The sequence below is a fragment of the Rhodococcus sp. WAY2 genome, from assembly GCF_009859915.1.
GTDB classification, from domain to species: domain Bacteria; phylum Actinomycetota; class Actinomycetes; order Mycobacteriales; family Mycobacteriaceae; genus Rhodococcus_F; species Rhodococcus_F oxybenzonivorans.
The window spans coordinates 1-57,021 of the sequence record NZ_CP046573.1; the positions used below are offsets into that span (position 1 = coordinate 1).

General features: G+C 64.4%; 53 protein-coding genes and 5 pseudogenes. 16 read left to right on the forward strand and 42 right to left on the reverse strand.

Annotated elements, in window-relative coordinates; all coding sequences use genetic code 11:
• Positions 1-744: 744 nt before the first annotated feature.
• Positions 745-1,146, forward strand: coding sequence for an ester cyclase (locus GFS60_RS29935; protein WP_236603657.1), 402 nt, complete (start codon positions 745-747; stop codon positions 1,144-1,146).
• Between the two features lie 31 nt (positions 1,147-1,177).
• Here GFS60_RS29935 and GFS60_RS39350 read toward each other — a convergent pair whose 3' ends face one another.
• Entirely contained in the window at positions 1,178-1,555 is a 378-nt protein-coding gene (locus GFS60_RS39350) for a DUF6308 family protein (RefSeq protein WP_236603546.1), read from the reverse strand.
• On the opposite strand from GFS60_RS39350, the gene GFS60_RS29945 reads away from it, so the two are divergent.
• The 3 genes and pseudogenes from GFS60_RS29945 to GFS60_RS29955 form a co-directional block, all read left to right on the forward strand.
• Positions 1,535-2,263 (forward strand): ATP-binding protein, encoded by a 729-nt coding sequence (locus GFS60_RS29945; protein ID WP_236603547.1) that lies wholly within the window; start codon positions 1,535-1,537, stop codon positions 2,261-2,263. The two genes, GFS60_RS39350 and GFS60_RS29945, sit on opposite strands and share 21 nt — an antisense overlap.
• A gap of 1,929 nt (positions 2,264-4,192) precedes the next feature.
• Positions 4,193-5,197 (forward strand): AraC family transcriptional regulator, encoded by a 1,005-nt coding sequence (locus tag GFS60_RS29950; RefSeq protein WP_159927687.1) that lies wholly within the window; start codon positions 4,193-4,195, stop codon positions 5,195-5,197.
• 661 nt (positions 5,198-5,858) lie between these two features.
• Positions 5,859-6,061, forward strand: a pseudogene (locus GFS60_RS29955) (ISAzo13-like element transposase-related protein); the annotation flags it as partial.
• A gap of 34 nt (positions 6,062-6,095) precedes the next feature.
• On the opposite strand, the gene GFS60_RS29960 reads toward GFS60_RS29955, so the two are convergent.
• The 5 genes and pseudogenes from GFS60_RS29960 to GFS60_RS29985 all read right to left on the reverse strand — a co-directional run.
• Complete coding sequence (locus GFS60_RS29960) at positions 6,096-9,590, reverse strand: serine/threonine-protein kinase (protein WP_159929017.1); 3,495 nt, start codon at positions 9,588-9,590, stop codon at positions 6,096-6,098.
• A gap of 222 nt (positions 9,591-9,812) precedes the next feature.
• The gene (locus GFS60_RS29965) at positions 9,813-10,049 is read right to left on the reverse strand and encodes a hypothetical protein (protein WP_159927688.1); all 237 of its coding nucleotides are present in this window, start codon (positions 10,047-10,049) and stop codon (positions 9,813-9,815) included.
• 1,114 nt (positions 10,050-11,163) lie between these two features.
• Positions 11,164-11,427 carry a hypothetical protein gene (locus tag GFS60_RS38735; RefSeq protein ID WP_201453673.1) on the reverse strand — a complete coding sequence of 88 codons (264 nt, stop codon included), beginning with the start codon at positions 11,425-11,427 and terminating at the stop codon, positions 11,164-11,166.
• Between the two features lie 327 nt (positions 11,428-11,754).
• Complete coding sequence (locus GFS60_RS29980; protein ID WP_328799837.1) at positions 11,755-12,870, reverse strand: AraC family transcriptional regulator; 1,116 nt, start codon at positions 12,868-12,870, stop codon at positions 11,755-11,757.
• A 37-nt stretch (positions 12,871-12,907) separates the two neighbouring features.
• Positions 12,908-13,242 (reverse strand): annotated as a pseudogene (locus GFS60_RS29985) (4-hydroxyphenylacetate 3-hydroxylase N-terminal domain-containing protein); the annotation flags it as partial.
• 202 nt (positions 13,243-13,444) lie between these two features.
• Here GFS60_RS29985 and GFS60_RS39355 point away from each other — a divergent pair.
• Entirely contained in the window at positions 13,445-13,597 is a 153-nt protein-coding gene (locus GFS60_RS39355; protein ID WP_236603549.1) for a hypothetical protein, read from the forward strand.
• A 471-nt stretch (positions 13,598-14,068) separates the two neighbouring features.
• On the opposite strand, the gene GFS60_RS29995 is transcribed toward GFS60_RS39355, so the two are convergent.
• From GFS60_RS29995 to GFS60_RS30030, 8 genes are all read right to left on the reverse strand, one after another.
• A complete protein-coding gene (locus GFS60_RS29995; protein ID WP_159927690.1) occupies positions 14,069-15,139 on the reverse strand; it encodes an alcohol dehydrogenase catalytic domain-containing protein in 1,071 nt (356 codons plus the stop codon).
• Positions 15,140-15,170: 31 nt separating this feature from the next.
• Positions 15,171-16,163 carry a 2Fe-2S iron-sulfur cluster binding domain-containing protein gene (locus GFS60_RS30000; protein WP_159927691.1) on the reverse strand — a complete coding sequence of 331 codons (993 nt, stop codon included), beginning with the start codon at positions 16,161-16,163 and terminating at the stop codon, positions 15,171-15,173.
• Entirely contained in the window at positions 16,160-17,197 is a 1,038-nt protein-coding gene (locus tag GFS60_RS30005) for an aromatic/alkene monooxygenase hydroxylase subunit beta (RefSeq protein WP_159927692.1), read from the reverse strand. The genes GFS60_RS30000 and GFS60_RS30005 overlap by 4 nt, the downstream gene beginning before the upstream one ends.
• A 1-nt stretch (position 17,198) precedes the next feature.
• Positions 17,199-17,504 (reverse strand): MmoB/DmpM family protein, encoded by a 306-nt coding sequence (locus GFS60_RS30010; RefSeq protein WP_159927694.1) that lies wholly within the window; start codon positions 17,502-17,504, stop codon positions 17,199-17,201.
• Positions 17,505-17,513: 9 nt separating this feature from the next.
• Entirely contained in the window at positions 17,514-17,882 is a 369-nt protein-coding gene (locus GFS60_RS30015) for a Rieske 2Fe-2S domain-containing protein (RefSeq protein ID WP_159927696.1), read from the reverse strand.
• Complete coding sequence (locus GFS60_RS30020; RefSeq protein ID WP_201453674.1) at positions 17,879-18,124, reverse strand: toluene-4-monooxygenase system B family protein; 246 nt, start codon at positions 18,122-18,124, stop codon at positions 17,879-17,881. The genes GFS60_RS30015 and GFS60_RS30020 overlap by 4 nt, the downstream gene beginning before the upstream one ends.
• 16 nt (positions 18,125-18,140) lie before the next feature.
• Entirely contained in the window at positions 18,141-19,655 is a 1,515-nt protein-coding gene (locus tag GFS60_RS30025) for a toluene monooxygenase (protein ID WP_159927698.1), read from the reverse strand.
• 405 nt (positions 19,656-20,060) lie between these two features.
• Positions 20,061-20,471, reverse strand: coding sequence for a hypothetical protein (locus GFS60_RS30030; RefSeq protein ID WP_159927700.1), 411 nt, complete (start codon positions 20,469-20,471; stop codon positions 20,061-20,063).
• A 1,001-nt stretch (positions 20,472-21,472) separates the two neighbouring features.
• On the opposite strand from GFS60_RS30030, the gene GFS60_RS30035 reads away from it, so the two are divergent.
• Positions 21,473-21,667 carry a hypothetical protein gene (locus GFS60_RS30035; RefSeq protein WP_159927702.1) on the forward strand — a complete coding sequence of 65 codons (195 nt, stop codon included), beginning with the start codon at positions 21,473-21,475 and terminating at the stop codon, positions 21,665-21,667.
• 60 nt (positions 21,668-21,727) lie between these two features.
• On the opposite strand, the gene GFS60_RS39970 is transcribed toward GFS60_RS30035, so the two are convergent.
• From GFS60_RS39970 to GFS60_RS30070, 8 genes are all read right to left on the reverse strand, one after another.
• Positions 21,728-21,850: a hypothetical protein gene (locus tag GFS60_RS39970; protein WP_268962626.1), complete on the reverse strand. Its 123-nt coding sequence runs from the start codon at positions 21,848-21,850 to the stop codon at positions 21,728-21,730.
• Between the two features lie 111 nt (positions 21,851-21,961).
• Positions 21,962-22,486, reverse strand: coding sequence for a hypothetical protein (locus GFS60_RS30040; protein WP_159927704.1), 525 nt, complete (start codon positions 22,484-22,486; stop codon positions 21,962-21,964).
• A 54-nt stretch (positions 22,487-22,540) separates the two neighbouring features.
• Positions 22,541-23,188, reverse strand: a complete 648-nt coding sequence (locus GFS60_RS30045; RefSeq protein ID WP_159927706.1) for a hypothetical protein — start codon at positions 23,186-23,188, stop codon at positions 22,541-22,543.
• The gene (locus GFS60_RS30050; protein ID WP_159927708.1) at positions 23,188-23,892 is read right to left on the reverse strand and encodes a hypothetical protein; all 705 of its coding nucleotides are present in this window, start codon (positions 23,890-23,892) and stop codon (positions 23,188-23,190) included. Before GFS60_RS30050 ends, GFS60_RS30045 begins: the two co-directional genes overlap by 1 nt.
• A gap of 52 nt (positions 23,893-23,944) precedes the next feature.
• Positions 23,945-24,478, reverse strand: coding sequence for a hypothetical protein (locus tag GFS60_RS30055; RefSeq protein WP_159927710.1), 534 nt, complete (start codon positions 24,476-24,478; stop codon positions 23,945-23,947).
• 10 nt (positions 24,479-24,488) lie between these two features.
• Positions 24,489-25,085 (reverse strand): hypothetical protein, encoded by a 597-nt coding sequence (locus GFS60_RS30060; RefSeq protein WP_442972208.1) that lies wholly within the window; start codon positions 25,083-25,085, stop codon positions 24,489-24,491.
• A gap of 47 nt (positions 25,086-25,132) precedes the next feature.
• The gene (locus GFS60_RS30065; protein WP_159927714.1) at positions 25,133-25,588 is read right to left on the reverse strand and encodes a hypothetical protein; all 456 of its coding nucleotides are present in this window, start codon (positions 25,586-25,588) and stop codon (positions 25,133-25,135) included.
• A gap of 102 nt (positions 25,589-25,690) precedes the next feature.
• A complete protein-coding gene (locus tag GFS60_RS30070) occupies positions 25,691-26,104 on the reverse strand; it encodes a hypothetical protein (protein ID WP_159927716.1) in 414 nt (137 codons plus the stop codon).
• A gap of 1,232 nt (positions 26,105-27,336) precedes the next feature.
• On the opposite strand from GFS60_RS30070, the gene GFS60_RS30075 reads away from it, so the two are divergent.
• Positions 27,337-28,536 (forward strand): NAD(P)-dependent malic enzyme, encoded by a 1,200-nt coding sequence (locus GFS60_RS30075; RefSeq protein WP_159927718.1) that lies wholly within the window; start codon positions 27,337-27,339, stop codon positions 28,534-28,536.
• On the opposite strand, the gene GFS60_RS39975 is transcribed toward GFS60_RS30075, so the two are convergent.
• Positions 28,520-28,789 (reverse strand): DUF2510 domain-containing protein, encoded by a 270-nt coding sequence (locus GFS60_RS39975; protein ID WP_268962669.1) that lies wholly within the window; start codon positions 28,787-28,789, stop codon positions 28,520-28,522. The genes GFS60_RS30075 and GFS60_RS39975 overlap by 17 nt on opposite strands.
• Before the next feature lie 505 nt (positions 28,790-29,294).
• Here GFS60_RS39975 and GFS60_RS30085 point away from each other — a divergent pair.
• On the forward strand, positions 29,295-29,474 hold the full coding sequence (locus GFS60_RS30085; protein WP_159927720.1) for a hypothetical protein: 180 nt from the start codon (positions 29,295-29,297) through the stop codon (positions 29,472-29,474).
• Positions 29,475-32,000: 2,526 nt separating this feature from the next.
• On the opposite strand, the gene GFS60_RS30090 is transcribed toward GFS60_RS30085, so the two are convergent.
• The 6 genes and pseudogenes from GFS60_RS30090 to GFS60_RS30120 all read right to left on the reverse strand — a co-directional run bounded on the left by GFS60_RS30090 (position 32,001) and on the right by GFS60_RS30120 (position 37,401).
• The gene (locus tag GFS60_RS30090) at positions 32,001-32,711 is read right to left on the reverse strand and encodes a type I-E CRISPR-associated protein Cas6/Cse3/CasE (RefSeq protein WP_159927722.1); all 711 of its coding nucleotides are present in this window, start codon (positions 32,709-32,711) and stop codon (positions 32,001-32,003) included.
• Positions 32,708-33,532: a type I-E CRISPR-associated protein Cas5/CasD gene (gene cas5e, locus GFS60_RS30095; RefSeq protein ID WP_159927724.1), complete on the reverse strand. Its 825-nt coding sequence runs from the start codon at positions 33,530-33,532 to the stop codon at positions 32,708-32,710. Before cas5e ends, GFS60_RS30090 begins: the two co-directional genes overlap by 4 nt.
• A 37-nt stretch (positions 33,533-33,569) precedes the next feature.
• A pseudogene (gene cas7e / locus GFS60_RS30100) lies at positions 33,570-34,654 on the reverse strand (type I-E CRISPR-associated protein Cas7/Cse4/CasC).
• 48 nt (positions 34,655-34,702) lie between these two features.
• A complete protein-coding gene (casB, locus tag GFS60_RS30110; RefSeq protein ID WP_159927728.1) occupies positions 34,703-35,218 on the reverse strand; it encodes a type I-E CRISPR-associated protein Cse2/CasB in 516 nt (171 codons plus the stop codon).
• Complete coding sequence (locus GFS60_RS30115) at positions 35,202-36,923, reverse strand: IS1182 family transposase (RefSeq protein WP_328799838.1); 1,722 nt, start codon at positions 36,921-36,923, stop codon at positions 35,202-35,204. The genes casB and GFS60_RS30115 overlap by 17 nt, the downstream gene beginning before the upstream one ends.
• Positions 36,924-37,026: 103 nt before the next feature.
• Entirely contained in the window at positions 37,027-37,401 is a 375-nt protein-coding gene (locus tag GFS60_RS30120) for a histidine phosphatase family protein (RefSeq protein WP_236603552.1), read from the reverse strand.
• A 475-nt stretch (positions 37,402-37,876) separates the two neighbouring features.
• Here GFS60_RS30120 and GFS60_RS30125 point away from each other — a divergent pair, with 475 nt between their 5' ends.
• From GFS60_RS30125 to GFS60_RS30135, 3 genes are all read left to right on the forward strand, one after another.
• On the forward strand, positions 37,877-38,152 hold the full coding sequence (locus GFS60_RS30125; RefSeq protein ID WP_159927730.1) for a hypothetical protein: 276 nt from the start codon (positions 37,877-37,879) through the stop codon (positions 38,150-38,152).
• A gap of 61 nt (positions 38,153-38,213) precedes the next feature.
• Positions 38,214-38,528, forward strand: coding sequence for a ribbon-helix-helix domain-containing protein (locus GFS60_RS30130; protein ID WP_159927732.1), 315 nt, complete (start codon positions 38,214-38,216; stop codon positions 38,526-38,528).
• A gap of 296 nt (positions 38,529-38,824) precedes the next feature.
• The gene (locus tag GFS60_RS30135) at positions 38,825-40,357 is read left to right on the forward strand and encodes an NF041680 family putative transposase (protein WP_442972209.1); all 1,533 of its coding nucleotides are present in this window, start codon (positions 38,825-38,827) and stop codon (positions 40,355-40,357) included.
• Here the strand turns inward: GFS60_RS30135 and ltrA are convergent.
• Complete coding sequence (gene ltrA, locus GFS60_RS30140; protein ID WP_159927734.1) at positions 40,350-41,423, reverse strand: group II intron reverse transcriptase/maturase; 1,074 nt, start codon at positions 41,421-41,423, stop codon at positions 40,350-40,352. The genes GFS60_RS30135 and ltrA overlap by 8 nt on opposite strands.
• Positions 41,424-42,078: 655 nt before the next feature.
• Positions 42,079-42,852, reverse strand: coding sequence for an IclR family transcriptional regulator (locus GFS60_RS30145; protein WP_159927736.1), 774 nt, complete (start codon positions 42,850-42,852; stop codon positions 42,079-42,081).
• Between the two features lie 145 nt (positions 42,853-42,997).
• On the opposite strand from GFS60_RS30145, the gene GFS60_RS30150 reads away from it, so the two are divergent.
• From GFS60_RS30150 to GFS60_RS30165, 4 genes are all read left to right on the forward strand, one after another.
• Positions 42,998-43,816 carry a 2-keto-4-pentenoate hydratase gene (locus GFS60_RS30150; protein WP_159927738.1) on the forward strand — a complete coding sequence of 273 codons (819 nt, stop codon included), beginning with the start codon at positions 42,998-43,000 and terminating at the stop codon, positions 43,814-43,816.
• A gap of 5 nt (positions 43,817-43,821) precedes the next feature.
• Complete coding sequence (locus GFS60_RS30155; protein WP_159927740.1) at positions 43,822-44,805, forward strand: acetaldehyde dehydrogenase (acetylating); 984 nt, start codon at positions 43,822-43,824, stop codon at positions 44,803-44,805.
• On the forward strand, positions 44,802-45,821 hold the full coding sequence (gene dmpG / locus GFS60_RS30160) for a 4-hydroxy-2-oxovalerate aldolase (RefSeq protein ID WP_159927742.1): 1,020 nt from the start codon (positions 44,802-44,804) through the stop codon (positions 45,819-45,821). The genes GFS60_RS30155 and dmpG overlap by 4 nt, the downstream gene beginning before the upstream one ends.
• Positions 45,822-46,060: 239 nt before the next feature.
• On the forward strand, positions 46,061-46,450 hold the full coding sequence (locus GFS60_RS30165) for a hypothetical protein (RefSeq protein ID WP_231869155.1): 390 nt from the start codon (positions 46,061-46,063) through the stop codon (positions 46,448-46,450).
• Between the two features lie 86 nt (positions 46,451-46,536).
• Here the strand turns inward: GFS60_RS30165 and GFS60_RS40420 are convergent, their stop codons facing one another.
• Positions 46,537-47,967 (reverse strand): (Fe-S)-binding protein, encoded by a 1,431-nt coding sequence (locus tag GFS60_RS40420; RefSeq protein WP_442972220.1) that lies wholly within the window; start codon positions 47,965-47,967, stop codon positions 46,537-46,539.
• Positions 47,947-49,403: pseudogene (locus GFS60_RS40425) on the reverse strand (FAD-binding oxidoreductase); the annotation flags it as partial. The gene GFS60_RS40420 and the pseudogene GFS60_RS40425, both read right to left, overlap by 21 nt.
• 34 nt (positions 49,404-49,437) lie before the next feature.
• Here GFS60_RS40425 and GFS60_RS30175 point away from each other — a divergent pair.
• Complete coding sequence (locus GFS60_RS30175; RefSeq protein WP_201453675.1) at positions 49,438-50,169, forward strand: GntR family transcriptional regulator; 732 nt, start codon at positions 49,438-49,440, stop codon at positions 50,167-50,169.
• A 91-nt stretch (positions 50,170-50,260) separates the two neighbouring features.
• On the opposite strand, the pseudogene GFS60_RS30180 reads toward GFS60_RS30175, so the two are convergent.
• The 9 genes and pseudogenes from GFS60_RS30180 to GFS60_RS30225 all read right to left on the reverse strand — a co-directional run.
• A pseudogene (locus GFS60_RS30180) lies at positions 50,261-50,917 on the reverse strand (integrase); the annotation flags it as partial.
• A 376-nt stretch (positions 50,918-51,293) separates the two neighbouring features.
• Positions 51,294-51,818 (reverse strand): hypothetical protein, encoded by a 525-nt coding sequence (locus GFS60_RS30185; protein WP_159927746.1) that lies wholly within the window; start codon positions 51,816-51,818, stop codon positions 51,294-51,296.
• 52 nt (positions 51,819-51,870) lie between these two features.
• A complete protein-coding gene (locus GFS60_RS30190) occupies positions 51,871-52,518 on the reverse strand; it encodes a hypothetical protein (RefSeq protein ID WP_159927748.1) in 648 nt (215 codons plus the stop codon).
• A complete protein-coding gene (locus GFS60_RS30195; protein ID WP_159927750.1) occupies positions 52,518-53,222 on the reverse strand; it encodes a hypothetical protein in 705 nt (234 codons plus the stop codon). Before GFS60_RS30195 ends, GFS60_RS30190 begins: the two co-directional genes overlap by 1 nt.
• A 48-nt stretch (positions 53,223-53,270) precedes the next feature.
• Positions 53,271-53,804 carry a hypothetical protein gene (locus tag GFS60_RS30200; RefSeq protein ID WP_159927752.1) on the reverse strand — a complete coding sequence of 178 codons (534 nt, stop codon included), beginning with the start codon at positions 53,802-53,804 and terminating at the stop codon, positions 53,271-53,273.
• A gap of 10 nt (positions 53,805-53,814) precedes the next feature.
• Positions 53,815-54,468, reverse strand: a complete 654-nt coding sequence (locus GFS60_RS30205) for a hypothetical protein (protein ID WP_159927754.1) — start codon at positions 54,466-54,468, stop codon at positions 53,815-53,817.
• On the reverse strand, positions 54,465-54,920 hold the full coding sequence (locus GFS60_RS30210) for a hypothetical protein (RefSeq protein ID WP_159927756.1): 456 nt from the start codon (positions 54,918-54,920) through the stop codon (positions 54,465-54,467). Before GFS60_RS30210 ends, GFS60_RS30205 begins: the two co-directional genes overlap by 4 nt.
• Before the next feature lie 105 nt (positions 54,921-55,025).
• A complete protein-coding gene (locus tag GFS60_RS30215; protein ID WP_159927758.1) occupies positions 55,026-55,439 on the reverse strand; it encodes an SCP2 sterol-binding domain-containing protein in 414 nt (137 codons plus the stop codon).
• Between the two features lie 562 nt (positions 55,440-56,001).
• Positions 56,002-56,988, reverse strand: coding sequence for a dihydrodipicolinate synthase family protein (locus tag GFS60_RS30225; RefSeq protein ID WP_159927762.1), 987 nt, complete (start codon positions 56,986-56,988; stop codon positions 56,002-56,004).
• Positions 56,989-57,021 lie beyond the last annotated feature (33 nt).

A 57,021-nucleotide genomic window follows, 5' to 3' on the forward strand; every position in this document is an offset into this window, starting at 1 on the left:
CCGCGGCGCTGCTCCCGGTGCTCCGCACCGGGAGACGGGGGCGAGTCGCTCCGCTCCCCGCCAGGGAGCCGCTTGCGCGGCTCGCAGTGGGTCGATTCCCGTTGCCGTCGATCGAGTCGCTTCGCTCCTCTGAGTTTCCGAGATTGCGTTCTCACCTGTGCTTTTACTCGTCACGTTCGATCCGGTCCCCCACACCCCAACGAGGCCGGGGAGGCGTGCGGGAGCGCCCGACACGCCGCCCACTCGCCTTCCCGCACCGCTCCATGTCATACCCACAGCATACCACCCACCCCCACACAACCCAAAACAGTTGAAAATCCCAAAACACCCAAATCTGTTGATCAACAAGGGATTCCGAACCTTACAACCTGACGTTCGTGCACAACACACGTAAACACTTACTCATCAACTGATTAACGAATCATGTTGTAAATCAACATCTTTCAAAACCGGCTCAAACCCGGACGAAACAGACACCCACGCGCCCGCCGGCACCCCGACGCCGGCACTCCCCCGACACGTCGCCGGCGCCCCACATCACAAACCGGGGACATGTCATCACACCAGGTCACAGCACCATCACACCCGGTGAACCGACCCGTCACCCCTAGCCTGGAAAGCATGGGAGAACAGACATCGGCACAGAAACTCGACCCCGCATGGGTGGACGAGTTCGCCGAGCGCTGAGGCAACGCCTGGAACGCCCACGACCCCGCACAGGTCCTCAAGCTACTCACCGACGACATCGTCTACGACGACTCCGCCTGGCCCAAGACCATGCGCGGCAAAGCCGACGTACGCGAATTCCTCGACCACGGCTGGCGCGCGTTCCCCGACCTGACCTTCGAGCTGATCGCCGGCCCGCACGTGGCGAGCGACGGCCCACGAGCCGCCTACTGGTGGAAGGCGACCGCCACCCACCAGGGCCCCATCGACCCACCTGGCATCCCCGCCACCGGCAAACACATCGAATTCGACGGCGTCGACATCCACGAACACCGCGACGGCAAAATCGCCACACTGCGGATCATCGTCAACATGAACGACATCGCCATACAGCTGGGCATGCTCCCCGCGCCCGGGAGCACCGCAGAAAAAGTCATAGTCGGCATACACAAACTCAGATCCCGCCTCACCCGCTCCTGAGCCGCCGCACATCCCCTCAGTCCGGGACGTGTCATCTTTCCAGGTCAGAGGGCTCGCCCAGGCGGCGGTTCTTGCCGTCCATCCACGCGATCACATCGAACACCCGCAGTGCCGAGATCTCTTCGGGGAGGCCGGCCTCCTCCCGGATCGACAGCAACCGGCGGTGCAGCGCTGCGTCGTCGGCGCGCAGCGCCTCCCGAACCGGGTTCAGATGTGCTCGCTCGGTGCCCAGGACCTGACTGACCACCGAATCCCAACCGGGGGCGTTCGGTGGCGGAGGGATCGGCATGTCGATGATCCACGACGCGGCCACCCTCGAGACTGCCTTCGAAACGGCGACCACCCGGGCGCAACGGATGTTCGGCTCCCCGACATCCTGCTCGAGAAGATGATCCGACCGGCCCGCCACATCGTCCAGATCCTCGGCCTCGACGACGGTCGTGTCATAGCTCTCGGTGAACGAGATTGTTCGGCGCAGCGACGCTTCCAGAAGGTCGTCGAGGAGACCCCGGCCGGCCGCCTGACCGCGTCACTTCGCGCACGCCTGCTGGCCGCCGGGGTCGCAGCGGGCCGGGCCGTAGGCTACCGCGGCGCCGGAACGGTGGAGTTCCTGCTGGACCCCCACACCGACGAGTTCGTGTTCCTCGAGATGAACACCCGCCTACAGGTCGAACATCCGATCACCGAGCTGGTGACCCGACTCGACCTCGTCGAACTGCAGTTGCGGATCGCCGCTGGAGAAGCAGTCAACCTGACCTGGCCGACCGTACGAGGGCACGCGATCGAGTTCCGAATCTACGCCGAGGATCCAGTGCGCTTCCTTCCCACTCCAGGGCAGATCGAGACCTGGGTACAGCCTGAGGATCCCTGGGTACGCGTTGACAGCGGGTATGGCGCCGGAACCGACGTCACGCCCTACTACGCTCCGCTCGTCGCGAAGCTGTGTGTCCACGGCGAGGACCGCGCCCAGGCGGTCCGACGCTCGATCCAGGCCTTGGACGAGTTCCAGATCGCTCCGATCACGACCAACCTCGAAGCCCTGCGACGCATCGCTTCCTCTGATCGGTTCACTGCCGGCGACTACGACACATCAAGTCTCGACAATTCGGCGCTCTGAATGGAGGGCCGCCTTCACTCACACGGCTCAGCGTCGCTGACGGTCCCTCCAATCAAGGATGGCATCCGTATGTCATCGGCTACGCACCAGAAGGAGGTCGTACTCGCGGCTGCCGCGGCCGGGATCCCGGCGAAGATCAGCGTCGACCTGGACGGGCTCAAGAAGACCGTGGCCGCCTGCCGTCCCGCACGAACACGATCAGCGAGCCTGGAGGTCGTGGTGACGATAGCCGCGGCAGCTCATCATCCGGGCTGGCGCGCTCCTTCGCTGGTCGGAGAGTCTCATCTCCCCTGTTCAGAGGACGCTTCCTGCGAGGTCAGGACCCGACCGAAACCAGACGCTCGAGGCGGCCCTGGGGACGTCGTCACGCACCGACTCAATCAGCGCGTCCTCGTCTGCCAGAGCCGTGTCATCGCGCAAACCGGCACGGCAACACCGGGTCTCACCGCATTTCTAGCTTCTAGCGGAGACCGGGGATGCATAGGCGCAATGCCTCAACACCGGAACGACCGGGGATGCCGAAGTGCGAGCATGGAACTCCCCACAATCACGACCGCCGCCCGCGATCGGGACCGAGCCCGGTTCCCTGGTCGCCACCATCACCCTGAACATCCCCTTCATCACCACATTCCGACCGGAGATGGGTATGGGGAATGTTCCCTGACCTGGGAAGGTGGGCTGACTTCGGCCGCCCTGATGGCGTGGCGAAAATTCACGCCAGGCCCCCGGTGACTCCATCGCGGCGACAGCCACCCGACTGCTCGCGATCTGATGCCCCACTCATCTCGATCTGCCTCCGCAGGCAAGCACACCGAGCCCAATTCGTAAGCCCACGAGACGTGCAAAGACCGTGGTCATTGACCGGAGATACACAAGATCGAACGACTTCACGTTCGGGTTCGATCAGCGTGTCCTCGCCGTCGATGCTCACGAGGACGAACACCGAGGCACCGTCCGCGAGCACTTTGACGCGGACACCCAAATTTGACGGCCCAGCCTTCCTCCAAGGGACCTGCCGCCGCAGGTCTACACCCCATTCTGGCCGAGCAGTCGACTGTCGGACGAATCACCGTCGCACTGCCTTCGAATCGGCGGATCCAGACTGCCCTCACACGTTCGACGTCGAGGCCGAGACGCCGTTCCCCACGGCTGCCGGGCTCACTGCCCCGGTCATCGTGCACACCGTCGACGCGGCCTCGGGCCGTCCACGCTATCCGCGGCCAGCGGCGCCCGCCGAGTGCGCCGTGCGATCTTCTCGACCGTCGACTCCACCCGGCCGGAACTCGGTACCGGCGACAAGTCCGGGTATTGGGGCGCAATGAGAAACAGTGGTCACATTCGAACGAGCCCGCACGAACGGCGCCAAGTTGATTAGGCAGCTACTGAGTGACAGTTTTGGGTGCCATTGAAGTCCGAAGCAACCGGGTCCTTCGATTGCTTCGACTACACCGGCTGGACTCCATACCGACGCGTGCAAAGAGCCGGTATCTGAGATGGCTTGGTGATGCTCCTCCCGGTCAGTGAGGTAGCGCGGCTGAGCAGCCAACCCGAGCGCCAGCGCCGACTCGACCGCGATGGGATCTGTCCACCGCTGTGCGGGGAATTGAAAGGTCTCAGTGCTCGCGAACTGCGAAAAAACGCCATCAGAGAACCCTGACGGCTGGATACCCAACGCTTGGTTGAGCCGACCCCACATTCAGCGGGTGGGGCGCCGACGAGGAGGGTGAGGACCGCTGCGGGGGTCATCGCCGTAGGAGCCGGCACGCCACGGAATCGGTCCGCGGGCCGTTCAGCGGAACAGATCCGCTCGAACCGCATCTGGAGTATAAGACCGCACCTGGCGTACACTGCCGTGACGCGAGTCACAATATGTTTGCGTAGGTCGGTGCTCCCGCGCGGGGAGACCACAGAGGTAGAGGTGATTTCTACATGTCGGCGGAACCCCTTGCACATTGCTCTCAGTTCCGTACCGGTGACCTCGATGTGATCCGCGATGTCGGCGGGCGTCTACTCGTTCCGCACAAGGTCAAGGCCTCAGGTGCAGTTTCTTCGGATGCCCGTATGAACGCGGCCAAACTCGGCAATACGACTCTGGCGTATCTGAGGTACGAATCTCTTATCACGCTGGAGGCGCCGACGACAGAAGCGCTGTACTTTTTCACGCTGCCGCTCACCGGAAAGGCGGAAGCTCAGCGGGGCAAGCACGAGACCGCTCCGTCGACACCGTCCCTCGGCGTGTCGTTTCGGGGCGAAGACCCCTCGATGATCACCCTCAGCCCCGACTACAGCATGATTTTCGTACGCATCGAGCGCCACGCTCTGGAACGGCAGCTCGAAGGTTTGCTGTGCCACGAGATCAAGGCGCCGCTGTGCTTCGACTTCAGCATGGATCTGACCTCCCCGTCACTGCGCACCTGGGTTGACAGTGTCAGGCTGTTGCAAGCTGAGATGGAACGCGACGCAGAGACGGGTCACGAGCCGCTGCTGGTCGCACGAATCGAAGAACTGGTGATGACCGGCTTACTGGTCGGCCAGCCGCACAACTATTCCGAGCTGCTACTCAGCACACACGGACCTGCTCGGCCGCGTGCAGTGAAGCAGGCGATCGACCTGCTCGAACAGCAGCCGGACGAACCATGGTCGATGTCGGATCTCTCTTGTGCGATAGGGGTCAGTGCCCGGACACTGCAGGACGGTTTCCAACGCTACGTCGGTGTATCCCCGACCTGCTATTTGCGTGAGGTCCGCCTTCAGCGTGTGCGCGAGGATCTCAGCAACCCGGCGTTGCGGACGTCGGTCTCAGATACTGCGTACCGATGGGGATTCGCGCACCTCGGTCGGTTTGCTGTGGCCTATCGCAACAAGTTCGGCGAGGCGCCCTCGGAGACACTACGCAAGTCGGCATCGAAAGAATCTCCATCACTGACGAGGTAAAACAAACCAGGGTCCACCGACGTAGGCTCCAGCGATGAGCGGACCGCGGCAACGCCGTCACCACCCGCAATGCCCGACTGGCGGAGTTGCATTCGCTGTTCGCCTACGCCGCTTATCGTCATCCGGAACATGCCAACACGATCTGCCCGCTTCCTTGCCATTCCGCCGAAACGACACCAACGCACCGACGTGACCTACCTGACGACCGCGGAAAGCTTCGCACTCCTGGCCGCACCCAACCGAACCACACAGGCCGGGCGACGCGACCACGCACTATTGCAGACCGCGGTGACAACCACCGGGATGTTTTCGGAGTTTGACCGATCTGAAGATCGCCGATGTTCATCTCGGGTCCGCCGCGGACGCCGTTTGTCGCGGAAAGGGCCGGAAGAATTGAAGCACACTGCTCGATCGGCAAACCGTGGACATCCTACGCAGGCAGATCGATAGCCGCGCAACCGGATTCCCGCTTCCTACCCGGAGAGACCGAAACACGGATGAGCCGTGACGCAGTGGCGGCACGCTTGACACGACACACCGCAACCGCCGCCGACGCATGTCCGGGCCTGGCCAGCAAACATGCCACCCCAGCAAATCCTGCGCCACACCGCTGCCATAAAGTTGCTCGAGAGGCCGGCCGACTGCTGTTCTGCGCCGAGGCGGCGGATCGAATGGATCCCGCACCCGGCAATGGAAGACCAAACTGGCCGCCCTCGCCGCGCGCACCTGGCCGACGAGCACCGTCTGCCACCTAGCCCCCGGGGCACCAGCGAATGGAACCAGATCGAACACCGCTGGTGCTCTCGCATCTCCATGAACTGGCGCGGGCGCCCCCTGACCAGTCACGAAGTCATCGCCACCACCACACCGGATTGGCTCTAAGTCTAAGTATGGGCGGTCATCCGATTGATGGCCGGTTGGACACTTCCGATAGAAATGCGGTGTCGAGTTGGGGCCATGCCGATGGGTTGTGCTCATTGTCCGTCAGTAGGTTCCTTGCGAGTGCGGGTATCTGTGGTCCGCCCTCAACGAGGAACTGCTTGAGCCCTAGTTCGGCGGATTTGCTCACTACAGGTGCAACGACTTCCTTGGCCGAATCGACTCGGCCCGCCGCAAAAAGGCAGGAAGCGAGCAGCATTTGGGCCTGGAGTTGCGCTCTCCTCCGCTCGTGCGGGATTCGCTGCGCGTGTGCCGCCGCGCGAGTACACGCGAGAGCGACCTGTTGAGGGGATCCGTCGTGAAGCAGCAGACGTATCGAGGAGTCTTCTCGAAGTTCCTCGGTAATCACGACGATGCCATCGTGTTGCGGGGTGTGCTCGAGAGATCCGGCATCGGCGGATTCGCTTCGGGTTCGCACGGCGAAACTGCCGGAGGCATCGACAAGGCCACACCGTATCCGTTCGTTCTCGATCCGCGCTGCCAGGCGCGGGAGCGAAAGCGACGCAGAAATCCCGGCTCCCTCGTCGAGGCGTCGTGCGGCGGCGTCGATGTCGCCGCGTAACGCCTTTATCCGTGCTCCGGTTCCGTAGGTGATCAGCATGATGTCCACTACCCCGCCTTCGGAGCCGAGTTGATGGCTTTCGTCAAGGAGGTGTTCGGCGTCGTCCAAGTTGCCGCGCTCGTATAGCAGCTCGCCAAGCGCCGCGCCGGCAAGTCGAATGGAGTAGTTGGATCCGGCCTCTCGCGCCAAGCGGAGCGCCTCACGAAAGAAGCCCTCAGCAGCTGGGATGTCGAGCTGTTCGCGTGCGGCGATGCCAGCAAAGAAAAATCCGTACCACACAGTGAACGGTCCGCTGGTTCGCTCGTGGTAGGGCAAGGCCCATTCTTGCCAGCGGCGGGCCGAGTCGAAATCGAACCTGTAGATCGCCTCGAAGGAGGCAACATTAGCAGCGGCGGATACGACGAATGGCCGCAACGTTTCCGGCCTGGTCAAGCACTCCGATGCCCGCTCGAACAGCCCTTCCACCCGGTCGGCAAACAAGTCACCCACGGCTTGGACGAGGGACGCCTCCAGCATCTGGTCTTCGGCGTCTGTCGAGTGCGACCCTTCACGCGTCAGAGCCGACTTCACGGATTCCAACGCGGCGTGGGTGGCCTCGGGTCGATGGTGCAGCAGGACATGAGCCCAGCCGAGTAGGATCTGTAACCGGGAACGGGCTGATACCACGGCCTTTGGTAGCTTCGCGATCAACCCGAGCAACGTGCTCATCTGTGAGTGCTCGATGAGCTCCATTCCGTGCGCCTCGATCAACTCGGCGGCCCGTTCTCGATCCCCCGCTTTGAGCGAGTGGTCGACCGCTTCGCTGAGCAGCGCGTGATCGGCGAACCACAGCGCCGCTGTGCGATGTAACGCGGAAACTTGATCGGGATAGTCACATTCGAGTCGGCGGCGGAGGAAATCGGCGAACAGGTGGTGATAGCGAAACCATTCTCTTTCCTCGTCGAGCGCTCGAAGAAACAGGTCGCACTCTTCGACCTCTTCGAGAAGAGCTTGGCAGTGCTCGAGTTCGGTCAACGCTGCTGCCAGGCCTGCACAGATCCGCTCGGTAATCGATGTGCGCAGCATGAAGTCGAGTAGCCGCGGTTCGAGTGTGCTCAAAACGTTTTCGGCCAGGTATTCGGCAATGGCGCGATGGCGACCCGACAGATGGCTGATGAGCTCGGCCGGGTCCTCGAGATTTCGAAGCGACAGCGATGCCAGTTGCAGGGCAGCGACCCATCCGTCGGTTGATTTTCGAAGGTCGGCGACCTCGCGGTCATCGAGTGCCAGACCACACAGGTCGACCAAGAATTGGTGCGACTCGTTGAGGTCGAAACGTAAGTCAGCGGAATCGATTTCGACCAGTTCGTCGGCTACCCCCATGCGGCTCAACGGCAGGCCGACTCGGGTTCGGCTCGTCACGATGACTTGCAGGTGGTGACAGCCATTCTCCAGCAGGAACTTCATCGCACCAACGGTCTCGGGATCGGAGATCCGGTGCCAGTCGTCGATAACAACCGCGAATCGCTCTCGCGTAGAGTGTATTTCGTTGATCAGTGACGTCACAACGTATCGCTCAGCTTCGTCACCATGTTCTTCAAGTTCTTGTCGTAGCTCCGACGCCAAATTAGGTCGTACCTGTTGGATTGCTTCGACCAAATGCCCCAGAAACCAGACGACGTTGTTGTCGTCATTGTCGATGCTGAACCAGGCAACCGAAACGCCCTCGGCGATGAGGACGTCGCGCCACTGTGCGGCCAGGGTGCTCTTGCCGAATCCCGCTGGTGCGTGAATCACGATCAACCGTTTGCGTTCGGCAGCGCGCATCCGGTCAATCAATCTCATGCGCCCGATGAGGGCACGCGCGGCGGTGGGTGGCCGAAATTTGGTTGCGACGCTGGGGGGTGCGGCCGCGGGCGAACGTGGGACGGGGCTCGAAGCATGGCTGATCGGCGGTTTCCCGCGCGGGGAGGCTTCGCGGGAATCCTCGTGGGAATGCGGCTGGTCGACGTCCTGGTCGAGGGCCATGTCGTCGAGGCGGTGGCCGTGGCGGCGTTGGATATCGCGGAGCTGATTGCCAAAGTCCGCAGCCGATGCCGGTCGATCCGCTGGCGTTCGCGCCATCGCACATTCGATGGCGCGAACGAAATCCCGAGGGAACGCCCCTTGGAGGTTGGGCACCGGCGCGGAGACGACGCGCAGAAACTGTGCGACGACGTCTTCGCCACTGTGGCGTTCGAGGGCCGCATGGCCGGTGACGAGGCAAAACAAGGTGGCGCCGAGGCTGTACACGTCAGATGCGACGGTGGGACGTGCACCGGTGAGCACTTCCGGGGCGGTGTAGGCCGGCGAGCCGACCACTGCTCCGGTTGCGGTCTCGAACGCTCCCGTGATGCGCGCGATCCCAAAATCGGTGAGCTGCGGTTCACCGTATCCGGTGAGCAGGACATTGCCCGGCTTGACGTCGCGATGCACTATGCCGAGGCGGTGGGCAGTCTCGAGTGCTCCGGCAAGTTTTACTCCTATCCGTAGCGCTTCGGTCCAGTCGAGCGGACCACCGCGGTGAATTCGCACCCGAAGGGAGTCGCGACGGTGATAAGGCATCACGATGTACGGACGACCACTGATGGTGACTCCGGCCTGAAGCACTTCCACGACGTTGGGGTGTCCAGAGAGCTGAGCCATTGCTTTTTGCTCCCGGACGAATCGCGCGCGGCTTTCGGCATCGAGGTCCGCAGAGAGAACCTTGACCGCCACGACTCGATCGAGTGATCGTTCCCAACATCGGTAAACGGTGCCGAATCCGCCACGGCCGATCTCGTGCGCCTCCTCGAACCCCTCGGACTCGAGTTCGGCACCGACTGCATCGGGACCCTGGTCGCGCTGAGTGTCTTCGGGCTTGGCCTCGGACATGGGCAGTTCGATTCGTGGCGGGGGGACGGAGGTCTTCCGCTTCTCAGTCATGTCCGCAGGTGCCGCCGAGTCGGCGGCACAAGCTCGGTCACAACATTGAAGTCTACAGCGATTGTGATGCCAGACACACCGCGCCGCTGTCGGTTCATCGCCGCGCGGACTCGACGTGGCCGTCCCGTCCCGTCGCGGGCCGCAGCGCGCGGAGTTCCGGAGCGGGATTTGTCAGTCGCCGGCAGCGACGAGCGATGTGCCGGTGTCCTGAGCGTTGTACATGCCATCCGGTAACGGAAGCGCGTAGGTAACCAGGACGCCGAACAGGAAGACGGGTGCCAGCCCGATGGGGAGGTTCTGCGCACCGTGCTTGTTGGCTCCGAAGTCGGTGCCCGGTTCTTGGCGAAATTCGAGGCGAAGTAGAACAGCAATGCCCTTGTGGGCCGCCGAGGAAGAACTACTGCTCATCGAGGGAAGTCGCAGCGTGCTGCCCGCGGAGATTCTCGTGGCCGTCCCTCACGTGGCGGCCGGGCCCGCGATCGGTGGGCGACGTGTCGTCGACAAGTCAGTTGTGGGTGGGCGTGATTCGGGACATGCTCACGATTACCGGAGTGGCCAAGGTGGTCGTCGACGAGTGCGATGCGTCGGCGCCTGCCGCGTAGCGCTGGTCATCCCAGCCACAGCGTCGAACCGCCCGTCGACTTCGATGCCGCAGCTCTTCAGCTAGCGGTACAGCGACGAACGCGAATCCCGAGGCTTTCCGCGGCCTGCACGCGGCTCCCCGGCGGCGTCACGTAATGCCTTGGACGATGGTGTCTCGCACGATCGACTCGAGTGCGGTGCGGGTCCTGCCCGAGAGCTGATCTCCGCGACATCCGGTTCGAACGCGACCATCAGGACCTGATTCAGGCTTGTGTGACGCGTCGGATTGGGGAACAGGTCGGCAGTCGAGGTAGGCCGAGCGCAGCGCATGGAGCTGCTCCACCGTTCCCACCAGACCCCGAGAACGCACCCAGCGCATGAAGTGGGGGTGAGTGCGCAAGTGCACTCACCCCCATTTCCGCCGGCCAATTCCTCCTCGCAGGAAGCGGCGAGCGTCCTTTCCCGGGCCTCGGATAAATACGACTCGGCTCGCGCAGTGCCAGCCCGGGCACGTCGGCGGTCACCAAGACCGTGCCGGGGACGAGGGACCAGAGGGTCAGGGCGGTCGTGGCCACGTCGGAAGTGGGAATACTGGCGGCCAGCTGAAGCTCCTGACGTTCTCTTCGATCGATGCCGCTGACGAGCCCCTGGAAGCGGGGGAGCGCGGTGTTGAGTGCTCCGACGCCAGCCGTTGCTCGGACATTTCTTGGATGACGTTCATGCCAGCCCGCACAGCGACCGCGCCGGCGTTCATGACGATCGAGGCGAAACGCCTCTGTGAGCTTGTCGGTTGCGTGATCCTTCTGAGGAACCGACAGCAGGAGGGGCGCGATGCTGAAGACCGCGCCGACGGCCGGGGCCGTGGCCGTGGCCGTGGCCGTGGCCGTGGCCGTGAGCAGCGCCGCATGTGCGAGAGATGTCCGCTTGCCGCCTCGGACGATCAGTGCTCCGCCCGCGACAACGACCAGGACCGCTCCTGGAGCAGAAAGCTCGTCGGAATCTGATCGGCACTGCGGAAGTTCGCTGCCTGTGTCTCCACTCCGGCTACCAGCACCTGGAACATCGGCAGGATCGTGTCAAGCTGACCGACACCGGTGGTGACCTGTGTAAACTTCTCCCACATGTAACTCTGGAACTGTTCGGGCGTGATCGCCAGCGCGCCGGGGAGGGCGGGAAGTGTTTCGGTTGAGAGTTGATCGGCCATCGCCTGGATCGTGTTCATGTCGGTGCGCGTTTGGGCTAACGCCGCCGATTCGCAACAGGTCCGCAGGCTTCCCGTGAGCTATTCCACTCCGGTCTTCGACGGCATGGCTGTCGAGAGGAAGCGGAAACGGCACTAAACCTTGTGCGGCAATCACCCCAAGGGCCGAGTTCTTTCGCCGGCAGTGCCGATCGCCCATTCTTTGAGGTCTGCTCCGTAGCCACCCCCTGTAGTTCGGAATACTGCCCGGATCGTGTGCCGCACAGAGTGCCTGGGGTGAGATGAATTGCGGCGTCTAATCGACGGTATGACATCGGCTGGGTTCGCGTATCAGTTGCCTGCGGGGAACTTCACCATTTCTGCTGTTCTCGCGTGGGCGCCATCAGGACGGTCGACGACATCCAGAGCGGCGCAAGAGTACTTCCCGTTCGCATATTCGCGGGGTGTGACCGAGTATCGGCGCTTGAACTCTGCAATGAAGTGGGAGGCGCTCGAATAGCCCACGGCGCGTCCCACTTCGCTCACCTTGTTGCCGGATCCGGTGATGAGCATGCGTCGCGCAGCGTCCAGCCGCTCGGATTTGAGGAACTGGTAGGGACTGACTCCGATCGTCGCACGGAAGGTATGCGCAAACGCCGACTCACTCAACCGGACCTCACGCGCGATGTCGCTCACGGTGATTGATTCAGTGAGGTGAGACCTGATGTACTCGATCGCCACCCGCGTAGGATCGGCGGCGGAATCGCGTGAGGCAACCTCCAGCGGATCCTGGCAGCAGGCGATCTGCATAAGGCGATACACGATCTCCTGCAAATAGATCGGCGCGAGCACTCGCTCGTCCAAATCGTCATCGAGAGCTCGAAGGAACCGCAAAACAGAGTGGAGAAGTCGTGCATCCACACTGAAGGCACCGCTGCACTGATTGCCACTGGTACGGCCACGCCGGGCTACCGGCACCGCCGCAGCATCGCTGACCAAGACATTTGTCGACATGCGGCGAATGATCGCCGCGTCGATCTGCAGAAACATCGCGAGGAAGGGGTTATCGGTGGAGGCCGCGACTACGTCGACCGCAGAGCACAGACGGTCCGTGAAGACAACTCCCTCGCGGGGGCCACAACCGTGAGCGATGCGACCGATGTCCACGGACAGCCGTCCCTGGGCGACGAGACCGAAGGTGACACCATGGGCCGGCCCCCACGAATACGGTCCCGGCGCATCGAACCGGCAGACGGTCAGCCCCGGCCGCACCTCCCGGGCCCCGACCCCACCTGCCCAGCAATTCAGTTCGACGAGGAGATCCTCCATTGGCATCGTTTGGGTCACACTGTCCACGTCTGCGCCTTTCGTCCGAAGCGGTAGAGATTCGGCGCGGTCACTTCCGATCCGAGAAGCGGCGTGCGGCGAGCTGCATCGCCTCCCCCACCGTTGCGAACGGTGAGGCATACGAGCGACCCATCGCGGCAAGGTCGTCGATGCTCATCATCGTCACGCCACCGCTGCCGGTGTCCGTAGGCGTCGTCAGGTTATCGACGTGCTCACCGGTGTGCATGGCGTCGTAAAGGGGTGCGGTCATCCGGACCCGATTGCGGTACGCCGGATGCGTGGTGACATCCATCACGCGTTTCCCGCACGACCAGATCCCGCGGTCGTCGCGCAGCGACTCGATGTACACGTCTATCTCGCCCCGGCTGTCACGTCCTTCCTCGGTCATCGGGCGCGACGCGAAGTTGGCGGTGCCGTTGGCTTCGCAGTCTGCGGCGGTATTGACCTTCGTGCGGTCGACGGTGCTCTCGGGGCCTCTTCGGTGGTGGTCATGATGTTCCCTTCTGTCAGGACTACGAGGCAGCCTGGACGAGCTGCAGATGAAGCGGAGGAACGGTGCGGCGGCGTCGAACCATCCGCTGAAGGGGTCGTCGAGGCAGCCGTTCCACGCCGTGGTGCCCGAGACGGCACCGAAATCGTGGAAGGTGATGCGGTAAAATAGCAGTGTCCTTGGTCGTGTCGGCGGGACCCATCGATGATCATCGCCGATGAAGATGACGTGGTCACTGCGGTCATAGGAAGCCCTGGGCGTCAGCGTCGCCGCATTGCCGGACAGTGCAGGAGCGATCGGGCGCCCGTGTCGATCGAGTCCGACCATCCGGGTGCGTACGGCATCGACATCCCCTGACCGGTCCCATCGTGTCCGTCACCGGCGGCAGGGAAGTGATCTCGACGTCGGAGCTGGCGACAATCTACCGCCCGGCACCTGTTCGACAGAACTATCGGCCGCAATTACCCGACCATCACCAAAGCGCGCGATATCTGCCCGGCCTCGACGCGAAAGACCCAGTGGAACAACCCGACATGAGAGGTCGGATGATCAACCACGACCACACCCCATCCTATGCCGCACACCGAGACTCGCAGCGACCAGAGCAGTGAATCGGTGTATCAGGCTTAGCCACTCACCCTGCGGCACAGTACAGGCTCGGGTTTTGCGCCGCCCTACGAGGTTGGTCGGCGTGACGTGCCGAGAACTCTGCCCTCCTCTTCTCCGGGGGATGTGTTGGCCGCAGTCCTGCGGCCTGATGCCGTCAAGAAGCACGGACCGCTATCCTACGTTTGTACGCATCGGCGCCGCCGTTGCCGTCAGGCCGAGCTACGGTGTGATCAACGCTTTGAGGAATCCTTCTTCACGCGTAGTGAACTGTTCAGCTGTAGAAGGTAATTCGGACAGACCTACGCGATGCGTGAGCACCGCGGTCGGATCGATCACACTGTTTTCGATAAGCTGCATCGCATGCCATTGGGCGGTGCGCGCATTGGCGAATCCGTTGAGCACCAACCTTAGGTTCTTGAAATGCATGTCGAACAGTGACACCGGGTGATCGCGCTCGAGGTAGACGCCACCGCCGCTGATCGTTCCGCCGGGCCGGGCGAGAGCCACCGAGAGATCGAAAGCGTCACCGCGGCCAGCAAATTCAACTACTTTGTGCACTCCGAGTCCTTGTGTTGCATCGAGGACCGCCTGGATTGACGTGTCTACAGCATCCGCGCTGGCATCCATCGGCACCGCACCGAGTAATTCGGCCCGTTTGCGGCGGAAGGGCACGGGATCGAACGCGTACACCGTTGCGTTGGTATGACGGCGGACCAGGTCGAGTGCCAACAGGCCCGTTGCCCCGCAACCGACGACCGCGACGGTATCGGTCAGTTCGATCCCCGCAGCGTGTACCGCTATTGCGGCTGCCGGCAGGTTGCATGAGAGGAACGGAACGACGTCATCGGGGAGCGAGTCGGGAACGTGCTCGAGGTGGTCGTCTGCCAACGGTGAGCGTACATACTCTGCGTGGCTTCCCCCCAGGTCTCCGAATGCTGTGCCGAAACCGTAGATCGCCTTGCCTGAGGTCAGGCAATGCGCGGTCTGACCTACCCTGCAGGACGCGCAGCGACCGCAGCTAACCGAGTAGGGAAATGTCACCCGGTCCCCGACGGCGAAGCGGTTGACGGCTGACCCGACTTCGACCACTTCGCCGCAGATCTCGTGCCCTAGCGTTGTGTGACCGGGCGCAACAAGTTCCTCGACCTCGCCGTTGTAGAGGTACAGATCGGATCCGCACATGGATGTGGTGATCATCTTGATGATGACGTCCCCGGGCTGTTCGATGCGTGGATCGGCCAGCTCCTCGATCCTGACGTCCTTGGGTCCGTGGTAAACGGCTGCTCGCATGTCTGCCTCCCTTCTCGGGTAGTGAGTTGACTTACCCGAAACGGTCGTAGTGGATGGTGTCGATTGATTGGCCGCCTGTACTCAGTAGCTTCAGGACTGCGTCTACCATCGGCGGCGGTCCGGCTAGGTAAATCCGCCCACCGGCGAGGCTGTCGGCATGTGCAGCGAGCGCGTCGGTGACGTAACCGCTGGACGTTGAGACGTCCGCGGACGGAGTCGATGAGCAGGTGCGAAGGTGGCCGTCGGGCAGTCCCGCCAGGAGGTGGGCCAGTTGCGACCGACCGACCAGTTCGGTGACGGAGGTTGCGCCGTAAAAGGCCCGCACGGGACGGGGGTCGTTGGTCGCCGCCAGTTGGTGCGCGAGGGCGAGTATCGCCGACACCCCTGTGCCGCCGGCAATCAGAAAGATGGGCCGCTCGTCCTGGCGTAGCCACATGTCGCCGTAGGGCAACTCAATGGGAACAACCGACCCCAGTGGCAGCGAGAAGAGACGTTCGCTACCTCGACCACCGGCGTAGCGCTTGGCGATGAACTCGACGTGACGTTCTCCGGACGTGGCCGCCATCGAATAGCATCGCCGCAGATCCGGTCCGAGTTCGAGAACCGCGAATTGGCCTTCTCGGTAGTCTGCCGGCCGATCGAGCCGGAAACGGAACCGGCGGATGTCGGGAGCGAGCTCATCCACCTGCGCCAAGTGCGCGGTGTAGTCGCCGGTGCTGAGATGAGTCCGCGGGGAATCATCGGTCCGGGTCGCCTTGACGACAAGGTCTGAGCCGGCTGCGCTTTGGCACGCCAGGATTCGTCCTCGCCTGGCGTCCCGCGGATGAATCGCTGGTGCAGTGTCGAAGAGCGTGTCGGTCTGGCCCTCGATGAGCGTGAGCTTACAAGTCCCACACGCTCCCCAGCCGCACTCGAATGGCAGCCAGACGCCGGAGCGCCGGGCAGCGGCGAGAATGCGCTCACCCTCGCGGATTTCGAACTCCCCACCGCCCGGCGTCACCCGTACTCGATAGGCCGCTGTCACGGCTCGTTGTCCCCGGACGGCACCATGAGGCCGCACGCCTGCAGGTGCTGATGCTGTGCGGATGCGACTGCCTCGGTCAGGTCGATGGCCGCCAATGGCTGTGGCGCCTTCTCGAACATCTGACCGAGATTACTGACGGCCTCGAGCATGAGCGGTTGCCATTGCGCGACCCAGCCGGCGAGCACGTCCGCCAGCTGCGGGTCACGCTCGAGGGAGTACCGGACGAGGGCGGCTGACCAGGTCTGACTGCGAGTGCTGTCTTCGCCGAACTCTGTGAAGAGCATCCGCAGGAAATCGTCCCCGTTCTCCCCGGCCAGAGCCGCGAACTGCACGTTGAACACCGTGTCGAGAAGTGGCTTGATCACGAGGTTCAAGGCCGCAAAGCTTTCGCCCCAGTCGTACGCGATCAGGAGCCGTTCCAATGCCTCGCGCGTCGGCTGCCACAGGGGATCGTGTTCCCAGCTGGTCCGCGCGACGTCCGTTGATGCGAGCCGGTCCCCGTGGGCGTTCGCGAGAACCTTCGTCCAGTAGGCCACGCGCTGAATACGGCGCATCTCATCCGCGGCCTGGAAGTTGGCGCAGTTGGTGATGAAAGATGATGGTGCCATCTGGCCTACGTACAGTCCCGTCATCTGCAGGATGTGCAGCGGAAAGCGTAGTGGTACGAGTAGCCGTTCGAGCGTCGCCACCCACTCCGGAGTCAGGCCCCGGGCAGACTCAGCGTGTTCGTGTTGGTCGATGAGTTTGTCGACGAACACTTCACGCTCGTCCTGCAGTGCGACGTAGTCCTTATAGGTGAGTTTGTATGGGTCGCGGAACTGCTCCCAGTCTTCTACCTGGAATGGTGATCCTTCCCGGTGCTGCAGATACCAACCATTGAGGGGCATTCCTGCATGTTCGAACGGTTGCGGATCGCGACGGAAGTGGGTGTGAAACTTCGATGTGACGACCTCGTACGGAGACGGCTTGCGTCGCACATCCCCCAATAGGCTCCATGTCTTGGGTTTGGGCTTGATCCGCGCGTTGGACGCCATCTCAATCTTTCCTTTCCAGAAACCAAATGATCTCATCGTCTTTGACCTGCTTCATGCGACCGGCGAATCCGCTCAGTGCTGGTTCGAGTTCCACCAGCGGAAAGGCGCGACCGAGTTCGCGCTCCAGGCTGAGTTGGGTGAGCCGGCAGTACTCGGGTACTTGAATGCGGACGTACCCTCCCTCATCGTGAACCTGGACATCGGAGTCCGGGTTGTCAGCGATGATCGCTTCCGCAACGGCATCGGCCAGGTCCATGTCGAGTCCGCGCATGAGCGGTCCCACCATCTTGAGTGTCACGTCTGTCATTTCCGCCTTCTAGCTGTCATTCGCTCGGTTGTGATGTCGTACGCCGTCGCACGGTATTCCGACTTGGATCTGTTCATCGGCGACGCGGACGGGGAACCGGTAGAGCCGGCAGCCTGTGGGGTTGAGCCCGTCTCCAGTTCGCATGTCGAACTGCCAGTGATGTCCGGGACATTCGAGGACACCCGATTCGTCGTTCCAGTTCCCGTCGGCGAGCAGCACTTCCTGGTGCGGGCACATGCCCTGGAAAGCCAGGATCTCGCCACCGGCGTGGTGCACCAGCAGAACCTGCTCCCCGTGCAACTCCACGTCGATGATGTCGCCTTCCCACAGTTCACCGAGTTCGAGTGCGTCGGCCCATCCGACCTCGACGTCACTCATCGATACCCCACCTGCAGCACATCGAGTGGGGCCACCCCCGCATCGGCCACGGTGTCGGTTTCCGCTAGTACGTGGCCGTGGAACCGGACTTGCAGAGGCCCGGACTGGGGAGCGACGCGCCGGCCGGCGGCGTGGTGTGCCACCTTCTCCGCGATGACTGACATCGGGTCCGCGTCGTCGACCGGTATGAGCATGACGACGAAGTCATCGTCGAATATCCCTTGCACAGGAAACAAAGCCATCTCGAGCACCCTTCCTTCAGCTGACGCGGCCGCTGCCGGGTTGCCCGGCGAACGCCCACGCGTAGTTCGTTGCGTCCTGTCCTTGTTCCTCCGGCGACAGGCTCATGTATTCCAGGGCGCCGTCGATAGTCGGTGGCTGGATGACCCCGCTCAAGAAGCGATCGATGATCGTAAGTTGCCCAGCGAAGCGCTCCGGGTTCTGCTCATAAACCCACTTGCATGGTTCCGAACAGAAAACGAGGCGCCGATCGTCCGTGTCGACCATCAGCGGCTCGGGAGTGTCCAACTTGCCGACTAGGAATCCGGCTGGGTTGACGAGCGGGATCTGGCACATGTTGCAGACCATCGGAAACGTCTCTGGCAGTGTGAGTTCGGTCTTGCCGGCGCGGACGTTCTCCGTGATGACGTCCCATACCTTGCCGAACGTATCGTTCCAGCCGGGGTACTTCTCCTCGAGCCATACGCGTTCCTCGGGCGAGACACCTGCATCAGGGTTCCACCAGACGGTCGGTCGCCACGTCCATACGCCAAGATGAATGCCGTGGTGATACCAGTCCAACTCCTCGAGGAAGTAGTCCTTCCAATACCACGGAACCTCGAGCCCGAAGTCTCGGAACTGATCCATGAACTGTTTGATCACCATCTCGCTCATGAACTCCTTGAACGAATGCTTGCGGTGCTCGAGGGGCGTGTAGTAGTCCATCGACAAACCGGTCAGCAGAGCGAAGATATGCCAGGTGCGCCAGAACATATGATCGACGAGCTTTTGCGCGACGTCCGCTCGGCCGTTGGCGATGAGGACCTTGATCGTCGGTTCCCCCTGCTGCGCATGCCGGGCCTCGTCCGTCTGGATAGACGAAATCAATGATGCGAAATCGACGTCGCCGACCTTCATCGCGTCGGCAGCCATGCCGAGGAACTGCAAGTTCGTGAATCCGGTCTCGAAGGTGAAGGTCAGCTGGATGGCCGTGGATACAGCGTCATTAGCCGTGAACATGTCGTCGAAGAGGCTGCGTGCGGCGATCGCACCCCATTCGTTCGTGTGAAATGCCTTGTGCGCCCAATCTGCTCGAGGTTCCTTCGCCAGCAGTCCGTGGGGAACGAAGGTCTGGATTTGGCCGTGCCTGGTCTCGTCGAGCGTCCCGTAAGTGGCCATGTTCCGCCACGCCGCACAACGGCCGAACCGCCCCATGCGGGCTTCACCGAGACCGGCGAGATACTCGGGAACTGCGATGGCACCGTAGTGCGCCAGGATCGCCGACTTCCAACCGGGGTCGAGGCTTTCGTACATCGCCGACCGGGCGAGGATGGAATTGACCGCGTATACAGATGTGTCCTTGTCGACCTGATTGTGGACGTACTCCGGGTATGTGATTTTGTACGGTTCGTCCCAGATCCACCACTTCTCCGCCGGTACCCCGTAGCTGTTGGACTGAATCTGCGGCCACACCTGATCTTCCTCGACATATCGGAGTGTCCAGTTCATGTCCCGCGTTAGGTCGTACCATTCGGATCGCGCCAACTGTGGCATGTTGTCTTCCTTACCCTTCTTCTTGGTGTGCGGACCGGCCGCGGCGAAACCCGCGCGGCCGCTGTGGGAGTCTCATTGCCCGGGCTCGGGTGCCCTGCATCGGACTCGCAATGGTGATGTGAAAGAGAATTCGTCGACACAGATCCGGCGGATTGAGACGTCCGAGATACAAAACGCCGAGCCAGGCTCTTCCGGTGTGATCGAGAGGCGAATCAGCCAAGACCGCGCCTCTTATTCTATAGCGAATCATTCTCTGCCACAAGTAGTTTCGCAAACTGTTGCTGTATTCGATTCTCGTACGTGCGCCACTGTCGAATCAATCGCAGCAAGGGGTCCGCGGGGCGATTTCAGTCACCCGAGGTGACCGAAATGCGCACTCGGCAGTTCTCGCCGATCCGATCCCGCCTATCCGAGCGTTCGACGTATGACGAAGGTGTGCAGCACAACGAGCGTCCCGTCCCAGAGGCGGGATGGCCGAATAGCAACCTCGGCCTCGCCGATGGGGACATTGTCGTCCACGACCAGCGAGAACTCGCACCGATCGTATCCGGGCGCGCTCACGCATATCTCGATCACATCGGTACCGGCACACGAACCATGCGCCAATATCTCGAAGCCTCCCTCAGGCTCGGCGTCGAGAAGTACACCCCACACGCCGACAACGGCGCCGGTCACCGCGAGACCATCCTCGCCGACAATCTCACCCGCCAGAAGGAGTTCAGTTGTCCCGATGTCAAATTCACGCATCGCGAGCGCCACGGGAGAGACGAGATGTGTGGCGCTCTCCCCGGGGGGCTCGACGCTGATGACGACCATATGAATCCTCCTCCTTCTCCGGGCGGTCGGCAGTCCTACCGAGTCTGAATCACTGCCGGAATACCGGTAACGCACATAAATCACGCCGATTACGCAGGTACACCGAATAATTCGCAGGCTTCGGCAGTCGCGCCGCGGATCGGCATCCAATCACGTGACCGTCATCGCACGTATCAGTCCTCCGCCGTCGAGCAAGGCCTCCGCGGACAGCACATGGTTCCGGACCAGGCGGCCCCCGCCGTTCAATAGATGCGTTCTGCCTCGATCCATGACCGAAAGGGGCGTTGGTGTGCCGGCGCAGCGTTTTGTACCGTGGCTGGGCTCGACGAAATATCGCCATGACGCTCGACCTTCTTTCATAGCTACTTCCCATCGGAGTCTCGCTCCTGTTGGCAAGACGTTAGATGCATCACACGTCGGCGACTGTCCACCGTGCGCAGAGACTGTCCGGATCGCGCAGAGACTTCGGAATCGCGCGGATTGGCGTTTACTACGTTCGTAGTATGGGCTCGCGACGGCGGTTGCCCGTATCGCCTTCGGCAGTCGGCGACGGCAAATCGGCCGAGGTTGTCGGAAACCCAGCGGTAGGCCACATCGGCGACCGCATCGTGGAAATGGTGCAGACTTGCTGCACTATCGAGCTACCGGCGTCTATGGTGGTTCAGTCGAGCTGAACCTCCAGTAGTGGCGCAAACCCGGCCTCTGTGCCACAGGTCGACCCGGGTTGTCGCCGTTGTATGCGCTCCGTGACGGCCGGTGCGGCGGCCTTCGTAAGAAATCTTACTGAGGTCGACAACAGTTGTCCTCGACCCGGTCGACGCCCTGCGAGTCCTCCCCCAGCCATCCGCGGCAGGATCAGATCAACAGCCGATTGCTCTGCGGCGGTCGCTGTGCGCACCTCGGCGCCCACTGCACCGCCAAGTCAGTTCGATCATTCCTGGTCCCAGTACGACGCTCCATCCTGTGGACCGTCGTCCTCGTATAGAGGCCACCCACCGAGAGTGGCGCCGCTCAAAGTGAGAATCGCGGTGAAGAACTTCTCCAAGAAGAGCATGGAAATCTGCTTTCTGTTCGATTGTGACCATCTGTGTGACTATTACCGTGATGCGCCGCCGCACGCGTGCGACCGCGATGCTTTACCGGAGTTGGCAGCGGGAATCCCCTGCGCCGTCCCGGTCGCGGAAAGCGGCCCCTGAAACTGGTGGACTTCGGATCGGTGAACAATTGCGTTCAACGTCAACGAGTCATGTTGCTCTTTAGGATGTTTCGAGTTTCGCGGTCGACGACTCCACCGTGGAGTGTTGCACGGCGACGGGTTCCTTTGCGCCGATGACCCCCGGCGCCGCGATCCACGGTGACCTTCCCTGTGGTGTGGCCACGAAATCCCTCTTTAGGACTGAGGAGGTGACGCCAGCATCATCGGCCGTTTCCCGGGAAGCACCATCCTGCCGCCGAACCCCTGATGTCGGCTCACCCGTAGTGGAGTCGTGTCAGTTTCCGATGACCGGCAGGATCAGCGCGATCCTCAGTTTCTGGTCGATTGTTTGTCCGAGCGCGAGTGATTGGTCCAGCAGGGGCGCCAGGGCTTGGACTTTCGCGTCCGCGTCCGCCAGGGTGTGCACGATTTGCCCCGCTGGAACGGCGGCGGCATTGGCCTGATCGGTTGCCGATGCACCTGCGTCGATGATGCCGCCGAGTGGGGCGTCCGCGGACTTCAGGGCGTCACCGAGAGCCTGGAGTTGGGTGCCGAGATCGCCGAGGGTCTGGTCCGCGCGGGTGAGGGAGTTGAGCACCCCGACGACTTCTGGAAGGCCCTGGTTGATGGCGGCGTTCGCCGGAGGCAATTCCTTCGCCCCGGACAGTGCGTCGTTTGTGGTCTTGTCCACGATCTTCGCTTGATTGACACCGTCTTTGAAGATGTCGTTGGTGATGCTCAAGTCTCGTGTGACGATGAGAATGCCGCATAAGAGTGCGATGGTGAATGCCAGGGCAATCGCCCAGGAGAGCCGAAACATGGTGTGTGTTCTGCCTTTCACTCGTTCCGTGTCATTTCCTGACCAGTCCGAGCGTTACGGGGTGGGGGTGGTCGCGACGCCGAGAGGGGGGAGGTTCAGGGAGTTGACCGGGGGCCCGACTACCGCGAGCAGCGGTCCGAGTTCCTGGATGTGCCGGGCTTCTTCTTCGACGTTCGCGAGCGTCGCGGCGATGGCGGTGGCCTTGGGGCCAAGGGTTCCCAGGGTGCCTTCGATCGTGGTCAGTCCGGTGTTGATGGCCTCGAGTTGCGTGGTGACCGAGCCGACGGCGGTCGACAGTCCCGCCACCGTCGGGCTCGCTTGGTTGGCACGGCCGGTCACGTTCGCGACCAGGCCCGGCAGGGGCTCCGCGATCGTGCTGACGTCGCCGGTGGAGGCATTGAGTGTCTTGGCTTGTCCCGTCAGCTCTCCGGCCTTGGTGGTCAGGCCTTCCAGGTCGTTGGCCAGCGGGTCCAGTGCCTGGATGTCTCCGGCGAGCTGGGCGTGTTTGGGGACGAGAATCGACGTCAATGTGTCGAACTGGCCGGCGGAATCGATGACCTCGAGGCTCAGCTGCGACGGTCGTCCCAGGGGGTCGACGACGTCGTCGAGTCCGGGAAGGAACCCGTTGACGGCGCAGAGCAGCACAGCAGGCGCGAGCCCCAGCCCGAGCACTACCCCGAGCCATGCCTTCTTGGTGATCATCAGTTCCCTCCCGGTGCTGGAATGAAGGCTCCCTGTTCGGGCACCAGCGCGAGTTTGTTCGTCGTCCGCGCCAGCTCCGCGTTGAGTGCATTCACAAGATCGATCGCCGTGGTGAGCTCGTTGTTCACATCGCTGACGGTGGTGTTCGCGTCCGCCGAGATTTGATGCAGCGACGCTGCGGAGCCCTGCAGCGTGGTGGCGACAGTCTCGAGCTGTCCTGCGATCGCGGTGTCGCCCTGCCCGGCGGCGAGCAACGCCCGTGCGTCCGGCAGCAAGGCAGCCAGGTGATCGACGTCGGCGGCGGTGGCGGTATTGAGCTGGGCCAACACCCCCGCCAATTCATCGAGTTGCTTGTGTGCCGTGGCCGGGGCGGTGAGATCTGCCCGTTGGGCGAAGTACTCGTTGGTCAGCCGGAAGTTGTCCACGATCGTGCGCGCGCTGTCCTGCACGAGCTGACCCTTGTGGATGGCCGCCAACACCAGCCCGAACAGGACCACGGCCAGCACCGCGGCGAGGCGGCCCATCCATTCGGTTGCGATGGCGAACCCGGTGGAACTCGGTGTCGCAGTGGCCGGTATGTCCAGTCGGTGGGGCAGTACGCCCTTTCGGTAGGGCAGCGCCGATGCCGGGATATCGAGTCGCTGAAGTCCGGCCAGGCCTCGGCGGGGGTACGCCTCGTCCGGTAAGTCGGTGCCCTGCTGCATGTCACGTCCAGTCGAGAGTAGGTACAGATCGGTCGGGGCAGAGAAGGTGGGTTCAGCCCGGGAGCGGAAGCATCTGGTTGATGGTCTGCGCGGCCGCAACCGAACCCTGCAGGTCGCTGACGAGGCCCTGAACGATGGCCAGTAGCTGCCGCCCCTGGTCGCCGAACGCTTCCGCGGATGACACGAGCGGGAGCACAGTGTTTTGAACTTCCCCGAGGATGCCCTGGATGTTGGTCAGCTGCTCGTTCGTCAGCTGTGCGCCGTCGGTGCTGCCGGCAAGCATCTGCGCGGCCGGGGTGATCGCTTCATCGAGTCTGGTCAGCAGCGGCCCGAGCGCGGCGGTGGCATCGAGCGCGGTTTGCGCGGTGTGGGTGAGCTCAGTGAGCTGCCGGAGCTGATTGGTCAGTCGGTCGTTGACGTCGACGATGCCCTGGGAGGCGGTGATGCTCGTTTCGTTGGCGCGTTGCTGGTTGTCGAGTCGGGTGTTCAGGTTGAACACGACGAAGGCGAGCAGACCGAGAACCCCGACCGCAACGATCGACAGAACCAGGCGCGCCGGTCCGCCGCGGCGTCCGAAGAAAATCACGGTACTTCTCCTACTTTCCAGACAGGTCGTTGGCGGATTCTTCCGCCGACAGGCGGGCGCTGTGGACCTTCGCGGCGGTTGATCGTGCGTCGGTGAGGATGGCGTCCAAGGTGGCGCGGTCGCCGGCGACAGCCGCAGTGGCGCCGTCGACCGGCGGCTGGAGTGAGCTGATGTGCGCGGTCAATGTGTCGAGCGAGGCGACGAGATCGGTCACGTTCGCGCCGGCGAGGTCGAGGGTCTTCTGCACGTCGCCGGTGATCTGTCCGGTGAGGGTGTTGAGTTCAGCGGTCACGGCCGCATCGGTGCTCAGGACACTCGCCAGTGATGCCTTCATCTTGTCGAGCGCGTCGAATGCGGCCAGCGTGACCTTCTCGTGCTCGACAATCTGATCCAGGGCCGGGTTGTAGTTGCCGGCGGACACCACCGCTTGGTCGAGCCGATAGGGCGTGGCCGTCAAGTCGTAGATCCGGGGATACAGGTATAACGCACCCACCGGAATCAGCGCGAGAACCAGCAGCACGCGCGCCACATTCGTTGTGGTCGAGGCGGGCCGCGGCGGATCGGCGAATCCGTCCGGTGCGATCTCATCGGAAGATGCGATCGGCATTGTGGCCTCGCTATCGAGGGTGTGCCGGTTCCGGCTCGAAATCGCGGTCATGACTCGACGACCGAGACCAGCGCGATGGTGCGCAATGCCGTCAGCGTGTGGGTGAGAAGCCCCTTCACCACGAGCTTGTGCGTGAGGATTCCGCCGAGCACGGTCATCCCACGGTTGGTGAAGAAGCCCACCGGGATCAACCCGCCGGCTTTCATCGGCAGCTGTGACACGTCGAGGATCTGGTCCACGCTGGCCTTGATGGTGACGCTCGGCCGACCCACGATGTCGTTGTAGACGATTGCCTCGTCGGTGCCGAACACGATCGTGCAGGCGCTGTCGGTGTCGGTGCTGTAGATCGACACCGGCCGGGAGATCTTGCGTGCGAACTTGACTCGGGACGGGTAGTTTTCGACGTTCTGCCCGATCAGCATCCCGACGATGCTGGCGACGCCGTTCGCGTCGTCCCCGTCGTACAGGGAGACCGGGTATGTCTCGGATTCAACAGTGGTCATCGATCATGGCCTTTCGCAGGGGTCAGCGATATGTCCTATCGGCCCCTGCGCGGGACTCGCCTGGAGAACACGCGAGTCCCACACGGGCCGTCTGTTAGTGGGTCACACGTCCCAGTCCGTGGGCACCTGTCCCCACGACAACAGGAAATTGTTGAAGGCTCCGGCGTTCTCGATGGCCGCCGACATCGGCCCCTTGGCGAATTTGACCTTGCCGGCCACCAACAGTTTTCCGCCCTCGGCGTCGCCCTCGGCCGCGCGCTGCCACGTCTCGAGGGTCCCGTTGATCTTCAACCACAGGTCGCTCTCGTCGAACTTGCGGATCGTCCAGGAGACAATCTTGGCCTTCTCCCACTCGACATGGCAGGCCACATCGTCTTTGCCGATGGTGCCGAATTCCATGCGGTTGGTGAACGAATCGGGGTCTTTGAACCCCTTGTACACCTCCGCGTTCGCGTTGACGGCCTCGAGCGCCAGTTCGCACCACTCCTGCGAGAAAAACTTCAGCTTGTCGGTCATCGATTCGACTCCTGTTCGGTCACTCTGTCTCGAATTGGCTGTGCAGACACACATTTCACTAGAGCGGAGGGCGTCCACATGGACACACCCATCGCGTCACGAAGCTATCGAGTGACGCCGCTCACATCCGGAATTACCGTAGGCATTGATGCTTCAACCGTCAACGACTGATTTCTGTCGGCTTATCCGGCATCAAGTTCTCCGATCGAAGCGCCCTGCGAGCGATCCACCGGAATGCAACCAAGTAAGGGGCGGATCAGGGCCTGACAATCGACGATCGTCAGGGGCGGGCGCACGGTGATCCACCTTCTCCTAATCACTGGCCGGAGAGTTAGATTGACATGCGGTGCGAATCCAACCCCGTAGATTTCGAGTGCCTGGCGAGTTCAATGTCAGGCGTGTTTGGGCGACTGATCAGTGTTCAAGGAAATGCGATACGGGCAATGGCGGCCGGTCGGAGTCAGCATCCCGCTTCGATCGACCCCATGCGCAGCTACGCGAACAATCCGTTTCGCCAGAAGCGAGTAGAAGGATCCTGCTGACTCGTCCCACATTCCCGCACAGAATCACCCTCGCACCTATCTGCGTCGCCTTATCTCGTGTGTAATCCACGAGAACGCGCTGGATCCGGAAATGGGAGAAGTCCACCGATGGAAGCCGACAGGGCGCTGCATTTGATCCCTTCCGAACAAGGAGCACTTGGCGGCGGGATGGGGGACGCAAACTGGATGCCCCGAGGTAGTTCTCACGTTCGGGACCACCCAAGCAGGCAGGAAGTGAGGAAACCTGTTGCCGCGCAGAGGCGCCGGGCATTCGTCTGCTTGCTGAAATACGCGGAGTCTTTCACATCTGTCGCCCCCCTGCGCTGAGCCGTTCCCGGTCATCGTGACAGGCGTTGCGCATCAACAGACGTCGTCCATTCTGATCGGCGGCTGTCAACGGTGGTCGACATATGGACGGCAATCTTCACGTAGGTATCGAGTGTCTGCCGTGCGCTGTCGCGGGACAGTCTTGCCGAGCAACGCCGGGCGGCACCAAAGCTCGTCGTGTGGACTCGTCGTGCACTAGCGCGAGCACTGGTGTAGCTTCCCAACCAGTTGGCGTGCTGGTATTGATCAATACCGATTCCCGAATGATCACGTCCGGACGGTGCGTGCTCCCGGAACCTCATCCACAGGCTTCGATCATCGCTCGGTACAGATCCACGCCGAACCCCATACCACAGGAGTGACATGTCTATTGTTTCGGAAATGACCGCACCGCAGAAGGTCGAGCTGACCGACGAAGAGATCTTCGCCGGCCACATCGGGGGAAAGCTCTCGGTCGAGACCACGACCGCCCTCGATACGCAGCGCGCCCTGTCCATCGCCTACACCCCCGGCGTCGCGCAGGTCTCCCGCGCCATCCACGCCGACGAGACCCTCGCCGACCGGTACACCTGGACCAGCCGCCTCGTGGTCGTCGTCTCCGACGGCTCCGCGGTACTCGGCCTCGGCGACATCGGCCCCCGCGCATCACTTCCCGTGATGGAGGGCAAGTCCGCCCTGTTCAAGAACTTCGCGGGCCTGAACTCGATCCCGCTGGTCCTCGACACCAAGGACCCCGACGAGATCGTCGAAACCCTGATCCGGCTGCGCCCGAGCTTCGGGGCGGTCAACCTCGAGGACATCTCCGCGCCGCGCTGCTTCGAGATCGAGAAGCGGGTCATCGAGGCCCTGGACTGCCCGGTCATGCACGACGACCAGCACGGCACCGCCATCGTCGTCCTCGCCGCCCTCAAGGGTGCGGTCAAGGTGCAGGACCGCGACCTCCACCAGCTGCGGGTCGTCATCTCCGGTGCCGGCGCCGCCGGTGTCGCCTGCGCGAACATCCTGCTCGCCGCCGGTATCGCCGACGTGACCGTTCTCGACTCCAAGGGCATCGTCTCGGCCGACCGCAAGGACCTGAACGAGGTCAAGGTCGACCTGGCCGCCCGCACCAACCCGGCCGGCCGCCGCGGCGGCACCGCCGAAGCCCTTAACGGTGCGGACGTGTTCCTCGGGGTGTCCGCGGGCACCGTCCCGGAGGAGCTGATCGCGACCATGGCGGCGGATTCGATCGTGTTCGCGTTGTCGAACCCGGACCCGGAGATCCACCCCGATGTCGCCCGCAAGCATGCGGCGATCGTGGCCACCGGACGCTCGGATTTCCCGAACCAGATCAACAATGTGCTGGCCTTCCCCGGGGTGTTCCGCGGTGCGCTCGACGCCGGTGCCCGCCGGATCACCGAAGGTATGAAGCTCGCCGCCGCCGAGGCAATCCTCTCGGTCGTCGGTGACGAGTTGGCTGTAGACAAGATCGTTCCCAGCCCGCTCGATCCTCGCGTCGCCCCCGCTGTCGCGGAGGCAGTCGCCGCCGCTGCCCGTGCAGAAGGCGTCACCAATGGGTTGTAGAAGTCAGGCTTCGAGACCATGTAGACGTACCTGAGCACCGCAGAGTACGCGGCCCGACGAACGCGCATGGGCCGGTGACACGTCCGGGTAATGCTGACGGCGTCGGCTGAGTCTGCTCGGTCCACTGTGTCCCGTCCCAGTAGCGCAGTAAGTTCGCGTCGGCCGGGTCCTGGTGCCATCCGGGCGGGGGTGTCGGAGCGGTCCCTTCGGGTGTTCTCCTCGATCTGCGCTTATGGCCCGCTGCCCCTGTCAGGCGCCGGCGGAGCCGGTCCGTTCGCCCCTCAGATTCGGGAAACGGTCGCGGATTCTCCGGGGATTGTTACATCTTCACCGCCGCGCTACGTCCGGTGACCCGAGGTGCTCTACAGCGCCTACGGCGGCGGGGTGGTGACTACGTGGCCGTCCGGTGGGTATACGTACCGCAGCAGCGGCGGCGGATGGGCTTCGGATACGCAGACAGCGGAGACCGCAACGCAGGGAACTGGTGTGCTCCTCGCCGCGGACGGCGGATACATCGTGTCCTCGCGGGCAACGCAGTTCGTTGATCAGGAACTGGTGGTGTTGCAGGAGCTGTTGACGGGCCGGGTCGTGGCCACCCGGAAGGTCAACACCCCGAACCGGAGTCAACCGAACCAAGAGCAGCTGGTGGTGTCGCCGGATTCGAAGTGGGTGGTATGGGGAGACACCGCGTTTCATGCACCGACCGGTTGCAGCGGCGACCATCCAGGCGGGGGTTACTGTGCGCACTCTGTTCAACGATGTCGGGTACGGACAGGATGCGGACGGCAGCAATGTCGCGGTCGATGTGCTCACCGGAAACACGGTCGGTGATGGCGGCCGCGCCGGTCGCCGCGGCCGCGGATGGCACCGGGGTGTTCGTGAGCGGGGACGGCGTCGACGCCACCGTGTTCGGTGCGAGCAGCAAGACGACCCATTGATCGCCGGGCCAATGGTGTCCCCGCAGTTGACGGGGAATCGGATTGAACGAGCAAGGGTTATAGCCACCCCATCAACGAGCAATCCCCAGATGGTGGGGAGGGAGCAGCGAAGCTGGTTGAGTTACCGCAGGTAGTCCGGAGAATCCCCGCTGTGTGGGGACGGTTTGCCGCATTGGACGTATCCCACGACCAGGCCGGAACCATTCCCGACATGCGTGCGGGGAAAATGTTGGTGCCCACATAACCAGCGGGTTTTCCGTAGGTGCCATCTCCCCGCATGGTCGGAGATGTCGACGAGAAGGAGACCGGATGTGAAGTCCGGTCCCCTCACGATTTCAGCGGTTTGCAGCCGCTGCCCTGCAATAACCGTCATTACCAATGCGTAGTTTCACGGTGCTCACAGCATGATGTCAACGATGCTAGCTCCGGGGCATTGAACCCTCCCACTATCTCGCAGGGAAGATCGAATTGGTAACGCGCGGCGAGCCTCTATGACTCCGTCTCGAGGCCGTCCCCACCGCATGAGGGTATCCCCGCGCCAATGGGGATGGGGATGCTCGGTCTGCACCGTGATCGCAGGCTGGTCGATGGAGCATCCCCGGTGTGCGAGGGACGATTCGATGGCGTTATCAGCGCGCATCCGCAAGCTCGGGCTATCCCTACGCCGGCGGGGAAGGATTCAATCTCGCAAGACGGTGGGGTCTTCTCTGGTGTCTCCCGGTGCACCGGGAGTGAAGACGACGCGCCTTGGTCGCTGGTGATGGTCATGATGGAGCGATCTCCCCGCGGGGAGAGTTGCGCCGCGAGGATCGCGGCTGTGTTGTTGAGCGAGCTATCCCCGCGCGTACAGGGAAGACCGCCCAGGAAGCGCCTATCCGCAACGCAATCGGGGCTAGTTCCGCACGGCGGTGACGGTGTTCCCTACCGACGTGTGTGCGTGCCTATACGAGTTATCCCCAGGTACGGGAGAAGGAATTCGATCGCAGTGGTTGCACCAGTGCCTGGCCGCTGTCAGGACCATCCCCAGTACGTGGGGAGGACATGAACGATACAAGCGCATCGAGTTCCGGCATGGAGTCATCCCCTCGCGTGCAGGGAGGATGGATGATTGGCGTCCTCGCCCGCACCCGGGGGGAGTTATCCCCGCGTGCGCGGGGAGGATTTCGCCAGATCCCTCGGCGTCTACATCGAATTCGGAGTTATCCCCGTGTATGTGGGGACGACGTGACAAGCCCCCCGTGCGGGTGGGCGTAGAGCGAGTTATCCCCGGCGTGCGCGGAAAGGATGCGCCGCTAGCTGCGGACCAGTAGATCGGCCCGGAGGTATCCCTGTACAGGGAGAATCTTCAACGGTTCAGTTCATACACAGGAGAGTCAGAGTTATCCCCGCGTGCACGGAGAGGATTTCGACTCGATTGATGTAAGACAGCAACGAACGGAGTTATCCCCGAGTGCACGGGGAGGATCGGTCCGAACCGAGTCCATTGAGTCACGACCAGGAGTCATCCCCGCGCATGCGGGGAGGATATCGTCATCATGGTCGGATCGGGAAGGTCCGCGGAGTCATCCCCGCGCATGCGGGGAGGATATCCCACTGACTGCTCCGTGGACGGTAGGGGAGGAGTTATTCCCGCGCATGCGGGGAGGATACTTGCTGACCACCGTGTTTACGGGGTGGTCATGGTGTGTGGGTTCAGTTTCGGAGTAGGTTCGCGATCGCCCCGAGGGTAGGGCCAGCGTAGGCGGAAACGGCGCCACCCCAGCCTCGAACACCGCAAAGGTGTTGGGTCTATCCCGCACGCGCGGGAAGATGCACGCAACATGGCGGCCGGGTATGGGTTATCCCCGCAAGTACAGGGAGGACCTCGAACGTATACGGGCACATGGGGTTATCCCCGCGCTGTTGTGGGGCAGATTGAATGTCTTCGTTAATCACATCGACCCCCACCGAGCTATCCCCACGCATGCGGGGAAGATGATTGGTGGTCGCGACATGCCGTGAGGATGTAGGGGGTATCCCCACGCATGCGGGGAAGATGTGGCGGGACGTACTCGCCCGAGTCGTAGTCCCAGGAGCTATCCCCACGCATGCAGGGAAGAAGTTTCCCAGGCATATCCAAGATGGGTTGAATCGGGGCTATCCCCACGCATGCAGGGAAGATACCCCGGCGATCGTCTCCGGCGTGATCACCTTCGGGCTATCCCCACGTATGCGGGGAAGATCCACGCATCAGATCCGGGCAGCGCTACGGCTTGGGGCTATCCCCACGTATGCGGGGAAGATACTTGTTGAGCTGGGCGTTTTCGGTGTGTTTGTCATTAATTCGTTCGGTCTTCGTCAGAGTGCAGGGGTGCCTCCGGCAGTGCGGCCGCGGTGTGGAGTCGATGCGGTCCGGGATGGGGAGAAGTTGGCTGGCGGTTCAAGTTTTTGTGTGGTGCACCTCGTGGTGCGGGTCCCCCTCAATGAAGGGGATGGGTCAGCTGTTGTGTTGTCAAGGTTCGCAATAGAGTTCGAGGGAAGCCGGTATTACCGGGGTGGGCGCATGGTGAGCAGTAGGCCGCAACCGTAGGCGCGGGCGGACCCGATTCCTTCGGTGAGGGCTGCCAGGTGGGCATCGGGATTGGTGATGATGGCGAACCCGGTGAATCTATGGGTGCCGATCGTGAATCCCGCTCCGGCTTTGTGCTGGGTGGTGCGGTCAGTTTTGGTGCGGGAGGTCAGGGTCCAGGGCAAGTCGATGCTCGGGGTACCTGTGAGGGTCAATCCGGCGTTGGTGGCGCGTCGATGCCACCAGTTGACGAGGTCGTCGTGTTGGCGGAGCGCGATCTTGCGGCGACCGTCCGGGCCTTTTCGGATCGGGTTGGCTCGCAACTCGTATCGGACTGCCCCCTCGAGGAGGGGGATGTATTCGTGGGAGGCGGGGGCGGTGGTCAGTGCATCGACCCATTTGCCGCTGGCGTCGGTGTCCCAGTGTGGGGGCACCGCGGAGCGGACGAGGACGCGGATCGTGTTGTCGGGGCGGAGGCTGACCGCGTGTTGGATGTTCAGCGCCGCCCGGTGGTCGGCGTGCCCGGTGGTCTGGCCGGTGAAGAAGTCATACTGCTGCAACCGGTCGGCGAATCCGCTCATGACGAGTGCGTGCATGTGGTGTGCGTCGCCGATGGCGGCGCGGACGGCACCGTGGTTGGCGTCGAGGACCAGCAGTGATTGGTGGAGGGTGCGGGTTGCGGTGGTCACGGTGCGGCCTCCTGGAAGAAGTCGTAGCCAACTTCGGTGACAGGTTCGGGTGGGGTGAGGGTGGTGTGCGTTTCGGCTCGGGCGCCGCGCTGGCGAGTTCCGGCGTAGCTGATCGGTTGGTCATGCACGACAACCGATCCGGCGCTGCCGGGGACGGTGTCCGCCCACGCGTGCAGGGGGCCGCTGTCACTGCGTGTACTGCGGGGTGCAGTGCGGAGCGCGGCGAAGGGGTCGCTGCTGTCGATGTCGGTGACGAGCCCGGCGGACAGCGGTTGGGTGGGGAGATATGCCTTGCGGCCGAGGAACACTGCCCGTGCTGGGCTCGTCAGTGCCGTGTTCACCGTCTCGGTGAGGGTGTCGTCGCCGGTGAGGGCGACGAGGAATGAGGCGTCCGCAAGGTACCGGTCACGGGTCTGATTGGTGTTGCCCGGTTTCGCGACGAGTTCTCCGGTCTTGTCTCGGGCCACGGACGCTGGTGGGGCGTAGATGAAACCGAAGTCCGGGTCGCGCGGGTCGCGGTTGCGGGCCTTCTTGCGCAGTGTCGCGTCGGCGTACACACCACCAGGCAGAAGTGGGTAAGTGCCGGACCCGGTAGTGTGATAGTCGATCTCGATGTGCCCTGCCCGGTCAACGCGAACAGCGAAATGCATGGCCGCGAGGTCATCCACCGGATCGGTGTAGTCGCGGCCGAGAGCGTTCGCAACCAACCCGATCACACCGGACTTGGTGGGTCGGGTGTGACTGGACCGGTAGGCGCCGCGGGGCTTGTCGCCCCAGGACTGCATCGGCCCGTCGAGCCGGACGAGGACACTCGAGGTCATCGGGTCACCTCCGTCGACACCGACGCGGTGGGGGTCCTCATGCGGCGCGCACCGCGGCGATGAAGTCGGCGCTGCGAGTGTGTGCCCCATCGGCGACGGCGGCGGGAAGGTCCGCGGCCCGTGCGAGACGTTCGACGGTAATACCGGGGACGAAGTTCGCGTGCCGGGTGACGGCATCAACGAGTCGTGTGGTTGCGGTGGCCACCACGTTGTCGCTCCGCACGGCATCGGCGAATGCGTCGGCGGCAGAGAGGACCTGCGGACCTGTCACGGCCACTACCAGCGACGGCAGGGTTGCGGCGACGGTGGATCGCTGCTTGGAGTCGGGCACCGCGCGGATGAACCAGTCGATGAACGCTGTTTCGGCGTCGGCGGCGAGACGTTCCGGGTCGGGGGCGGCGGCAAGGTTGCGGCGCAGCTGGGCGCGGTCCAGGTACGCGGTGCGATACAGCACCGGTGCCGCGATCTGAACGACGCCGAGGTTGCCGGATGCGGCTTCACCTTCGGGTGCGGCGTCGTCGACGGCAGTGAAGAAGTCCGGTTCGATCGCTTGGGGGTCGACGGAGAAGGCGTGGGACACACCGACAGCGCCGTCGATGCGGCCGCCGACCGGGATTTCGGCGAGCATGCGCCCGAACAGGGCGAGGTCGATGGTGTTGTCGACGTCGAGGGCGGCGCGGGCGGCGGTGACGACGTCGTCGGGGACGGTGTCACCGATGCTGTCCCAGTGGGCGTCGATGGTGGCGCCGAGCTGGGTAGGCAGCGATTCGGACGCGAAGATCGACGCGGCGGTGGTGCCTTTGTCGGTGGCCTTGAATTTCAAGGCGGTGAAGACGGCGGCGGCTTTCGCGGTGGCGATGTCGAGTTCACGGCCGTGTGTGGTGGCGAGGTGCTGGGCGACGAGCATGGGGAACCGGTTGGTGCGGTGCCGTAGGCGCCGCCGTCGATGGCGGTCTGGCGCATGGACACGCGGATGGCGCGCTTCCATGCCTGGGAGGAGACGCGGACACGGCTTGTGCCGCCGAAGGTGATGCGTTTGGCGGCACCGGAGTCGTCCCGGTTGAGGAGGGAGGCGGGTACGGCGTGGATGGCGTGGAGCGTCAGGAAGTTGGCGGTCGCCATGGGGTGGTGTCCCTTTCGTGGGGTGCGTGGTCCGGTGCCGCTGGGCGGTCAGTCTGTGGGTTCGGTGGGCTTGGGGGGTGCGGTGTAGAACTGTTGGCCCCACCGCAACCGCACCTGGTCACGCCGGGTCGGGTTGTGCCAGTCCCGTAGGTCGCTGATCAGCGTTTCCCAGTGCGGTGGATGGTCGACCCCGGACACGGCGGCCATCACGGAGTCGAGAGCGGCGGCGAGCCGGTGGGGGGTGTCGGCGTCGAGGAGTGTCGCCAGTGCTCGTTCGGCGCGGGGGTCGCGCGGCCCGTACGCACCGGCGCGGCCGAGTTGCCGCATGGCGCGGCCGAGTCCGGTTCCGGTCTTCCCGTAGTGCACGTCGGAGCGTCCCGAATGCCAGATGGTGAAGGCTTTCCCGGCGAGCGCATACAGCAGGTAGTCGTCCTCGTCGGCTCCCTCGGTGACGGCGATGACCGCACGATCGACGGTGGGGTATTCCCACCGGCGCAGTGCGGAGAGGCGTTTGGCCCGGTGCGCGACCCTGTTGCCTAATTTGTGATCACGCGGCGAGTGCAAGATGGAGGCGGGTGAGGTGGCTGGTACGGGTGCGGTCGAGGGGGTGACCGGCCCAGTGGGCGTCGAGTCGGATCATGTTGAGGGCAACCGCGGAGAATGCTTGTTGGAGCTGGGTTTTCGCCAACCCACGGTAGCGGGCGCGCCGCGCGCCGCAGGCTGTGACGGCTTGGTGCATGGTGGATTCGGCGCCGGCGCGGATGGCGTATTTCGCTTGCCAGTCGGCGGTGTTCTGCTCGGCGCGGGCACTCTGCTGGGCGGCGTGCAGCTCGCGGGGCAGCACCGTCAGCTGGCGTCCGCCGCGGCGGGCGGTGGTGCACTGGGCGCGCACCGGGCAGGGCGCGCAGGTCGTGGTGTCGAACTTGATGACGATCGCCTCGGTGCCGCGCTGGCGACACGGGCTCCACGAGGAGCTGGTGTGGCCCTGCGGGCAGCGGGCGGTGCGGGTGTCGAAGTCGATGCAGAAGGCGGCCCGGTCGAACCCGGTGCCGGCCCGGGCCTGGGCGGAGACATCGGCCAGCAGCGGGCTGATAAGCGTGACCCCGTAGTCGCGGCGGGATGCGGCCACCAGCGGCACCGACGGGTAACCCGAATCCACGTAGTGCTCGCCGGGCAGCAGATCGCGGGCCTCGAGCGCCTGGTGGATCGGTGCGGTCATCGCCACGTCCGGCACGGCGGCGTGGGTGACCGCCACGTTCGTGATGATGTTGGGCACCTCGCCGTCCTCGCCACCGGGTGCGCAGCGCTCGGGCGGTGTGCCGCAGGTCTCGGAGTAGTGCACCTTGTAGCCACACCAGAACAGGTCCTCGCCCTTGACGGCCCAGCGGGCGTCGAGGTCATAGGGGGAGGCCACCCGCAGTCTGCCCGGCGGGAGACCGTCCTGCTCCGCCTCCCGCCGCGTGATCACCTCCCGCCCGTTGCTGGTGAGGGTGCGGGTGTAGTTCTGCAGCAACACCACCCGCAGCACCTCCACCGCGGGCAGCTCGGCCAGCCAGCCCGGTGCGTCGGATGCGTAGACCGCGCGCAGCAGCGCGTACCCGTCGGTACCATAGGCGCCGGCCAGTTCCTCCCGCTTGGTCTTGGAGGACGGCATCCGCCAGGAATCGACGCGGCGCCCGTAGCGGGTGTTCCAGTCGCTGACGTCGATGGCGGTGGCCAGCCAGCCCGGCGCGGCCACCGCGAGCGCCTCCAGGGCGGCCCGCACCGTCTCGCCGGCCAGCTCGGTCCGGTTCAGGTCCCGCACCGCGGAGATCACGTGGGTGGAGTCGGTGCGCTGCTTGCCACCCGCGGCCACCAGCCCCTTGTCCTGCAGCGTCGCCAGCAGCAGGTCCAGTGCCAACTCCTCCAGCCCGTGGTCGAGAAGACGGGTCCGGAACTGGGAGAGCACGGTGAAGTCGAACCCCGGATCGTCCAACTCCAGCGCGAGACAGTACTTCCAGTCGATGCGGGCGCGCACCGCCTCGGCGGCCTGCCGGTCGGTGAGGTTCTCGGCGAACTGCAACACCGTCACCATCGCCAGCTGCGCCGGCGAGATGCCAGGCTTGCCGCGCACCCCGAACGCCGCCGCGAACCGCTCGTCGGCGAACAGCTCGCCCAGCTCGTCGCGGATCCGGATCGCCAGCGCCCCCTCGGGAACGCCGCCCGGGCCATCCTCGCCGTCAACACCGGCACACCCACGGGCCGCCGCGGCCGCATCGACACCACACACCCCATCTTGCGGCCGGGTCGGGACCAGCGAAAGACGACCGCTGCACGATCATCCGACAGGAAGATCAACAGTCACGGCACCACCGTCGGCGTGTCACCGAAAATTAGGCAACAGGATCCGTAGTGACGACAAACGTCTGCGCATAGCCGTGGGTGATCACGACGTGGTAATGATCGCGGTCCGCCATCAACCCCCGCACACACGCGCCCACCCGCGTCGCGACCTCGCGCCGAGTCTCCGCGCCCGGGACTGGTCCCCGGTGATCGAGCCGATCGTCATCCGGTGCCGGAATCTGCCGACCGGACAACCACGCGTTCGGTCGCCCCTCGGCCTCCCCGAAACTGATCTCCCACAACCTCGCATCCGCCCTCACCCCAGCACCAAGTGCGTCGGCGAGGATCCGCGCAATCTCCGCGGCCCGTGCGAGATCGGACGTCGTAACCCGCAGCCCCGGCCCATCTCCTCGCGGCGACGACACAGCTCCTGCGCGACCAATCCAGCATCACGACGTCCCCCCGGTGTCAGCCGCGAATCGAACCAGCCGCCCACCAAATCACGCTCGGTGTGCTCAGCATGCGGATGCATCGCGACAAACAGCTCATGCATGAACGGCACCATCAACCTGACTCACGCGAGGACACCGGGAGGTGTCATCTACCTAAGGCGAGTGTTAGACCTGACCCCGGGAAGTCGTCACGAACGGATCCAGCCCCGAGCGAGCGGGCCGTCGCGGTGCACGTGGCGGCGGTGCCGGCCTTGCCACCTGTGGATGGCGTTGGGGCGAGAGGATCTGGCCGAAACCGAATGCAATGGCCCGGGAGGTCGAACCCCGTCAGCTGGCAGGATCGTACTGGAACGCGCGCACCGGCAGGCACCCGCGATCTTCGCAGCCCAATCCAGTGCCGCCTTAATTTCGTAGTACAGAATCCCTATTTCTGTAGTACAGTATTGGTGTGGCGATCGAATGGGCGAAAAGCGCAGACAAGCACGGCATCGACCGCGACGACGCGTTGCACGCGATCGAGAACGCCGTCTACGTCGAGCAAGAATTCGACGAACCACGCGTTCCCGGCCACTCGAAGCCTTGGCTCTTCATCGGTCCTCCGCGCACACTTGGGGGTCCGTTGCTCGAAGTCATGGTGGAGATCGTTCCGCCGCGGGGCATGGTGGTTTTCCATGTGATGCAGGCGCGGCAGAAGCATCTCCACCGCATGACGGACCAGCCGTGACTGCCCGATCCCCGGTTGCGCAGGCATCCGGTCCAACCACACTCGAAGGGGTGAAATACCGATGAACAGCAACGATAAGAACTCCGATTACGACGAGCTCGCCGAGTGGGCCGAGCACGAGATGACGCTGCCGAAGAACTCGGCCACTGCAAAGCGGGGCGCCGAGGCCGCCGCAGCAGGGCGCGAACTGCTCGAAAGGGTGGGCGCCGGCCGTCCCTCCTTGGCCGGCGCCGGTGGCGAATCACCCAAGCGGCAGGTCCGACTGCCGGCGCCGCTGAGCAACAAGCTCGACGAACTCGCCGAACGCCAGCACCGCAAGCCCAGCGAACTGATGCGTGAGGCCGTCGAGGAGTACATCCAGAGGCACTCCGCCTGACCACAACCCGCGACCGACCCGTATCAGCGAGGCGGTCAATGTGGGCGTGAAATTTAGATTCGCTATGCCCTCGTCCCTCGCTTCGGTGAGCCACCGCGCAGCACACCACGCGTCGCCACGAACACGAATCATCCATGGGGACACGCTCTCCCTCAGCTTGTCGTTTAACCTCGGCCATCGCGTGGGGCAGTTGGTGCTGGTGTTGTTCGGCGTGTCGCCGCGGCATGAGGCGACCACCGCCTGATCATCTTGAGGTTCCTTCCACAGAACTTTCGAGACGAAGACAGGCGGTGGCCGTGAGTATCAGTGTGCCCGATCGGTGGGCGGTCGGGGAAGGATCGGTCCCCGATCCGCGTGTCGACCTGGTGTCGTTCCGCGAAGAGTTCTACCGGTGTCTGCCGACCCGAGGTGATGCATTGTTCGAGTTGACCGATGCGCTGCTGTGTTCCGGCACCGCGGTTCGCACCCTGGTCGAGTTGTCACTGGCCGCCGAGCATCGGCGCGGTCACGGCGCCTTGTACGACGCAATTAACTGCGGCAGAGTAGATTTCACTCGGCTGCGCCGCGCCCTCGGCGGGCTGACGATCCCGTGTGATCGTGGCGGCCGGATCGTTCTGGCCGTCGATGTCAGTGCCTGGTTGCGCCCGGATGCACCGACGAGTCCGCAGCGCGGGTTCTGCCACGTCTACGGCCGCGGGAAGAATCAGGCGCAGCTGATCCCGGGGTGGCCGTACTCGTTCGTCGCCGCACTCGAGACCGGGCGTACCTCGTGGACGTCGGTGCTCGACGCGGTCCGCTTGCGCCCCGACGATGACGAAACCGCTGTGACGGCGACCCAGGTGCGTGAAGTGATCACGCGGTTGCGCGAGGCCGGGCACCACCGCGACGGCGACCCGGACATTCTGCTGGTGTTCGACGCCGGATACGAGTTGGCGCGGTTGGCGTTCGTGCTCGCCGATCTCCCGGTGCAGGTGTTGGGTCGGATGCGTTCGGACCGGGTGCTGTGCTTCCCGGCGCCGCCACCGGCCCGTACTGGGCGCCCACCCCGGCACGGCCCCGAGTTTCGATTCGCCGACCCGATTACGTGGCCTGCACCCGAGACCACCTCGAGCACCGAGACGGACCGATACGGCACAGCCTCCGCTTCGGCGTGGAATCGGTTGCACCCGCGACTCGTCCATCGTGGCTCGTGGGCTCAGCACCCGGGGCCGCCACCGATCGTGGAAGGCACGGTGATCCGGTTGACCGTCGACCACCTTCCTGGGGACCGGCATCCCACCCCGGTGTGGCTGTGGTGCTCGGACCCGGGCGTCGGTGCTGACGATCTCGACCGGTTGTGGCAGCTGTTTCTGCGGCGCTTCGATCTCGAGCACACCTTCCGCTTCTTCAAGCAGACGTTGGGGTGGACCGCACCTCGGCTCCGCAGTCCCGAGGCGGCCGACCGCTGGACCTGGATCGTGCTGGTGGCCTACGCCCAACTCCGGCTCGCCCGTCCTCTGGCCGAGGACCTACGCCACCCGTGGGAACGGCCTGTCCCACCACCACGATTGACGCCGGCGCGGGTTCGTCGAGGGTTTTCGCGCACCCGTGCGGCGATGCCTGTTCCGGCCAGTGCACCGAAACCCAGTCGACCCGGACCCGGACGCCCACCCGGATCGAAAAACACCCACCGCGCACCGCATCACCACGTGGGCAAACGCGCCGAAACCAAAGGTAGAAAACCCGTCGGGGCCGCCTGCCCAGGGTCGGGTGGCCCCGGGGAATCTCACCCCGGGGCTCCCACAGCACCGTGCTTAACAGTCTCCCGTTACACGGCTCTTCTCACCTGATCCATTGAAAATCGGCCATCCAGTCCCAGTGGGCGAACAGGCGAGGCTGGCGTCGCAAAATCCCCTTCCACCACCGCTCGGCCCTCTTGAACGACCTCAGCCGCTTGAACTTCCGTCTCGCCCACCGCACCAGGTAGGTGTTGATGCGCCGCAACAGAACGTAGATCTCGCTCCGATAGAACTTGCCGTAATAGGTCATCCACCCCCGAATGATCGGGTTCATCCACCCGGCCAACTCGGACAGATCCTTAGCGGTTCGCAGGTGAATACGCCAGCCCTTGACCTCCGCGCTCTTGGCTTTGAGCGCATCGGCACCCATCGCGGGCAGAAACGCACTGAACACTCTCAGTCCATCCCTGGTCTGCGCCTTCCGCGCTCGAAACGTATACCCCAGGAACGTGAACGACGTGTTCTCACATTCGAGCCGCCGATTCTTGTCCTTGCAGTACACGATCTTGGTCTTGGCCGGATGCAGCTGCAACCCGACCTCGGCCATCCGAACCTCTAACGCGGCCAACACTTCCCTGGCCCTATGCTCCGTCGCGCAATGCACGACGGCATCATCGGCATAACGTTCGAACTCAACGGTCGGGAACTCCCGCTCCAGCCACATGTCGAACGCATAGTGCATGAACAGATTAGCGAGCACGGGCGAGACAGCCGACCTCTGCGGGGTCCCGCGATCCCGCTCGACCAACCTGCCGTCGGGCATGAGAATCGGGGCCACCATCCACCGCCGCACATACAGCACAATCCAGCGCTGCTCGTGAGTCGTGTTCGCGGCCACCGCCTTCGCCATCAGATCATGGTCAACCGAATCGAAAAACTTGCTGACGTCCAAATCGATGACCCAGGCCTTCTGCCAGCACCTTTCGCGGCACTTCGCGACCGCGTCCAACGCACCGCGCTCGGGCCGGTACCCGTAGGAGTCGTCATGGAAGATCGACTCCGTCCGAGGTTCCAACGCCAGCGCGACCATCGTCTGCGCCACTCTGTCACCGACGCAAGGTATGCCGAGAACCCTCGTCCCGCCACCATGCGGCTTCGGTATCTCCACCGCACGCACCGCGGGGTTTCATCACTACTACGAGCCGGTCCGCCGGCGCGCGCCGCCACGGTACTCAACACCTCCGGTTTCGGCCGTCCGGTGCTCTCCCTCTTCACCCACCCGCCCGGGAACCGGACATCGGGCAGTATCGACACGCGCCTTCCCACGTTCCATGCAGAAGCCGCAGTTCGGGCTCGCGCCGCCTCCATGCCGGACACCGCCTGGCCAATACACGGTCACCCGCCAGGCTCATCCCGGCGCCATTTAACCGCCCCGGTTTTGATGCCAGCTACTTGTTTCGACACGTCAACAGCGGTTCACTCGCGTTCGCCTTCCCGAACCCCACCTGACGCACTCAAAGGCGCGCCTTCCCCCCGACGCTCACCACGACAGTCTTCAGCTAACGCAGCTCGGGGTGGTTTGAAGCCTCCTACCGCAAGGCGACTCCGAGGGGCCACAAAACCCTCATCTCCTGCACAGCACCGCTTCCAGCAAGGTCACCTACACAACCAAACCTCACCTTCCGCGCTCGTGGCGCACTTAAAAATCAAGCTCAGGTGACGGCGTTATACACCCGCGGCCGCTGCGGCGGTTTCATGCCAAGTGTGGCTTGGGCCAGACGGGGTCGGAACGGGTCACTGGATTCCTGAAGACACAGAGAGTGGTACGAACTTCATCGAGTGTCGGCAACAAGCTGAGTACGGCGAGAAAGTGTCAAGCCGATGCCGTCAGCCGCTGCGCGGACCGACGTGGCGTGCGTGTCAGGGCGGAAGCGGTGGGACGGGCCCGTCACGCTGATCGCCGCGACGACGTCCTCGCCGTCGCGGACGGGGGCGGCCACGCACACGATTCCGGTTGCGGATTCCTCGTATTCGTAGGCCATGCCCTCTTCTGTGATGCGGTCGAGCTGGGTGCGCAGCGGTCCGGGCAGGATGATGGTGCGCGGGGTGTACCGGGCCAGCGGAGCGGAAAGCACCTGCTCCCGCAGCGTTTTGTCGGCGTGGGCGAGCAGCACCTTGCCGATTGCGGTGCAGTGCACCGGCATCCGGCCCCCGATTCTCGACGGTGCGCTGGCCTGTCGATGCCCGCCGATCTTGGACAGGTACACGACCTCCGTCCCGTCGAGGACGCCCAGGTGCACCGTTTCGTGGGTGCGCACGTACAGATCCTCCATGAACGGGATCGCCACCTCGAGCAGGCTGCGCTCGACCGATGCGCGCATGCCCAGCTCGAACAGCGATCCGCCGAGCCGGTAGCCGGCCCCGGTGCGGTCCAGCATCCGCACCGTCACCATGTCGGTGAGGATCCGGTGCAACGTGCCTTTCGGGATGGATGTCCGCCGGGCCAGTTCGGCCAGCGACAGGGTCGAGTCGTCGATGGTGAACGCGTGCAGCACCATCATGACCTTGCCCAGCACCGTCGTGCGGTCGAACTCCTGATCGGACACCGTCGATTCACCTCCGCTGCTACCGGCGACATCGCCCACGATACGGCGCGTGTTCGGCTCAGTGGAACGCAATGCTTGGCGGACCATCTCCCGGCGGCGACAGTGGAACCACAGTCCATTCCCCACGATCACATCGGGAAGTCAGATGAGCACACCTCCGGGCACCAGCCTGCCCTCCACTACCGACGCGGTCGCCGCGGCCGCCGAGCGGTTGAGCACCGCCGCCGCAACTTCCACGCCGTGCGCGCCGGTCCGCGACCTGATCGGTGCCGACGACGTCGCCGCGGCGTATGCCGTCCAGGAGCGGATCGTCGCCGGCCGGATCGCCGCCGGCGCGAGCGTGGTGGGCCGCAAGATCGGCCTGACCTCCCCGGCGGTCCAGCAGCAGCTCGGCGTCGACCAACCGGACTTCGGGGTGCTGTTCGACGACATGTACTGCCAGGAGACCACCCCCATCCCGCTGTCTCGTCTGCTGCAGCCGAAGGTGGAGGCGGAGATCGCGTTCGTCCTCGACCACGACCTGGTGGACGGGCCGCTCGACGACGCCCAGATCCGCGCCGCCGTCGACTACGCGGTGGCCGCCCTCGAGATCGTCGACAGCCGAATCGCCGGGTGGGACATCACCTTCGGAGACACCGTCGCCGACAACGGGTCGAGCGGACTGTTCGTCCTCGGCGAGAACCGCCGCACCCTCGACTCCGTCGACCCGGTCGCCGCGCAGATGCAGATGTCCATCGACGGCACCGAGGTGTCGACCGGCACCGGCGCCGCCTGCCTCGGTGACCCGCTGCGGGCGCTGGCCTGGCTCGCGCGCACCGCCCGCGAGTTCGGCCAACCACTACTGGCCGGGCAGGTGATCTTGTCCGGCGCCCTCGGCCCGATGGCCGTCATCGACACCGCCGGCACCGTCCGCGCCGACATCACCGGTCTCGGATCGGTCACCGCCACCTTCACCCAGGAGTGAGCACCATGAGCGTAAACACCCGTACGGTCACCGTCGCGGTGATCGGATCCGGCAACATCGGCACCGACCTGATGATCAAGGTGATCCGCCACTCCGACGTCCTGCAGATGGGCGCGATGGTCGGCATCGACCCCGACTCCGACGGCCTCGCCCGCGCCCGCCGCCTCGGCGTCCCCACCACCGCCGGCGGCGTCCAAGGCCTCCTTCAGTTGCCGAACTTCGACGAGATCGACGTGATCTTCGACGCCACCTCCGCCAAGGCACACGCCGCCAACGCCGCCCTGCTCGAACCGCTCGGCAAACGGCTGATCGACCTCACCCCGGCCGCCCTCGGCCCGTTCGTGGTGCCGGCGGTCAACCTCGACGAACACCGGGACGCCACCAACGTCAACATGGTCACCTGCGGCGGTCAGGCCACCATCCCGATCGTCGCCGCCGTCTCCCGCGTGACCCCGGTCGCCTACGCCGAAATCGTCGCCTCCATCGCCTCGAAGTCCGCCGGACCGGGCACCCGCGCGAACATCGACGAGTTCACCGAAACCACCTCCCACGCCATCGAAACCGTCGGCGGCGCCCGCCGCGGCAAGGCCATCATCATCCTCAACCCGGCCGACCCGCCGCTGATCATGCGCGATACCGTCCTGTGCCTGATCTCCGCCCCCGACCCGGCCACCCACGACGCCATCCGGAACTCGATCCAGACGATGGTCGACCACGTCGCGACCTACGTGCCCGGCTACCGGCTCAAGCAACAGGTCCAGATCACCCCCGTCCCGGACGGCCAACCCGTGCACACCCTGCTCGCCTCCGGGGACACGGCAGCCCCCACCCACCAGGTGACGGTGTTCCTCGAAGTCGAAGGCGCCGCCCACTACCTGCCCGCCTACGCCGGCAACCTCGACATCATGACCTCCGCCGCAGTGCGCTACGCCGAGTCCGTCGCCGACACGATCGCCGCCCCGGCGGCAACCCAGGGAGCCACCCGATGACCACCAGGCTGTTCATCCAAGACGTCACCCTCCGCGACGGCATGCACGCCGTCCGCCACCGCATCACCCCCGACGACGTCGGCCGCATCGTGGCCGCGCTCGACGCCGCCGGTGTCGACGGCATCGAGGTCGCCCACGGCGACGGACTCGCCGGCGGCTCGCTGAACTACGGTCCCGGCTCCAACACCGACTGGGAATGGATCGAAGCCGCCGCCGCCAACCTCACCCACGCCCGGCTGACCACCCTGCTGCTGCCCGGCATCGGCACCATCGCCGAACTCGAACACGCCTACCGACTGGGCGTGCGGTCCGTCCGGGTCGCGACCCATTGCACCGAGGCCGACGTCGCCGCCCAGCACATCGGCAAGGCCCGGGAACTCGGCATGGACGTCTCCGGCTTCCTCATGATGAGCCACATGACCACCGCACCCGAACTCGCCGCCCAGGCCAAGCTCATGGAGTCCTACGGCGCGCACTGCGTCTACGTCACCGACTCCGGTGGCCGGTTGACCATGGACGGCGTCCGCGACCGGGTCCGCGCCTACCGGGACGTGCTCGACGAGGCCACCGAGATCGGCATCCACGCCCACGAGAACCTGTCGCTGTCGGTCGCCAATTCCGTTGTTGCCGTGGAGGAAGGTGTCACCCGGGTCGACGCCTCCCTGGCCGGGCACGGCGCCGGCGCCGGCAACTGCCCGATCGAACCGTTCATCGCGGTCGCGGACCTGCAGGGCTGGAAGCACAACAGCGACCTGTTCGCCCTCCAGGACGCCGCCGACGACCTCGTCCGGCCGCTGCAGGACCGGCCCGTGCGCGTCGACCGGGAAACCCTCACCCTCGGCTACGCCGGCGTGTACTCGTCGTTCCTCCGGCACGCCGAAGCCGCGTCCCAGCGGTACGGCATCGACGTGCGCACCATCCTCCTCGAGGTCGGCCGCCGCGGCCTCGTCGGCGGACAGGAAGACCTCATCGTCGACATCGCCCTCGACCTGCGTAGCCGAGCAGGCGGCAACTGAGACTGCGGCGCCGTGACGGTGGCGAGGTCTACCGTCACGGCACGATCATGCAGATACCTGTTCCGGTACGCGGCGGCGGGATCTGCTGGCGACCGTCACCGTGACGACAGTGTCGAGGGGACGGGCAGCTGCAGGGATTCAGCGGGTGAACAGTGCGGCGGCGTTGGCGTGGTCGATGCCCTGCCGGGTCGCGTCGTCGAGCGATTCGTTGGTGTCGAAACTTCTTCACCGCACGTTTGGTGGTGCGCACACCCTGGCTCTCGCCCGAGACGGTCTTCGCCTTCCTGCTCAACGCGTCCGGCGCCACCATCCTGATGGTGTACCTCATGATCGCGCTGTCGCAGATCAAGTTGCGCAGCAGCATGAGCCGTGACGAGGTCGCGCAGCTCAAGTTGAAGATGTGGTGGTTCCCGACCCTGTCCGTTCTCGCGGCCGCCGGCATCGTCGGGGTGCTGGTGTCGATGTTCTACGTCGAGTCCTCTCGCTCGCAGATCTCGCTGAGTGTCGCAGCCCTGATCCTGGCGTTGGTGGCCTACCAGATTCGGCGCCGCATCAATCCGGAAAATCCGCTCGCGCACAACATCTCCGATCCTGCTCCGCACACGATCACCGAGTCCTCTCCGGGGTAACCCACGACCGCCGGGGGCGGTGGCGAGTGAGACCGACTGTGGTCTCCGCCACCGCCCCTTTCCGTGTGTCCAGCGGTCAACGAGGGTCAGTCCCGCCGGCGCGCGGCCCCACCTTCGAGTTGCGCGGCGAGCAATTGCGCCAGGTGGTCACCGCGGCGGTCGGTCAGATCCGACAGCTGCGTCCGGCAGGAGTATCCGTCGGCGAGGATGGTGGTGTCCGCGTCCGCCCCCGCCACGGCGGGCAGGAGCTGCTGCTCGGCGACTGCCACCGACACCTCGTAGTGTCCCTTCTCGACGCCGAAGTTGCCGGCCAATCCGCAGCAGCCGCCCAGCCGCTGCACCTGTGCACCGGCCTTCTCCAGGAGTTGCGCGTCCGGGCTCCACCCCATCACCGAATGGTGGTGGCAGTGTGGTTGTGCGACAACGGACTTGCCTTCGAGCGACGGCGGTTCCCACCCTCGGTCCGTCAGCAGTTCCGCGAGGGTGCGGGTTGCGGCGGCGACCGGTTCGGCCGTCGTCCGACCGAGCAGTTCTGCTGCGTCCGAGCGCAACACACCCGTGCAGGACGGCTCCATTCCGACGATCGGAATTCCGGCCGCGGCACTACCGGACAGTGCATCCACGGTGCGGCCGAGGATCTTCTTCGCCGCAGTGAGCTGGCCGGTGGAGATCCAGGTGAGCCCGCAGCACTGCTGCTTGTCGGTCAGTTGCGGCCGGTAGCCGGCGGCCTCGAGCACCTGCACCGTTGCGTGCCCGACCTCGGGGGTGAAGTAATTGGTGAACGAGTCCACGAACAGCAGCACCGGGTCACCGGTTGTGACGCGGTCGTTCTCCGTGGCCTTGAACCAGGACCGGAACGTCCGCTTCGCGAACGGTGGGATGGTGCGGCGCTTGTCCACCCCGGCCGACGACAACGCCAGCGGTCCGATGCCGGGAACGCGCATCGCGGCGTTGACCAGACCGGGCGCGCGGCTGGCGATCTTCGCCCAGCGCGGAAGCCATCCCAGCGAGTAGTGCGAGGCGGGGCGGATGCGGCCCTTGTAGCTCTGGTGCAGCACTTCGGATTTGAACGCGGCCATGTCGACACCGGTCGGGCAGTCCGAGGAGCACCCCTTACAGGACAGACACAGGTCGAGGACGTCGTGAACCTCGGGCGATCGCCAGCCACCGTCGATGTCGGTGCCGTTGATCATCTCCTGCAGCACGCGCGCCCGGCCGCGGGTGGAGTCCTTCTCCTCCCGGGTCGCCTGATACGACGGACACATCACTGCCCCGGTGGCGGTGTTGTCGGCCCGGCATTTTCCGACGCCGGTGCAGCGGTGCACCGCCTGGGTGAAATCTCCGTCGTCGTGGTGGTAGGCCAGGGCCAGGTTGCGGCGCAGGAGTGGGGCTGCGGGAATGCGCAGGTCCGCGTCGACCGGGTGGGGGTCGACCACCACTCCGGGGTTGAGGATGTTGTCCGGGTCGAAGACGTGCTTGACGGCAGCAAAGAGTTTCATCGCGTCCGGTGAGTACATCAGTGGCAATAGTTCGCTGCGGGCGCGGCCGTCCCCGTGCTCACCAGACAGGGATCCGCCGTAGCCGGCGACGAGTGTGCTCGCCGCGACCAGGAAGTCCCGGAAGATGCCGTCGCCGCCGGGCTTGTCGAGCGGCCAATCGATCCGCACGTGCATGCATCCGTCACCGAAGTGCCCGTACGGCAGGCCGGTGACGGCGATTCGTCCATCAGGGCGTCGAAGTCGCGTAGGTAGTTGCCCAGCATGGCCGGTGGCACGGCCGCGTCCTCCCATCCCGCGTGTGCGGGAAGGCCGGCAGGACTGCGGCCGGCGAGTCCGGCACCATCGGCGCGAATCCGCCACAGCTGGGCGGTGCGACCCTCGTCGGTGACCACGAGGCTGTCCACGGCTCCGCAGTCCCGTCCGACCTGCCGGGCCCTGGCCATCGTCTCGTCGAGGTCGTCGCCGACGACCTCGACGAACAACCACGCCGCCCCCGCAGGCAACGGCGGAACCGCATCCGGACCGCGGCGCTCGCGCACCACCTCGACGATCCGGGAATCGATACCCTCGCAAGCGGTCGGATCGAACTTCAGCACCAGCGGGGTCGCGTCACCCGCCGACGCGATGTCGGCGTACCCCAGCACGACCAGGACACGGTGGGCGGGCTCGGACACCAAGCGGACCGTCGCGCGGGTTGCCACCGCGAGGGTGCCCTCCGTGCCGACCAGCGTGCGGGTCACGTCGAACCGATTTTCCGGCAGCAGGTGTTCCAGGGCGTATCCGGACACCTGACGGCCGAATTGCCCGAGCTCGGTGCGAATGGTCGCCAAACCGGCGCGGGTGACCTGCTGCAGTGCACTCAGCGCCGGGGAGGCCGTCACCTCGCCGGCCGAACCCAGTTGCAACGACTCCCCGGTCCCGGTCAGAACGTGCAGGCCCTTCACGTTGTCCGAGGTCCGGCCGTATCCGAGCGTGCGCGAACCGCAGGCATTGTTTCCGATCATGCCGCCGATGGTGCAGCGAGTGAACGTCGATGGGTCGGGCCCGAATCGTAGGCCGTGCGGTGCGACGGCCTGCTGCAGCACCGTCTGAATCGTGCCCGGCTCGACGGTGGCGGTCTGTGCGTCCCTGTCGATCGACAGCACCCGGTTCATGTGCCGGCTGAAGTCGAGAATCAGTCCCGTCCCGACGGCGTTACCTGCAACGGAGGTGCCACCACCGCGGGAGGTCAGCGGCACGCCCTCTCGGCGGCACACCGCGAGGGCGGCAGCGACCTCGTCGGCGTGGCGCGGCCGCGCGACGACCCGCGGTCGCACCCGGTACAGGGACGCATCGGACGAATAGGCGGCGCGGGTGGTGCCGTCGGAGAGAACGTCGCTCACTCCCGAACTGCGCAGCTCAGCGGCCAGTGATTCAGCGGAGATCATTCGTAGCATGCTACATGCACCTAGCATGCTACGAACAGCCCCGTGTTGTTACAGTGAGCGGGTGGCAGACGAAGCGCTCGAACTCGAACCGCTCACCCCGTTCGCGGGACGACGGATGGAGCAGGCGATCGCGGCGGTGCGGGCGGCCATCGACGACGGCCGCATGAAACCAGGAGTGAAGTACTCGGTCTACCAACTCGCCGAGGGTCTGGGCATCTCCCGAACCCCGGTACGGGACGCTTTGCTGCGCCTGGAAGAAGTGGGAGTCATCAAGTTCGAAGCACGCCAAGGCTTCCGCATTCTCCTCCCCCAGCCGAAGGAGATCGCGGAGATCTTCGCAGTCCGGTTGGCCCTGGAACTACCCGCGGTCCGCAAGGCCGCAACCGTGGCCGACCCAACCCTCTCCGACGCGCTGCAGAAGCAGCGACGCCTGATGCAGGACGCCGCCGCCGGCGGCGACGAACACGAGTTCGCCCATCACGATCTCGGGCTTCACGACCTGATCCTCGACGCCGCCGACAACGCCCGCGCACGCGCGATCGTCAAGACCCTTCGCGAGACCACCCGGCTACTCGGGGCCAATACCGCCGACAGGACCAGAACACTCACCGACATCGACAACGAGCACGCGCCCATCATCGACGCGCTCATCGCCGGCAATCCAGTCGAGGCAGAGGCGGCCATGCGGGCACATCTGGAGAACACAGGAAGACTGCTGGTAACACAATCTATCCGCAGCGTTGACGACCCGAGCCTGTCCACGGAAGAGATCTGGGCTACCGTCAATTCCTGACGGTAGCCGTCCCCAGACGGGGCGTACCGTCCCGCGACCACCAGGCTGTTACCCGCCGGTGCTTGCGGGTAACAGTCCGTGCTCATCGGCGTCAGAGTCCGATCTCAGTGACGGCGTTGCCGATCAGCGGGGCGTTCTCCCGCGCGTAAATCTCCACGGTCGCCGGATGTGCCCGGTCTGGCGCATGATCGCGTGCGCGTCGGCGCCGTTGCGGAAGGCCTGGGTGACGAACCCGGCCCGCAGCGAGTGCCCACCGAGTTGGGCGACGATGTTCTCGTCGTACCCGGCCAGGGCGGCGCGGCGGCGGATTGCCGCATGCACCGACGCCCGGACAGGGCGGTGCCCCCGAGGTTGCCGTTCTTGCGGATCGACCGGAACAACGGCGACCGGGCCCTCATCCGCGGCAGCGCGCCGCGGCAGACTTGGTTGTCGAACGGCGGTGCGGCGCAGCATCCGGATCACCCCGGGACGGTTGGCGGTGTCGAAGGCGGCCACGACCTGCGCCCACCGGAAGTGTGGGCACGGTGTGCCACTGGGGCGAGGTGGTGAACGGCAGCGCCTTGACCGATCCGGCGCCCTCCTGGTCGGTCTTCGATTGGCGCAGGCGGATGTGGATACCGTCTAGCCGGTGCACGCTGACGTCGCCGCAGTTCAGGGCGACGAGTTCGCTGCGCCAGAAGGCGCCGGTGAACCCCATCAAAATCAGGGCACTCTCACGCCGCTCGTACACCTCGGCCGCCCAGCCAGTGTCTTCCGCCCAGTCCTTCAGCTCCCCAGGCGGTCCGGCGGGAAACCGCTATGTCCAATTGAGTGCGGCCGACTCTTTAGCTTTAGCAAGGCAAAGACACAATCGACCAACTACGCGAATGGAATCGCAGGTTGCTCATCTCGCCGACACTCCCGGCACACAGTCGCGAGCACGATCGAGTTCTGTGAAGTCGTAGAAGGTCGACGCTGAGAGTTCTTGTTCGGCCCAGGCAGACATAGGTTGTGAGCGTATTGATTCGAGGATGCGCTCCCGCGCGACGAGCACGGGAGAGGGGCGCACGCTCGCTTCACCGTGGATGCCTACCGTAGAAGCCGGGGAGCGCGACCGCTCGGACTGCGTATCGGATCGTCGGACCTCAGTTTCCTACTTTCGGCAGGGTGAGCGCGATGCGCAGTTTCGAGTCGATCGTCTGGCTGAGGGCGAGTGATCGGTCGAGCAACGGGCCCAAGGCTTGAACCTTCGTATCGGCCGCGGACAGGGTGTTCACGATCTCCGCGGCCGGGGCGGCCGCCGCGTTCGCCTGATCGGTCGCGGACTGGCCGGCATCGATGATCCCGCCGAGCGGGGCGTCCGCGGACTTCAAGGCGTCCCCCAGAGACTGCAAGTGATCACCGAGCGAACCCAGAGTCCGGTCGGCTCTGGCGAGGGAGTCGAGTACCCCCACCACCTGGGGTAGACCCTCGTGGAGGGCCTGATCAGCGGGGGGCAACTGCTGCGCACCGTCCAGTGCCTGGTCGGTTGTACTGTCGACGATCTTCGCTTGTGCCACTCCCTCTTTGAAGATGTCGTTCGAGATACTCAGATCGCGCGTCACGATCAGGATGCCAGCGAGAACCGCAATGGTAAAGGACAGGGCGATCGCCCAGGAGAGCCGAAACATCAAGTTCTGCCTTTCACTCGCTCAGTGGTCGACCACAAGCCGGTGCGGGCGGTCATGAGGGCGGTGCGGGTGCGACACCGAGGGCGGGGAGGTTCAGGTCATTGACCGGGGGGCCGATTACCGCGAGGAGGGGGCCGAATTCCTGCACGTGTGCGGCCTCTTCCCGAACGATTGCGAGGGTCGCAGAGATGGCGGAGGCCTTCGGGCCGAGCGCACCGAGGGATCCCTGGACGGTGGTCAATCCGTGGCTGATCGCCTCCAGCTGGGTGGTCACCGATCCGACCGCAGTGGACAGTCCGGCCACCGTCGGGCTCGCGGTGTCGGAACGACCGGTCACCGTCACGATCAGGTCGGGCAGCGGCGCCGCGATCTCGCTGACGGTACTGGTGGAGGCGTTCAGTGTCTTGGCTTGACCGGAGAGTTCGCTGGCCTTGTCGGTGAGTCCTTCGAGATCGTTCGCGAGCGGCGTCAAGGTCTGGATGTCGGAGGCCAGACGCGCGTGCTTGGGGACGAGAATCGCGGTCAGGGTGTCGAATTGGCCTGCGGAATCGATCAGCTCGAGACTGAGTTTCGACGGCCGCCCCAGCGGATCGCTCACATCACGCAGCGCGGGAAAGAACCCGTTGAGGGCGCACAGAACCACCGCCGACCCCGCACCCAGCACGAGTACGATCGCGGTCCACAACTTTTTGGTGATCATCAGTTCCCTCCGGGGGCAGGAATGAAGGCGTCGGTGGCGGGAACGAGCGCGAGCTTGTTCGTCGTGCGGGTGAGTTCCCCGTTGAGCTGGTTCACCAGGTCGATGGCCTGGGTGAGTTCGTTGTCGACGCCGGTCACGGTCATGTTCGCGCGTGCCGATATCTGATGCAGGGATGCCGCCGCGCCCTGCAATGTGGTGGCGACCCCTTCGAGCTGGCCGGCGATCTGTGTGTCACCTTGGCCGGCGGCGAGCAACGTGCGCGCGTTCGGCAGGAGGGCGTCGAGGTGGTCGACGTCGGTCGCGGTCGCAATGTTGAGTTGGGTCAAGACTCCTGTCAGTTCGTCGAGTTGTTTGCGGGCGGTGGCGGGCGCGGTAAGGTCCGCGCGTTGGGCGAAGAAGTCGTTGGTGAGGCGGAAGTTGTCCACGACGGTGCGAGCGCTGTGTTGCACCTGCAGACCCTTGTGGATGGAGGCCACCACCAGTGCGAACAGGACGACGGCGATGACCGCGGCGAGGCGGCCCAGCCACTCGGTTGCCACCGAGAACCCGGTCGCGTCGGGGATCGCAGGCACCAGCACATCCGGCCGATGCGGCTTGGTGCCTTTTCGGTAGGGCAGCGCCGCCGCGGGCACATCGAATCGCTTGTATCTGGTCAGGCCTCGGGGTGGGAAGGCGTCAGGAGGTAAATCGTTGCGCTGCTGCATATCACGTCCAGTGGAAGTAGTGTCGGATCGTCGACGGTGAAAGAGTGCTCAGCCGGGAAGCGGAAGCATCTGGTTGATCGTCTTCGCCGCCTCGACCGAGACCCTCAGGTCGCTCACCAGCCCCTGCACGATCGCCAGCAGCTGGTTGCCTTGCTCCCCGAACGCTTCCGCAGAGGACACCAACGGGAGCACGGTGTTCTGGACCTCACCGAGGATGGACTGGATGTTGGTGAGCTGGTCGTTAGTCATCTGGGCGCCCGCGGTGCTGCTGGCCAGCATCGCCGCCGCCGGGGCGATCGCCTCATCCAACTTGATCAGCAGTGGACCGAGCGCGGAGGTGGCATCGAGCGCGGTCTGTGCCGTGTGGGTGAGCTCGGTCAGTTGCCGGAGTTGGCCGGTCACTTTGTCGTTGACGTCGACGATGGCCTGAGAAGCGGCGATGCTCGTCACGTTGGCGCGCTGCTGATTGTCGAGGCGGGTGTTGAGGTTGAACACCACGAACGTGAGCAGACCGAGTACACCGACCGCCACGATCGCCAGAACCATCCGGGCGGGACCGCCGCGGCGTCCGAAGAAAATCACAGAACTTCTCCTATTTTCCTGACAGGTCGTTCGCGGACTCCTCCGCGGAGACCCGGGCGTTGTGCACCTTCGCCGCCGTCGAACGGGCGTCGTCGAGGATGGCCCCCAACGTGGCGCTGTCGGCCGCGAGGGCCGCGGTGGCGCCGTCGACGGGAGGCTGCAACGAGTTGATGTGCGTGGTCAGAGTGTCGAGGGAGGCAATGAGATCGGTCACGTTCGCGCCGGCCTGATCGAGGGTTGCCTGCACATCGCCGCTGATCTGACCGGTCAAGGTATGGAGTTCGGTGGTGACGGTCGCATCGGTGACGAGAACACTTGCGAGCGCGGTCTTCATCTTCTCCAGCGACGCGAACGCGGACAAGGTCACCTTTTCGTGCTCGACGATCTTGTCCAGTGCGGGGTTGTAGTTCCCGGCGGATACCACGGCCTGGTCCAGTCGGTAGGGGGTGGCGGTCAGGTTGTAGATCCGCGGGCCCAGGTAGAACACCGAGACCGGGATCAGGGCGAGCAGGAGCAAACCTCTGACGATGTTCGTGGCCTTCGACGCCCGAGGCGGTTCCCCGCCCTGCACGACGTCGTCGTCTGCATAGGGCAATTCATCCTGCATCGCCTGGTCATCGTAGGCGTGGCTGGCCGGGCGGCTGCGGCCCGAGAGGGAGGTCATGGTTCGATCACCGAGACCAACGCAATGGTGCGCAGCGCGGTCACGGTGTGGGTGAGCAGACCTTTGACGACGAGCTTGTGCTTCAAGATTTCCCCGAGCACCGTCATGCCCCGGCCGGTGAAGAAGCCCACCGGGATGAGCCCGCCGGCCTTCATCGGCAACTGTGACACATCCAGGATCTGATCGACGGTGGCGATGACGGTCACCGCTGGTTTCCCGACGACGTCGTTGTAGACGACCGCCTCGTCGGTGCCGAACACGATTGTGCAGGCGGTGTCGGTGTCCGTGCTGATAATGGAGACCGGTCGAGCGATTTTGCGTGCGAACTTGATTCGCGACGGAAAGTTCTCGAGGTTCTGCCCGAGCAACATCCCGACGATGTTGGCGACGCCATTCGCGTCCTCACCATCGAACAAACTGACGGGGTACGTGCCGGATTCAACAGTGGTCATGGGGTGGGCCTTTCAGACAGGGTGACGGCGTTTCGTGCGGTCCTGCACGGACGACTCACCCGGATGAGGGGTCGGGCGCGTGCCCCGTGCGAGAGTTTCGTGGGATCAGACGTCCCAGTCGGTGGGGACCTGACCCCAGGTAAGCAGGAAGTTGTTGAGTGCTCCCGCGTTCTCGATCGCCGCGGACATCGGGCCCTTGGCGAACTTGATCTGCCCCTTCATCAGCAGCTTTCCGCCGTCTTCCTTTCCCGCGGCGGCGGCCTGCCAGGTCTCGATGTTGCCGTTGATGATCAGCCACAGCTCGCTCTCGTCGAACGTCCGCGGCGTAAACGAGACGACCTTGCCCTCTTTGAATTCGAGATGGCAGGCGACATCGTCCCGGCCGATGACGCCGAATTCCAACTTGTTGGTGAACGTGTCAGGATCCTTGAAACCCTCGTACACCGCATCGTTGGCATTGACCGCGTCGAGTGCTGCGTCACACCACTCCTGTGAGAAGAGCTTCAGCTTGTCGGTCATCGATCCAATCTCCTTGTCCTTGGATGGCCAGCGCGGCAATTACGCTGGCCGTGCTGCGCGGATTGTGCGGACCTGCCGTGCCGCCGAAGGGGACACGGCGCCTCCCTGGACCCACCGTTCAATCACCCTGAAACCGTTCATACCAGCGAAGGCATCACGGCCTCGAGCTTCTCCGTCCAGCTCGGGCATCGCCGACCAATTGTCGCGATCCAGGCAGTAGTCGGCTTACTGGGTCGCCCTGTTCGAGCTCGGAGGGTCTATCTCTCAATCGAGATGGACACAGGGCCCTCCTGCTGTTCGCTCGCAGCCATGGCCACCCATCTCGTAGTGGCCAGCGCGATCGCGATATTCGTGAGCATGCGTCGGATCGTCTCCGTGGGACGGCGGGGCGTCAGCAGTCTGGCGCATGCGATCGCAGCATGAAGAATGAGTACGGGCATCTATCGAACCTTCCAGGCTTTCGGCGAGGTCCCGAGTCGAGGCATCGGTTACGTCGCGAACGCGGTATCTGCTGGGGGAAACTGGACCAGGCGTACCGTCAAAGAACTTCTAGCACGGGCCGCTAGTTCGTGGTGGTGATTTCGTCGACGAGATGACGCCACCGACGTCCGTTTTCGCGCGCGCCCTCGGCATAGGCCTCGGGTGCTGTCAGAAATGGGGGACGGGCGGGCCCGGCGTTGATGTAGCCAGCCTCGTCGAAGCGGAGCTTCTCCAGGGTGACGTTGTACTTGGAGAACTCGGGGAAGTTGGTACGGGCGAGGAACGGCTCGTAGGTCCAGTCGATGCGATGGGTCAGATGTCGCGCCGCATCGAGGTTTCCGGATGCGAGTGCGTCCCGGAGGGCGAGCACGGGCTCCGGGCCGCACAGCGCGCTGCTGCTCCAGCAGCCAAGCGCCTCGTCCGGGTAGAGGGTGCGGGTCGCCAGCCAGTCGCTTTCGAGCGGCAGCAGCCGCATCTTGCCGTCGACCGCGGCGATGTCCACCGCGAACTTCGGGGTGAGCGCAATGTATTTCGCGCCGATGACCTGGGGCAGCGTGGCGAGCTCGGCGTAGACCGATGATGGGATAGGGCCTTTGAATGCTTCAGGGTTGTCGTAGAGCACGATTGCCATGTCGGGGAACGTGTCGGCGATATCGCGGTAGAAGGCGGCCATCGTGTCGGCGCCGAGTGCGCCCCACATCGGACGACCGAGGAACACCCCGTGGATCCCGAGGTCTTCCAGGAAGCGGATCCGGTCGACGGTGTCACGGGTGTTCAGTGTGGTCGCCCCGATGAACAGCGGCAGGTCGGGGGCGACCTCGGACACGACTTCGGACACGCGCCGTGTGAATGCCTGCCACTCGGTGAGGGTCAGGGTTGCCATTTCGCCGAGCGTGCCGTTGGTGATGATGCCGTCGACGCCGTCGGCGATCAGCCGCCGGATCATCCGGTCCGTCTCCTCGAGGTCGACCGTGTCGCGCCCGGCGAGCTCCCCCGCGTCGGGGAGCGCCGGGGTCGGCGTGACCGCGACGACGCCGCGCAGGTCATTGACTCCGAACTTTTGTGCCATGCCATCTCCGATGTGAAGGTGTCGTTTCCAATG

What these genes read in the sequence shown, in the direction of transcription:
- dmpG (WP_159927742.1), top strand. Translation starts at nt 44,802, where the DNA reads ATGACCACCAGGCTGTTCATCCAAGACGTCACCCTCCGCGACGGCATG.
- GFS60_RS30025 (WP_159927698.1), bottom strand. Translation starts at nt 19,655, where the DNA reads ATGCCACAGTTGGCGCGATCCGAATGGTACGACCTAACGCGGGACATG.
- GFS60_RS30195 (WP_159927750.1), bottom strand. Translation starts at nt 53,222, where the DNA reads ATGCAGCAGCGCAACGATTTACCTCCTGACGCCTTCCCACCCCGAGGC.
- GFS60_RS30190 (WP_159927748.1), bottom strand. Translation starts at nt 52,518, where the DNA reads ATGATCACCAAAAAGTTGTGGACCGCGATCGTACTCGTGCTGGGTGCG.
- GFS60_RS38735 (WP_201453673.1), bottom strand. Translation starts at nt 11,427, where the DNA reads ATGGCCGATCAACTCTCAACCGAAACACTTCCCGCCCTCCCCGGCGCG.
- GFS60_RS30185 (WP_159927746.1), bottom strand. Translation starts at nt 51,818, where the DNA reads ATGTTTCGGCTCTCCTGGGCGATCGCCCTGTCCTTTACCATTGCGGTT.
- cas5e (WP_159927724.1), bottom strand. Translation starts at nt 33,532, where the DNA reads ATGACCTCGAGTGTCCTCGTCCGGCTCGACGGGCCGATGCAGTCCTGG.
- GFS60_RS29960 (WP_159929017.1), bottom strand. Translation starts at nt 9,590, where the DNA reads ATGTCCGAGGCCAAGCCCGAAGACACTCAGCGCGACCAGGGTCCCGAT.
- GFS60_RS29995 (WP_159927690.1), bottom strand. Translation starts at nt 15,139, where the DNA reads ATGCGAGCAGCCGTTTACCACGGACCCAAGGACGTCAGGATCGAGGAG.
- GFS60_RS39355 (WP_236603549.1), top strand. Translation starts at nt 13,445, where the DNA reads ATGATCATCGCCGATGAAGATGACGTGGTCACTGCGGTCATAGGAAGC.
- GFS60_RS30130 (WP_159927732.1), top strand. Translation starts at nt 38,214, where the DNA reads ATGAACAGCAACGATAAGAACTCCGATTACGACGAGCTCGCCGAGTGG.
- GFS60_RS30085 (WP_159927720.1), top strand. Translation starts at nt 29,295, where the DNA reads ATGTCGGGTACGGACAGGATGCGGACGGCAGCAATGTCGCGGTCGATG.
- GFS60_RS30215 (WP_159927758.1), bottom strand. Translation starts at nt 55,439, where the DNA reads ATGACCGACAAGCTGAAGCTCTTCTCACAGGAGTGGTGTGACGCAGCA.
- GFS60_RS29965 (WP_159927688.1), bottom strand. Translation starts at nt 10,049, where the DNA reads ATGAGCAGTAGTTCTTCCTCGGCGGCCCACAAGGGCATTGCTGTTCTA.
- GFS60_RS30150 (WP_159927738.1), top strand. Translation starts at nt 42,998, where the DNA reads ATGAGCACACCTCCGGGCACCAGCCTGCCCTCCACTACCGACGCGGTC.
- GFS60_RS30210 (WP_159927756.1), bottom strand. Translation starts at nt 54,920, where the DNA reads ATGACCACTGTTGAATCCGGCACGTACCCCGTCAGTTTGTTCGATGGT.
- GFS60_RS30060 (WP_442972208.1), bottom strand. Translation starts at nt 25,085, where the DNA reads ATGCCGATCGCATCTTCCGATGAGATCGCACCGGACGGATTCGCCGAT.
- GFS60_RS30005 (WP_159927692.1), bottom strand. Translation starts at nt 17,197, where the DNA reads ATGGCGTCCAACGCGCGGATCAAGCCCAAACCCAAGACATGGAGCCTA.
- GFS60_RS30030 (WP_159927700.1), bottom strand. Translation starts at nt 20,471, where the DNA reads ATGGTCGTCATCAGCGTCGAGCCCCCCGGGGAGAGCGCCACACATCTC.
- GFS60_RS30225 (WP_159927762.1), bottom strand. Translation starts at nt 56,988, where the DNA reads ATGGCACAAAAGTTCGGAGTCAATGACCTGCGCGGCGTCGTCGCGGTC.
- GFS60_RS30065 (WP_159927714.1), bottom strand. Translation starts at nt 25,588, where the DNA reads ATGACCACTGTTGAATCCGAGACATACCCGGTCTCCCTGTACGACGGG.
- GFS60_RS29945 (WP_236603547.1), top strand. Translation starts at nt 1,535, where the DNA reads ATGATCCGACCGGCCCGCCACATCGTCCAGATCCTCGGCCTCGACGAC.
- GFS60_RS30155 (WP_159927740.1), top strand. Translation starts at nt 43,822, where the DNA reads ATGAGCGTAAACACCCGTACGGTCACCGTCGCGGTGATCGGATCCGGC.
- GFS60_RS30075 (WP_159927718.1), top strand. Translation starts at nt 27,337, where the DNA reads ATGTCTATTGTTTCGGAAATGACCGCACCGCAGAAGGTCGAGCTGACC.
- GFS60_RS30205 (WP_159927754.1), bottom strand. Translation starts at nt 54,468, where the DNA reads ATGACCTCCCTCTCGGGCCGCAGCCGCCCGGCCAGCCACGCCTACGAT.
- GFS60_RS29980 (WP_328799837.1), bottom strand. Translation starts at nt 12,870, where the DNA reads ATGCCTCACCGTTCGCAACGGTGGGGGAGGCGATGCAGCTCGCCGCAC.
- GFS60_RS29950 (WP_159927687.1), top strand. Translation starts at nt 4,193, where the DNA reads ATGTCGGCGGAACCCCTTGCACATTGCTCTCAGTTCCGTACCGGTGAC.
- GFS60_RS30050 (WP_159927708.1), bottom strand. Translation starts at nt 23,892, where the DNA reads ATGCAGCAGGGCACCGACTTACCGGACGAGGCGTACCCCCGCCGAGGC.
- GFS60_RS30010 (WP_159927694.1), bottom strand. Translation starts at nt 17,504, where the DNA reads ATGACAGACGTGACACTCAAGATGGTGGGACCGCTCATGCGCGGACTC.
- GFS60_RS30045 (WP_159927706.1), bottom strand. Translation starts at nt 23,188, where the DNA reads ATGATCACCAAGAAGGCATGGCTCGGGGTAGTGCTCGGGCTGGGGCTC.
- GFS60_RS30040 (WP_159927704.1), bottom strand. Translation starts at nt 22,486, where the DNA reads ATGTTTCGGCTCTCCTGGGCGATTGCCCTGGCATTCACCATCGCACTC.
- GFS60_RS30070 (WP_159927716.1), bottom strand. Translation starts at nt 26,104, where the DNA reads ATGACCGACAAGCTGAAGTTTTTCTCGCAGGAGTGGTGCGAACTGGCG.
- GFS60_RS30015 (WP_159927696.1), bottom strand. Translation starts at nt 17,882, where the DNA reads ATGAGTGACGTCGAGGTCGGATGGGCCGACGCACTCGAACTCGGTGAA.
- GFS60_RS40420 (WP_442972220.1), bottom strand. Translation starts at nt 47,967, where the DNA reads ATGTACTCACCGGACGCGATGAAACTCTTTGCTGCCGTCAAGCACGTC.
- GFS60_RS30020 (WP_201453674.1), bottom strand. Translation starts at nt 18,124, where the DNA reads ATGGCTTTGTTTCCTGTGCAAGGGATATTCGACGATGACTTCGTCGTC.